A 57671-nucleotide genomic window follows, 5' to 3' on the forward strand; every position below is an offset into this window, starting at 1 on the left:
GGCCGACTCGGCCGCGGCGATCGAGTCGGCCCGCCTGCTGACGCTGCGGACGGCGTGGAAGATCGACCAGGTCGGCGCCAAGGAGGCCCGCACCGACATCGCGATGATCAAGTATCACGGCGCGACCGTGCTGCACGACGTGATCGACCGGGCGATCCAGGTGCATGGATCATTGGGCTTCTCGACAGACCTGCCGCTGGAGCAGATGTACCGCTGGGCGCGCGCGGCACGGATCTACGACGGTCCGGACGAAGTCCACCGCGTGACGGTCGCGAAACGGCTGCTCAAGAAATACTCGGCCCGCACAGTCCCGACCGAGCACGTCCCGACCCGGCGCGCCGCGGCGCTGGAGCGGTTCCGGGGGCAGCTCGACCTCGCGCTGGCCGCGCAATGACCGCCACGGCATTGGACCGCCCGGTCGCGGACTGGCTCACCGGGCACACCGGCAGGCCGGGGCCGTGGGAGCTGCGCCGCCTCACCGGCGGCAACTCCAACGAAACCTGCCTCCTGACGTGCGCCGACACCGAGTACGTGCTGCGGAGGCCGCCCCGCCACGCGCTGTCGGCCTCCGCGCACAGCGTCGCCAGGGAACACCGGCTGCTCGCCGCGCTGGAGCACACCGCGGTCGCCGCGCCGCGCCCGGTCGCGCTGTGCGACGACGCGGGCGTGCCGATGGCGCCGTTCCTGGTCATGGAGCACGTACCCGGCGCGGTGTCGATCACCAGCGAGCTGCCGGAGGCCTACCGCGGACACCCGGACGCGCTCACGCGGCTGGCCGACGAGGTCGTGGACGTGCTCGCGGCGATCCACCTCGCGGACTGGCGGGCGGCGGGGCTCGGCGACTTCGGCCGCCCGGCGAACTTCCTCGAACGGCAGGTGCCCCGCTGGTACCGGCAATGGGAGGGCATCGCCCGCCGCCCGCTGCCCATGCTGCCGCGCGTCGCCCGGTGGCTGGAGGAGAACCGTCCCGACGAGGGCCCGCCCGCGCTGCTGCACGGGGACTTCCACCTCGACAACTGCCTGTTCTCGGTGGACGAGCCCCGGCTGCTCGCCGTGATCGACTGGGAGCTGGCCACGATCGGCGATCCGCTGCTCGACCTCGGGCTGCTGCTCGCGTTCTGGGGCGAACGGCCCCGCCCCGGCATGCCCGCCATTCAGGCCGTCTCGCGCCTGCCGGGCGCGCCCACCCGCGAGCATCTCCTCGCGCGCTACCGCGACGCGGTGGGCAGGCCCGTGGAGAACATCGGGTACTACGTCTGCCTGGCGCTGTTCAAGCTCGCGGCCATCGTCGAGGCGGCCTACTCGCAGTACCTCGCCGGCGAGCTGGACACCCCCTACGCCGCGGCGCTGGAGCACGACGTGCCCGCGCTGCTGGACGAGGCGGCCGCCGCGGCGGGCCTCGGCGCGTGATTTGGAGTTCTCCACAACCACAGCCTCCGGTTCGCCTTGGGCACCCCGCGCCCGGCGGGGCACGCTCGACGGGCACCGGCAACGTCGACAAAGGAGACGGCGTGAGCGAGCAGGACCGCACCTTCGGACTCTGGTACGACTTCCGCAACCCCGAGCGCTGGCATCGTCCGTTCAGCACCCTCTACCGGGAGGCGCTCGACCAGATCGCCTGGGCCGAGGGGCTCGGCCTGGGCTCCGTCTGGCTGACCGAGCACCACTTCTGCGACGACGGCTACACGCCGTCACCGTTCGCGCTGGCGGCGGCGATCGGTGAACGCACCTCCACGATGACGATCGGCACCAACCTCATCGTCGCTCCCCTGCACAATCCCGTGCGCCTCGCCGAGGACGCCGCCACGGTCTCGTTGCTCACCGGCGGCCGGTTCGAGCTCGGGGTCGGCCAGGGCTACTGGGCGCCGGAGTTCGCGGCGTTCGAGCGCGACCTGCGCCACCGGCCGAGCCTGCTCGAGGAGAGCGTCGCGCTGATCCGCCGGGCGTGGGACGGCGGCGACGAACCGTTCGAGGGCAAGCGGTTCCGGCTGCCCTCGGTGCGCGTCACCCCGGCGCCGGAGCGGACGCCGAAGCTGCTCGTCGGCGCGATGGCCGACCGCGCGATCGAGCGGGCCGCCCGCATCGGCGACGGCTTCCTCAGCACCCAGAACGCCCACCATCAGTCCTATGTGGATGCCCTGGAGCGCGTCGGGAAGTCGCCCGAGGACGGCGAGATCTACGCGGGCCAGTGGGCGGTGATCGCGGAGGACCCCGAACGCGAATGGTCCCGGATCGGCGAGCACGCGCTGTACCAGCTGAACAACTACATCTCCTGGGGCGCCTTCGGCCCGCCGGACGAGGTCCCCCGCTTCACCGACCCGGGACAGATCCTCGAGGCCGGTGCCTTCCAGCTGTGGGACCCGGCCACGGCGGTCGACGAGCTGACCACGCTGCTGCGGGACCGGCCGCAGATCAAGGACGTCCACTTCTGGGCCCAGCTGCCCGGTGAGCCGGTGGACAGCGGCTCTGCGCGCGTGGAGCTCCTGGCCACGAAGGTGGTGCCGCAGGTGCGGCAGCGACTCGCCGTCGAGGTGGCGGCGTGACCACTCCCCTGCTGCTCACCGACCTGCTCGATCGCTCGCGGGAACTGTTCCCCGGCAAGGAGATCGTGCAGTACGGCGACGGCGGGCTCAGGCGCCGCTACCGCTACCGCGACTACTACGACCGGGTCGCCCGGCTCGCCGGCGCGCTGCGGGAGCTGGGGGTTCGGCCCGGCGACCGGGTCGCCACCCTGGCGTGGAACCACGATCGCCACCTGGAGCTCTACCTGGCCGTGCCGCTGGCGGGCGCGGTGCTGCACACGGTGAACCTGCGGCTGGAACCCGGCGAGATCGCCTACATCCTCGACCACGCGGACGACCGGGTCGTGGTGGCCGACACGGCGCTGCTGCCCGCGCTCGAGCAGGCGCGCGCGGCCCGGCCCGGCATGTTCGTGGTCGGCACGGACGGCAGCGCGCCGGGCGTGCTGGACTACGAGGACATGATCGAGACCGGTTCGCCGCTGTCCGGTCCGCCCGGCGTGGACGAGAACGACCTCGCCGCGCTCTGCTACACGTCGGGCACCACGGGCCCGCCCAAGGGCGTCGGCTACTCGCATCGCTCGCTGTACCTGCACACCTTCGCCGCGTGCCTCGCCGACGGGCACGCGATCAGCGAGCGCGACACCGTGTTGCACGTCGTGCCGATGTTCCACGCCAACGCCTGGGGCGTCCCGTTCGCCGCGCTGATGACCGGGGCGAACCAGGTGCTGCCAGGACCGCGCCCGGCGCCGCGGGACATCGCTCGGATCATCGAGGCGGAGCGGGTGACCTACACGGGCATGGTGCCGACCGTCGCCGTCGACCTGGCCCGGCACGCCCTCGCGCACGGCACCGACCTGAGCAGTCTCCGCGCGCTCGTGCTCGGCGGCTCCCCGCCGAGCGACGCGCTCGTGCGCACCTTCACCGAGGACCTCGGCGTGCCCGTGTTCCAGGGCTGGGGCATGACCGAGATCAGCCCGATGGGTACCTTCGCCAGGCCGCTGCCGTCGGCCGACGACGACCCCGCGGCGCGGCGGCGGTTCGTCCGCACCCAGGGCAGGCTGCTGCCGGGCCTGCGCTGGCGGCTCGTCGACGACGAGGGCCGGGACCAGCCGCACGACGGCAAGACCCCGGGCGAGCTGCTGATCCGGGGGCCGTGGGTGGCGAGCTCGTACTTCCGCGCCGAGCACCCGGAGAGCTTCGCCGACGGCTGGCTGCGGACCGGTGACGTCGCCACGATCGACCCGGACGGCTATCTGGAGATCGTCGACCGCGCCAAGGACCTGATCAAGAGCGGCGGTGAGTGGATCAGCTCGGTGGCGCTGGAGCAGGCGCTGCTGGCCGATCCGGCCGTGGCCGAGGCCGCTGTGATCGCCGTGCCGCACGAGCGCTGGCAGGAACGCCCGCTCGCGTTCGTGGTGCTCGACCGCACGGCCGACGGCACCGAGCCCGCGGGCCTGCTCGCCGGTCTCCGCGAGCGGGTGCCCCGCTGGTGGTTGCCCGAGCAGGTGCTCGTGGTCGAAGCGCTGCCGAAGACCAGCGTCGGCAAGCTCGACAAGCGCGCACTGCGCGAGAAGGCCCGCGCCGGGAGGTCCACGTGAGGTTCGGCGTCTTCTACGTGCTGGAGTGTCCCGACCACGACTTCTCCCGGGCCTACCGCGAGATGCTGGCGCAGATCAGCTACGCCGAGCACCTCGGCTTCGACGAGGTGTGGCTGGCCGAGCACCACGGCAGCGACTACGGGTCGATGCCCTCTCCGCAGGTCGCCGCCGCGGCGGTCGCCGAGCGCACCGAGCGGATGCGGATCGGCATCGCGGTCAGCAACCTCACGTTCGACTGGCCGGTGCGCGTGGCCGAGGACTACGCGATGGTCGACGTGCTCTCCGGCGGGCGGCTGGACTTCGGAGCGGGCCGCGGATACCAGCCCGGGGAGTTCCACAACATGGGCGTCGGGGACCGGCAGGACGTCAGCCGCGAGGTGTTCGCCGAGGCGCTGGAGATCATCCGCGGGCTGTGGAGCCGGAAAACCGGTGAGCCGTTCTCCTTCCAGGGCGAGCATTTCGACATCGACGCCGTGGAGTGCAGGCCCACGCCGGTGCAGCGCCCGACCCCGCCGATGTACGTCGCGTCGATCAGCCCGCAGACGTTCGACCTGGTCGCCTCGCAGGGCTACAACATGCTGATCACGCCGACCCTGATGACGCTGCCCGAGCTGAACCGGCTCGTGGTGGACATCAAACGCAAGCTCATCGCGGGTGGGCGCGACCCGCTGTCGCTGGACTTCCCGATGAACTGGCAGATCCATCTCGCGGGCAGCGCGGAGGAGGCCGTGGAGAACGTCGCGGAGCCGCTGGCCTGGTACTACCGCAACGTGCTCGACCTCGTGCCGAGCGGGCCAGACGTGCCCCGCACCTACGAGCGCTACGCCGAGCTGGTCGCCGCCTCGGAGGAGGCGGGCGGGCTGACGCTCGACGGCCTGCGGGAGAGCGGCGTGCTCTACGTCGGCGAGCCCGAAGGGCTGGTCGCCGAGATCGAGACGCTGCACCAGGAAACCGGGTTGCAGCACCTGATCTGCTGGATGCGCTTCGGCGGGCTCGCACACGAGAAGGTGCTCAGCTCGCTGGAACTGTTCGCCGAGCACGTCCTGCCGCGGTTTCGTGACCGGCCGCCGGTCGTGCCGCGGGCACTGCGCGACGAGGTCGCCGCGATTCGCTGAGCCGGTCCGAGAGAGAGAAAGGCGGAAAAAATGGCACACCTAGAGGTCGAGGGAAGCAGGCGCGTCTACTTCGAGCACCACCGAGGATCGGGCCGCCCGGTGGTACTGGTCCACGGCTGGGGCGCGAACGCCCGCTGCTGGGACACCGTCGCGCCCGCGCTGCGGGCAGGCGGTCACGAGGTGGTGCTGCTGGACCTGCGCGCGTGCGGCCGGTCCGACAACGACTTCGAGGACGTCTCGATCAGCGCGCTCGGCGCCGACGTCGCACTGCTCTGCGAGCGGCTCGGCCTGCGCCAGCCGGTGATCAACGGCTGGTCGCTCGGCGGCGCGGTCGCGGTCGACGCCGCCGCAAGGCTCGGCAGCGACGCGGGCGGACTGGTGCTGTCGGGCGGCGCGACGCCGCGCTACACCTCGGCGCCGGACTGGCCGCACGGCGGGACGCTCGACGACGTGCGCGGCGTGCTCGGCGGGCTCGCCGCCGACCGCGCCACCACGTTCCAGGGTGTCGCCGACGCGGTCTGCGCCGCGCCCGTCAGCGCCGAGGTGGTCCGCTGGCTGTGGGGCATGTTCCTGGAGATGGGGCCGCGTGGCGACGACTCGCTGTGGGACCTGGCCGAGATGGACCAGCGCGAGACCCTGGCCGGCCTGGACCTTCCGGTGCTGTCCCTGCACGGCACCGACGACGCCTTCGTGCCGTTCTCCGGGGCCGAGGCCGCGGCCGGCCTGTGCGGCGACGCGAAGCTCGTGGCGTTCCCCGGCTGCGGGCACGCACCGTTCCTCGAGGACCGCGACACCTACCTCGCCGAACTCACGGGGTTTCTCGCCCGATGAGTACCTGGCTGGTGACCGGTGGCTCCCGCGGCATCGGCCGCGCGGTGGTCGAGCAGGCCGCCGCGGCGGGAGCGGACGTCGCGACGTTCTCGCGCTCCCCCGCCGCCGACCGGGCGGGCCTGCCGGAACGGGTGCTCGAGGTGAAGACAGACGTGACCGATCCCGAGTCGATCCGCCGCGGCGTGGAGACGGTGCGCGAGCAGTTCGGCGGGATCGACGTGGTGGTCAACAGCGCCGGGGTGCACCGGGGCGGCCGTATCGACGGGATCGACCGGGAGTCCTGGGACGAGGTGCTCGCCACCAACCTCACCGGTGCCTTCGAGGTGTGCCGTGCCGTGACCCCCGTGCTGCGCGAAGGCGCGGCCGTGGTCAACGTGGGCGCGGTGGTGGGGCTGCGCGGCTTTCCCGGCGACGTCGCCTACGGCTCGGCCAAGGCGGGGCTGAGCGGGCTCACGCAGGTGCTGGCCGTGGAGCTCGCCCCGCGCGGGATCCGGGTGAACCTCGTCGTGCCCGGTTTCGTGGACACCGACATGACCGCGGGCCTCAACGAACGGGCCCGGCAGCGCGTGGTGGACACGATCCCGTTCGGACGGACGGGCACGGCTCGGGAGATCGCCGAGGTGATCGTGGCCGTGGCGCGCTCCACCTACATGACCGGCGCCACCGTGCCCGTGGACGGCGGTCTGCTCGCCACGTTCGGGGGAGGCAGGTGATGCGGCGTTGTGCCGACCTCCAACGGCCGTCCGAATCGGCTGTTCGCCGCGCCGGAAGCCGTGACTAGCGTCCGAGCAAAGAGTTCGATCGTTCAATATCGTTCAACGAGGAGCGACTGCTGATGACGACCGGCACCGAGACCAAGACCGTCGAGGAGCTCAACAAGGACACCGTCGCCTCGTTCATGGAGGTCTTCTCCACGGGCGACGTCGACAACATCCTGTCCTTCCTCTCCGAGTCCGCCACGTGGTGGGTGGCAGGCGGGTTGGACGGCATCTCCGGCACCAAGAGCAAGAAGGAGTTCGGGGAGATGCTCTCCGGGATCTCCGCGTCGACCGTCACCGGCGCCATCCGGCTCACGCCGCTGGCCTGGACCGCCGAGGGCGATCGGGTCGCCGTCGAGACCGAGTCCTATTCGGAGCTGAAGAACGGCCGCGTCTACAACAACCTCTACCACTTCGTGTTCGAGGTGCGCGACGGGAAGATCCAGAGCGTCAAGGAGTTCCTGGACACCGAGCACACCCGCGCGATCTTCCTGGCGCCCTGAGCGCGACGCCGAACACCTACCACAGAAAGGATTTCCCCATGGACGTCGGCATGCTGCTGGTCTTCCAGAACTGGTTCGAGAACGTCAGCGACGAAGAGGTCTTCACGCGCGAGCTGAAGATGGGCGTGCTCGCCGAGCAGTACGGCTTCGACTCGGTGTGGTCGGCCGAGCACCACTTCGACGACTACTCGATGTGCCCGGACAACCTGCAGATCATGGCCTACATAGCCGGCCAGACCTCCCGGATCAAGCTCGGCACGGGCGCGGTGATCCTGCCGTGGAACGACCCGCTGCGGGTGGTCGAGAAGGTCGTGATGCTCGACCACATGTCGAACGGCCGCGTGCTGTTCGGCATGGGCCGGGGCCTCGCGAAGATGGAGTACGAGGGTTTCCGGGTGGACATGAACGAGTCGCGCGGCCGGTTCGACGAGGCCGCCGCGATGATCATCCGCGGCCTGCGGGACGGCTACGTGGAGAACGACGGCCCGTTCTACCCGCAGCCGAGGGTGAACGTCCGCCCCGGTGGGACCCGCTCGTGGGACGGCAGGCTGTTCGGCGTCGCGATGTCGCCCGACTCGATCCCGGCGGTCGCCGACCTGGGCGCGCAGATGATGACGTTCATGCAGTACGACTTCCCCACCCACGTCGAGGCGCTGGAACGCTGGCGTGGCCTGCACCGGGAGAGGCACGGCACCGAGCCGGGACCCGCGCTGATCCAGGACTTCGTGTACTGCCACGAGGACCCCGAGGAAGCCAAGCGCATCGCGCACGAGCACATCTCGCGGTACTTCCTCTCCGTGATCAAGCACTACGACTTCGCGGGCTCCCACTGGCGGGAGACGAAGGGCTACGAGGCCTACCAGGTCGGCGCGGACATGATCCGCGAGGCCGGCATGGAGGCCGCGGCGAGCGCCTACGTCGACGCCAACGTCTGGGGGACCCCGGAGCAGATCGTGGAGAAGTACGCCGAGCGCGCCGAGATCGGCGGGGACTTCATGGCCAACGCCGCGTTCTGTTTCGGTGGCCTGCCGCTGGACAAGGCGGAGGCCAGCATGAAGCTCTTCGGCGAGAAGGTGGTGCCCGAGCTGCACAAGATGAAGGCCCGCACGCCCGCCGGAGTGTGAGCCCCGCCGTGGCCCCGGAAGCGATCCGGGGCCACGGCCCTGACGACGCTGGAGCAGCAGATGGAGACCGTGAGCCCGCCGTCGCTGGCGGACGACTTCCGCGACGTGATGTCCGGGGTGTGCACCCCGGTCGCCGTGGTGACCACAATGGACGGAGACCGTCCACACGGCACCACCGTGAGCGCGTTCGCCTCGCTGTCGCTGGAGCCCCCGATGGTGCTGGCGGCCCTGGACCGGCGCTCGGAGCTGCTGGCGCTGGTCCGCGCGCACGGCCGCTTCGGGCTCAACGTGCTCGCGAGCGGCCAGCAGGCGCTGGCGACCCGGTTCGCGCGCAAGGGAGCCGACAAGTTCCAGGGCGTGCCCTGGCGGACCGAGCATGGGCTGCCCCGGCTGCCCGGCGTGGCCGGCTGGCTCGCCTGCCGGGTGCACCGGCTCGTCGACGGCGGCGACCACGTCATCGCGCTGGGCCTGGTGGACGCCGCGCAGCGGCTCGCCGTGTCACCGCTGACCTACCACGCGCGCGCCTTCGGCACGCACCTTCCGGTGACCGGTGAGCGATGCTGACGCCCGGCACAACCGCGGTGCCGGTCTCGCCCGGTGAGGCCGTGCAGCACGCCGTCGCCGCGCTCGCCGAGGGCCGGATGATCGTGGTGCTCGACGACGCCGACCGGGAGGACGAGGGCGACCTGGTCGCCGCGGCGGCCACGATCACCCCGGAGCGGATGGCGTTCCTCGTCCGGCACAGCACCGGCATCGTGTGCGCGCCGATGACCGGCGAGCGGGCCGACGCGCTGCGCCTGCCGCAGATGGTCGCCGACAACACAGACTCACACGCCACGGCGTTCACCGTGAGTGTCGACCACGCGCACACCGGGACAGGCGTGTCCGCGCACGACCGTGCCACGACGGTCCGTGCCCTGGCCGACCCCACCACGCACGCCGGTGACCTGCGCAGACCCGGCCACATCTTCCCGCTGCGGGCCCGCGAGGGTGGCGTGCTGGTCCGGGCCGGGCACACCGAGGCGGCCGTCGACCTGGTAGGCCTGGCCGGCGCCGGGGACGTCGGCGTGATCAGCGAGCTCGTGGCCGACGACGGCTCGATGCTGCGCGGCGCGGCGCTCACCGCGTTCGCCGAGCAGCACGACCTTCCCATGCTGCGGATCGCCGACCTCGTCCGCTACCGCGGGGCCACGGAACGGCTGGTGGAGCCGGTCGCGAACGCCGCGATGCCCACCGAGTTCGGCGACTTCCGCGCCGTGGCCTACCGCTCGACGCTCGACGGCACGGAGCACCTGGCGCTGGTGCTCGGCGACGTCGCCGCCGCGGGCCACACCGAAGCGGGCGCGCTGGTGCGCGTGCACAGCGAGTGCCTCACCGGTGACATCCTCGGTTCCCTGCGCTGCGACTGCGGCGCCCAGCTCGAGCAGGCGCTGCGGGCCGTGGCCGAGGAGGGCTGTGGCGTGGTGGTCTACCTGCGCGGACACGAGGGCCGCGGCATCGGGCTCGCCCACAAGATCCGCGCGTACGCCCTGCAGGAGCAGGGCCTCGACACCGTGGACGCCAACCTCGCGCAGGGGCTGCCGGTGGACTCGCGCAGCTACGGCATCGGCGCCCAGATCCTCACCGACCTCGGCGTGCGGAGGCTGCGGCTCATCACCAACAACCCCGCGAAGTACGGCGGCCTCGACGGGCATGGCCTCGACATCGTCGGGCGCGTCCGGCTTCCGGTGACGCCGACGCCGCACAACGTCCGCTACCTGCGGACCAAGCGCGAGCGGATGGGCCATGAGCTGGCCGAACCGGATGGCACCGCCCGCTGGGGGCATGGACGTCAGGCGCACGGTAAGGCACAGTGACGGCTGACCCGCACTCAATGGTGAAGGCGGTTTCGATGCGCGAAACGACTGCGAGCGCCGTCGCGCCGCGGCTGCGGGCGGTGCAGCCGCCCCGCTCCGCGGCCTCCCACCGCGAACGCGAGGTCATCGCCGCCTTCAGCGAGATCACCACCGAGGCCATCACCACCACGCGGCTGGAGGACCTGCTCGGGCTGCTCGGCAAGCAGCTGTGCCACCTGCTCGGCGTCACCCGCTGCTCGGTGTACCTGCGCCACGAGGACGACCGGTTCCGCGGCGCCGCGGGCTACTGCGAGCACGAGGGCGACATCTCGGCCGCCGTGCAGACGCAGGAGGCCGGCATCCGGGGTGACCGGTTCAGCCGCGAGGTGATCGAGACGGCCGCCCCGGTGCTGATCGACGACGTGCGCAGGGACCCGCGCCCGCACCGCCGCACGATGGAGCACTGGCGGGTGCGCGCGATGCTCGGCGTGCCGCTCGTGTTCGACGGCAAGGTCATCGGTCTGATCTTCGTCGACAACGTCGAGCAGGAGCACGTCTACACCGACGAGGACGTGGCGCTCGCCGAACTGTTCGCCCGGCTCGGCGCGCTGTTCCTGCGGCAGGCGATGCTCAACGCGCACCTCAAGCGCAAGGCCGCCGAGGTGGTGCGGCAGAAGAACATGCTGGCCCACCTCGCGGACGTGCACCAGAAGCTCACCAACGCGGTGCTCGACGGCGCCAGCATCCAGACCGTGGTGACGCTGCTCGGCGAGCTGTCGGCCAAGCCGGTGGTGCTCTACAACGAGGACTTCCAGGTGCTGGCCTGGTCGGCGCCGCCGGGACTGAAGATGACGGAGCCGCCGGTGCTCGCGCCGCGGGTGCGGGAGCTGCCGTCGGTGCGCAGGACGCTCGCGGGGCTGAGCGCGAGCTGCCCCTCGGCGGTGGTGCCCAGGACGCTCGCCGTGGGGCTCGGCCGCAGGCACCTGATGTGCCGGCTCGTGATCGAGGGCCAGCCCAGCGGCTACGTCGGCATCGTGGAGGTCGGCCGCAGCCTGGAGCACCGGGACAGCAAGCTGGCCGAGCACGGCGCGACGGTGCTCTCACTGCAGATTCTGTCCGAGCGCAGGCAGGCCGAGGCCGAGGGCCAGGCGCGCGAGGACTACCTGTCCGACCTCCTGCACAACACGCGGGACGCCGAGCAGCTGGTGCGGCGCAGCCCGCAGTTCGGGATCGACCTCACGCGGCCCCACGTGCTCGTGCGGTTCTCGCTGGGCAAGGCCGACGGGCACGTGAGCGTGTCGGCGGGGCGCAGGCTCGTGATCCAGCAGCTCGCGGCGGCGCTGGGCGAGTCCGATCCCGCCGCGGTGAGCCTGCCCGGTGCGGTGATCGCGCTCGTGCCGCTGGCACGCGACGCGGCGGTGCCGGAGTCGCTGCGGGACACCATCTCCGGTGTCCGCGAGGCGTTGTCGCCGGTGCTGAACATCCACACCGCCGTGATCTCCGCCGTGTGCCGTGCTCCCGAGGACTTTCCGATGGCGCACAAGGAACTGCGCGAGGTGGAGGAGCTCGCGCGCTCGTTCGACTGGGCGGGTGGGGTGCTCACGGCCGACGAGCTCGGGCTGTTCCGCGTGGTCGCCGCGAGCGGGCGCGTCAAGGAGGCCGTGCACTTCGCCCACGGGTTCATCGGCCCGCTGCGCGCCGAGGACGACGGCACCCTGCTCAGCACCTGGCGCGCGTTCGTCCGCGCCGAGGGCAAGGTGCAGGCCACGGCCACGGAGCTGGGAGTGCACGAGAACACCATCCGCTACCGGCTGGGCAAGATCCGCAAGCTCGTGCAGCGGGACCCCGCGACGCTCGACTGCCTGTTGCAGGCGCGGCTGGCGTTCCAGATCCTGGATCTCGCCGGCTGGTAAGCCGTTGTGGCGGCCGACAACGGGCCGCCGCGCGGTCCCTGTACGGCCACCGCTCCACGGGATTGACTCGGGACAGCACTGCACGGTCAGCCCCGCACGGAGGTCGAAGATGCCCCTCGCCAACACCGCCATCGTCACCGGAGCCGCACAGGGAATCGGGCGCGCCACCGCCGAACGGCTCGCCGCGGACGGCCTCCACGTGGCCTGCGCGGACATCCAGGACACCGAGCGCACCGTCAAGAGCATCGAGGCGGCGGGCGGATCGGCCGAAGGCGTCACGCTGGACATCCGTTCCGCGCGGGATTGGTCGTCGGCCGTCGACGGGCTGCTGGAGCGGCACGGGCCGATCGGCTACCTCGCCAACGTCGCCGGTGTGGTCAACATGATCAGCGAGGACTCGGTCGTCGGGCTCACGGAGGAGGCGTGGGACCACGTCATCGACACCGACCTCAAAGGACCGTGGCTGGGCATGCGCGCGGTGATCCCCGGGATGATCGACAACGGCGGCGGGCGGATCGTGAACATCTCCTCGCTGGCCGCGCTGCGCGGCCTGCCGAACCTGGCGTCCTACAGCGCCGCCAAGGGTGGGGTCGCCGCGCTCACGCGGCAGGCCGCGTTCGAGTACGCCGACCGCAACATCCTCGTCAACGCCATCGCACCGGGCACGATCGACACCCCGATCCTCGGCGACATCACTCCGGAGATGAAGCAGGCCAACGCCAACTCGCACCTCATCCGGAGGCTCGGCCGCCCCGAGGAGATCGCCTCGATGGTCGCCTACTTCTTCCGCGAGGGCTCGTTCCTGACCGGCCTGACGTACGCGGTGGACGGCGGCTGGTCGGCGAAGGGCAACTTCTAGGAGCGTGCTGAACAACCCCGCCCGTAGCGAGCGGCGATCCAGGCGGCCGCCTCGCAAGGCGGAGGGAAGCCCTCGTACCGGGTCGTACTCGGGCTTTCCGACAACGCAGCGAGGCGCCGTCTGGGCGTCGCGCAGTAGGGCAGCGGTTGTTCAGTGCGCTCCTAGCGCTCCACCACCTGCGGCGGGCACGGCTCCCGGCTCAGCAGCGCGACCTGCTCACGCCGTCGCTCGCGGACGGCCCGCTGGTTGACGTACCCCTTGTCCGTGATCTCACCGGCGTCGAGGGCCGGTGGCTCCCGCAGCACGGCCACCCGGTCGACCCGCTGCGACGCGCCACCGCCCTCGGCGGCGAGCCGGGCCAGTGCCCCGGCCAGCTCCGCGCGCAGGGCGTCGTCGGGCACGCCCTCGGGGTCGCAGCGGTGCGCGTGCTCGGCGTGCAGCCACACCAGTGCGGTCACCCGGTCGCCGTTCTCCCCGCAGATCACGGCGTCGCTGAGCAGGCCGCGTGCCGCGGAGAGCAACCGGGGCCGCAGCGTGCCCACGCTGACGAACGTGCCCGTGGAGAGCTTGAAGTCCTCCGCGATCCGGCCGCGGAACACCAGCCCCGCGGCGGGATCGTCGGGCTCGGCGAGCGCGACGGCGTCGCCCGTGCGGAAGAAGCCGAACTCGTCGAAGCACTCCTCGGCGAGTTCGGGCCGCCGGTGGTAGCCGGGCGTGACGTTCGGTCCCCGCAACCGGATCTCGCGCTTCTCCCCCACCGGCACCAGCGCCACCTCCACCCCGGGCAGCGGCACTCCGAGGCAGTCGCTGCGCGTGATCGGGAAGTGGGCGGAGGTGGCGGCGGGTGAGGATTCGGTGAGTCCCCACGACGTCGTCATCCGCATCGCCGAGCCGTGTGCCGTCGCCAGGTCGGTCAGGCGGTCCCACAGCTGCTGTGGCAGCGCGGCGGCGGCGAAGAACCCGAACCGGAGGCGGCTGAGGAACGCTCGCGCGGCGTCCCGGTCGCGTTCGAGGTGCGGCAGCAGCGCCGCATATCCGGCCGGCACGTTGAAGTACAGGGTCGGCCGGGCATCCGCGAGGTTGCGGACCGTGCGCTCGACGAGCCCCGGCGCGGGGCGGCCGTCGTCGATCCACAGCGTTCCGCCGTTGCACAGCACCAGGTTCACGTTGTGGTTGCCGCCGAAGGTGTGGCTCCACGGCAGCCAGTCCAGCAGCACCGGGGGCTCGTCGGCGAGGAACGGCCACACCTGCCGCAGCTGCTGCTGGTTGGCGGCCAGCATGCCGTGGGTGTTGAGCACTCCCTTGGGGGTGCCGGTGGAGCCGGAGGTGAAGAGGATCTTCGCGATGTCCGCCCGGCCGAGTGCCGCACACCGGGCCGCGACGTCACCCGTGGGTTCGGCCGACAGCTCCTCCGGCGTCACCGCACCCTCGATCTCGCCGCTGAGGACTGGGCGGTCACCGGCGACGGCCGCCACGGCGGGTGCGAACGCCGCCTCCTCGGCGACCACGAGGCCCGGCCCGGTCAGCTCCACCATCGCCCGCAGCTTCGCGAAGTCCTTGCTCTGCAACGAGTACGCGACACTCGTCGGCACCACGGGCGCGCCGACGGTCATGGCCGCGAGCGTCACCGCCAGGTGCAGCGTGCTGTTTCCCGACAGGATCAGCACCGGGCGATCGGCCAGTCCGTGGTCGAGCAGCCCCTGTGCGAGCCGGTCGGCGCGGGCGCGAAGCTCGCCCCAGGTGGAGCGGACCCATTCGCCGTCGCGTCCGCGTTCGGCGACGAGCAAGCGCTCCGGGTGCGCCTCGCTCCGGGCGCGGAACTCGTGCACCACGCTGATCGGGTACGCGCCGAGCGGCTCCGCCGATCGCAGGAACAACCGCCCTTCGGGGCCGGGCTCGGCCTCGATCCGCGGCGGCGCGAAGGTCGGCGCGCCCACCGTCACCTCGTCGTGCATGGCCTCTCCCGCGCTGGTGGGCCGCCGACGACTCAGTATGACCGAATTTAGCCGACACGAGAAGAACTTGTAGAGTTTTATGTCGCGGGAGCCGTCAGGTCGTCGAAACGTCCAGCACCGCGGCCGCGTCCGTCGAGGCCACCACCTCGAAGACCACCGTCGCCCCGGACACGCCGAACTGCGCCGTACCCGCACCCATGAGCCGGATGAGCCCGCTGCCGCTCGCCATCCACACGGTGCCGTCGCTCACCGCGATGGTGAAGACGTTGCCGCGCACGGTGACGTCCTTCGGCTCGGAGACCTCGATCTGGCACGTGCCGCCCTGGCACGCGGCGACGTTCGTGCCGTTCTTCGCCTTCGGCAGCGTGGTGGTGGTCGCCGGGGCCGGCGGCTCGGCCTCGCACCGCGGGGCGAGGTGGTAGGCGTCGGCGAGTGCGGGATGCCTGCGCGCGAGGCCCGGCAACTCCTCGCCCTTCGGCTCCAGTGCCGCGACGGTGGCGGCCGCCTGGTTCGCGCGTTCCCGCAGCTGTGCGAGCGGGACGTCGTAGAGGTCCAGCGTCGAGACATCCCCCGGCAGCCGCGATCCGGCGTCCCGCAGCGCACCGACCAGCTCGTCGCGGTAGGTGTCCGCCTGGGCGATCCGGGTGTCCTTCAGCCCGGCGATCGGGTCCACAATGGACGAGAGCTGACCCGGGACCGAGGTGAGGTACGACGAGAGCTCCATGCTCTCGAACTGCGCGAAGCTCGGGTGTTTCAGCAGCTCGTCGCCCGGGGCGGGCAGCTCCGCAATCGACGAGACACCCTCGCACAGCGTGTTCGCCCACGTCACCAGCGCCCGCGTCGCCCGGGTGTCCGACTCGGGCGGGCGCTTCAGCGGCCCGCACCCTGGGGCGAGGTGGTACGACGGCGCGAGAGCCCGCGTGCGCGCGGCGAGCCTGCGCAGCGCGGGCTGCTGCTTGCCGACCTCGCCGACGAGCGCGGTGATCCGGGCCGGGTCGGCTTCCTCGGCGGGCAGCTCGTCCCGCAGCCGCTCCAGGGCCTTGACCAGCCCGCCGACGTAGCTGTCGGCCTGCTTGATCCCCGACGCTTCGAGCGTCTTCAGGCTCTCCAGTGCGGCGACCACGTCGGTGGTCACCGCCGACGTGTAGTACCCGGAGCCGGCATGCGACCGCAGCCCGTCGACGAGCTCGACGTTCGTGCACACCGTGTCGGCCCAGGCGACGAGCTCCCGGCTCGGTTCGGGGAGTTCCGGGGCTGCCGTCGGCTGCCCGCCGGTGGAGCAGCCCGCGGCGAGCAGCAGGGCGGCGGCGAGCGCGGCGGCCGGGCGAGTGCGCATGAGGGTGTCCTTTCCAAGATCCTGCCCGTCGAAGCTAGCCGGGCGGGACACCGGAAAAGCCCGCACTGACACCAACCTGCCACGGTTCGTCCGGTCAGGTCACGCGATCCGACGGCAACCGGTCAAACACCCACCACCGTGCCGACAGAAGGCGTTCACCGAGCGCTGCTTGGCTGTCGCAGCCAGCCACCCGTTCCTGGAGGTTCCATGACCCCGCCACGTGTCAGCTCCCCGAAATCGGTGAACAGACGAGGCTTCCTGGGGCTCGCGGGCGCCGCGGGCGCCGGTGCGGTACTGCTCGGAGCCGGGGTCGCGCCCGGCGCCGCCGCCATGCCCAGCCGTCGCCTGACCGACCCCTTCCAGCTCGGCGTCGCCTCGGGCGACCCGCTGCCGGACTCCGTCCTGCTGTGGACCCGCCTTGCCCCCAAACCGCTCGACTACGACGGTGGCATGCCCGGCCGCCCCGTGGCGGTGCAGTGGGAGATCGCGCTCGACGAGCGGTTCACGAAGGTCGTCCAGCGCGGCACCGAGACCGCCGTGCCCGAGGAAGCCCACACCGTACACGCCGACGTGCGCGGCCTGCGGCCCCACCACGAGTACTACTACCGCTTCCGCGTCGGTGACGAGATCTCGCCCGCCGCCCGCACCCGCACCGCCCCGGCACCCGGCACCGCCCCCGCCGTCGACTTCGCGTTCGCGTCGTGCTCCAACTGGGAGATGGGCTACTTCACCGCCTACCGGCACATGGCCGAGGAGCGGCCGGACGTGGTCTTCCACCTCGGCGACTACCTCTACGAGTACGCGGCCGGGGTCAACGGCGACGTGCGCACGCACATCGGCAACGAGATGAACACGCTCGACGAGTACCGCCAGCGCCACGCCCAGTACAAGACGGACGCGGACCTGCAGCTGGTGCACTCGGTGGCCCCGTTCATCGTCACCTGGGACGACCACGAGACCGACAACAACTACGCCGACCTGAGCCCGGAGAACCGCGACCCGGCGCAGGGCAACGACACCACCGCGAACTTCGCGGCCCGGCGCAAAGCCGCCTACCAGGCGTACTGGGAGCACATGCCGCTGCGCCGGTTCCGCAAGCCCGTGGACACCCACCTGCCGCTGTACCGCCGCTTCGAGTTCGGCGCCACGGCGACGTTCAGCGTCCTGGACAGCCGCCAGTACCGCACCGACCAGCCGTACGGCGACCGCTGGCAGGTCTCCGGCCCGGACCAGTGGGATCCGAAGGCCACCATCCTCGGCGACGAGCAGCACGCCTGGCTGGAGCGGAGCCTCTCGCGGTCACGCTCCGCCTGGAACGTGGTGCCGCAGCAGATCTACTTCGCCAACTGGGACCAGGTCGCAGGCAACGACGACGGCGGGTACAACGACGGCTGGGACGGCTACCGCGTCTCGCGGGACCGCGTCCTCGGCTATGTCGAGGAGCGCGGCATCGACAACTTCGTGGTGCTGACCGGTGACGTGCACTCCAACTGGACCAACGATCTGCGCCGGGACTTCGAGCGCCCGGAGACCCCGTTGCTGGGCAGCGAGTTCGTGTGCACGTCGATCACGTCCAACGGCGACGGCACCGCCTCCACCGACCCCGGCCAGCTGGTGTGGGACGAGAACCCGCACACGAAGTACTACAGCAACCGCAGGGGCTACGTGCACTGCCATGTGTCGAAGGACCGCTACGTCGCCGACTACCGCGTGGTCGACTACGTCACGCGACCCGACGCCCCGCTCCGCACCGACCGCTCGTTCGCGATCGAGTCGGGCGTGCCAGGGGTCCAGCCGCTCTGACCGCACGCCCCGGCCGTGCCGTTCGGGTAGTCCTACTCAGGCGCGGCCGGGACCGGCCAGTGCACCCTGAGGGCATGACCGAACCCGCAGGCGGCAGCGGGAGCCGCTTCGGCCCGGCCCTCGCGGGCTTCCTGGTGCCCCTCGTGCTGCTTGCCCTGGTGGTGCTCGGCTTCCAGCAGCGGCTGCTCTGGGACCTCGGCTGGCGCGGTGGCGAGTACGCACAGGTGTTCCTCGGCGTCGTGTTCGTCTCGGTCGTGGCGGGGACCGTGCTGCGAGCGGCCCGGCCTCGCCCGCCGTGGCGGTCGTTCGGCACCGGCCTGGTCCTGGCGGGCACGCTCGGCGCCGTGGGCGCCGCCGTGGTGATCGTGGCGATCCTGAACGCGCTGTCGCGGATGTACTGACGCCTGTCCGGCACGCCCGGAATGTGCCGACGGCCACAACACTTGGATGTTAGGCAAGGCTGTCTTTACTGTGTGCCTGTGTCCGCGTCCCCCACAGCCTCCCCCGCCGGCGTCTCCGCACGAGAGATCGACGTCGCCTACGGCGACGACGTCGTCGTGCACGCCGCCTCGATCTCGCTCGACGCGGGCACCGTCACCGCGCTGATCGGCCCCAACGGCAGCGGGAAGTCGACGCTGCTGCGTGCGCTCGCCCGGCTCCACCCGCCCGTCGCGGGCGACGTGACGTTCGCCGACGGCGCCGAGCTGCGCGCACTGTCCGGCCGGGAGCTCGCGCGGCGGATCACGCTGCTGTCACAGCATCGGACCGCGCCGGGTGGCGTGTGTGTGCGTGAGCTGGTGGAGTTCGGCAGGCACCCGCACCGCTCCCGCTGGGGCGGCCGCGACCCGGAAGGCCACTCGGCCGTGGCACGCGCGATGGAGCTGACCGGGCTCACCGCGCTCGCCGACCGGCCGGTGCAGGCGCTGTCCGGCGGGCAGGCGCAGCGGGTATGGCTCGCGAGCTGCCTCGCCCAGGACACCGCGCTGCTGCTGCTCGACGAGCCGACCAACCATCTCGACCTCCGCTACCAGGTGGAGGTGCTCGACGTGCTGCGCGACCTCGCCGACGAGCACGGCGTCGGGGTCGGCGTGGTGCTGCACGACCTCGACCAGGCCGCCGCCGTCGCCGACCGGCTGCTCCTGCTGGAAAGCGGCCGGGTGACCGCCCACGGCGCCCCACGCGACGTGCTGACCGCCGAGAACCTCACCCGCGCGTACGGCATCCGGGTCGACGTCGACATCGATCCCGCCGACGGGCGCGTCCACACCCGCGCCGTCGGGCGCTTCAACGACACGGCCGTCCGGGCCGCCTCGGCCTGACCGGCGCTTCCGGCCCCCCAGTGAAAAACAGGAGAAAAATGCGCACCACCCGAGTGATCATCGGCCTGTCCGCGGCCGCCGCGTTGCTGTTGAGCGGCTGCGGCACCACGGAGGACGCGGGCGGCACCGACCAAGCCGCGAGCGGCGGTGACCCCATCACGGTCACCGACTCGCGAGGCAAGGAGGTGAAGCTCGACGGCCCGGCCAAGCGGGTCGCGGCCACCGAGTGGAACGGGGTGGAACACCTGGTGTCGCTCGGCGTCATGCCGGTCGGCGTGTCCGACATCGAGGGCTACGGCCAATGGGTGAGCGCCGCGCCGCTCGACGACACCCCGAAGGATCTCGGCACCCGTGGCGAGCCGAGCATCGACACCCTCGGTTCGCTGGACCTCGACCTCGTGGTGGTCACCGACAGCCTCGTCGAGGGCGCGCTGGAGCAGGTCGAGTCGAAGGTCCCGGTGCTCGTCATCGAGGGCGGCGACGCCAAGGACCCCATCGGCTCGATGTTCGAGAGCCTCGACATGATCGCCAAGGCCACGGGCACGGAGGACAGGGCCGCACAGCTGAAGACCGAGTTCGACGCGAAGATCACCGAGGGCAAGGCCGAGGTCGAGCGGCTCGGGGCCGCCGGTGAGCAGGTCGCGTTCTCCGACGCCTACGTGAGCTCCGGTTCGGTGAGCATCCGCCCGTTCACCAAGGGCTCGCTGGTCTCCGCCGTGTTCGAGCGCATCGGCCTCGCCAACGCGTGGTCGATGGAGGGCGACCCGGCCTACGGTCTGGCACAGGCCGATGTGGAGGGACTGACCCGGCTGCCGGACGTGCGCTTCTGGTACATGGCCAACGACGCCTTCGGTGACCCGTACGCCGACGAGCTCGCGGGCAACACGATCTGGCAGAACCTGCCGTTCGTGAAGAGCGGCAAGGTCGAGCGCCTGCCCGACTCCCTGTGGATGTTCGGCGGCCCGAAGTCGATGGAGCAGTACGTCGACGCCGCCATCGCCGCGCTCGGCAACTGACTCCACAGTGGACACCGACACCATCGCCGCTCCGCCCGCGGCGCCGCGCGAGGCTCCGGCCGGGCGGCGGCGCGGGCGGCTCGCGCTGCTGGCCGTGGGCCTCGGCGTGCTCATCGTGGTGGGCTCGGCGCTGCACCTGACGCAGGGCACGTCGGCCGTGAGCGCCCTCGACGTGCTCCGGCTCGTGTTCGGCGGCGGCACCGGCGACACCGCCGCCGTCGTGCTGGAGTCGAGACTGCCCCGGCTGCTCGCGGCGGTGGTGGTGGGCATCGCGCTCGGTGTGGCCGGCGCCGTGCTGCAGACGGTGGCGCGCAACATCATGGCGTCACCGGACACGCTCGCGGTCGACGCCGGTGCCCACCTCGCCATCGTGGCCGTCGCGGCGTTCGGCGTCTCGCTGCCGCTTGCGGGCGCGGCCGGCATCGCCTTCGCGGGCGGGATCGGCGCCGCGGCGCTGGTGCTCACATTGTCCGGCACCGGAGGCACCGGCATCGTCCGGCTGGTGCTCGCGGGCACCGCCATCGCGCTCGCGATGAAGGCCGCGACCAGCATGCTGCTGCTGTTGTTCGCGCAGGAGACGAGGGGCCTGTTCGCGTGGGGATCCGGCTCACTCGGCCAGAACGGTCTCGACGGCCTGCTCACGCTCGGTCCCGTGATCGGCGTGGCGCTGGTGCTGTTGCTCGCGCTGTCCCGGCGGCTCGACCTCGTGTACCTCGGCGAGGACCACGCGAGGACCCTCGGCGTCCACGTGGGCCGGATCCGCTTCGCCGGCATCGGGCTCGCGGTGCTGATGTCGGCGGCGGCCGTGACGCTGGCCGGGCCGATCGGCTTCGTCGGACTCGCCGCGCCCGCACTGGCCCGCCTGCTCGCGAACGCCGTGCCCGGTCTGCACCGGCACGTCGTGCTGATCCCGGTGTCGGCCGCGCTCGGTGTCACGCTGCTGCTGGGTGCGGACCTGCTGCTGCGCGCGCTCATCGGCTCGCAGAACGCGCTGGAGGTGCCGACGGGCGTGGTGACGACCGTCCTCGGCGCCGTGTTCCTCGTGGTGCTGGCCCGCAACATCCGCGTCTCCTCGGCGACCACCGAGCCGCCCGCCGCCGGTACGCGCGGCACGCTCACCGCGCTGCGCTACCGGCTGATCCTCGGCGCGCTGATCGTCCTGGCGCTCGGCGCGGTCGTCGTCTCGGTCCTGCTCGGCGACATCGGCATCCTCCTGGGCGACGTCGTCAACTGGGTGAGCGGGCAGGCCGGCCCCATCGTCTCGAACGTCATGGAGAACCGCCTTCCCCGCGTGGTCGCCGCGCTGCTCGCGGGTGCCGCGCTCGCACTGGCGGGTGCGCTCGTGCAGGCGGTGGCGCGCAACCCGCTGGCGGAGCCGGGCATCATCGGCGTCGCGGGCGGTGCCGGACTGGGCGCGGTCGCGGTGATCACGCTCGTACCCGGCGTCGGGTTCTGGACCCAGGCCGGCTTCGCGGGACTGGGCGCGGCGCTGGCGACGGTCGTGGTGTTCGCGATGGCCGCGCGGGGCGGCTTCGCGAGCGAGCGGCTGGTGCTGATCGGCTTCGGCGTGCAGGCGGGCACGCAGGCTCTGGTGATCCTGCTGATCACCCTGTCGGATCCGTGGAACGAGACGAAGGCGCTGACGTGGCTCGGCGGCTCCACCTACGGCCGCGCGTTCGAGCACCTCGTGCCGATGGCGCTGGCGCTCGCCCTCGTGGTCCCCGTGCTGGTCCGCGCCCACCGCGACCTGGACCTGCTGTCGCTGGACGACGAGACGCCCAGGGTGCTGGGCGTGCCCGTGGCGGGGTCCCGGCTGCTGATGCTCGGCTGCGCCGTGCTGCTGACCGGTGCCGCGGTCGCTGGCGTCGGGGTGATCTCCTTCGTGGGCCTCGTGGCTCCGCACGCCGCCCGCGCGGTCGTGGGCAGGCGGCACAGCCGCGCCCTGCCGGTGGCGGCGCTGCTCGGCGGGCTCCTGGTGTGTGTCGCCGACACCATCGGGCGCACGGTGATCGCCCCGGACCAGCTCCCGGCGGGGCTCATGACCGCGGTGTTCGGTGCCCCGTACTTCGTCTGGCTCCTGTACCGCAGCCGCACCCGTACGTGAGGTGTGGTGCGCGCCTCCCGCGCGCACCACACCCCGGTCACGACCGCACCGAAGCCCGCGCCGCGTCCACTTCGGACTCCTCGGCCTCGGCGATCAGCCGGAGGTCCCGCTTGCGCACCGCGAAGGTGCACACGGCACTCACCACGGCCGCGACCACGAGGTAGGTCACGACGAGCGAGTAGCCGTCGCCGTCGAGACCGACCAGGTAGGACAGCACCAGCGGGGTGAGACCCGAGGCGAAGATGCCGGAGAACTGGTAGACGAACGAGATCCCGGTGCACCGGACGCTGACCGGGAACATCTCCGAGTAGAACGCCGCCTGCGGGCCGTACAGCACCGGGTACAGCACGCCCAGCGCCAGCACGAGGCCGACGCCCGCGAGCAGCGGCGTTCCCGTGCCGAGCAGCGCGAAGGCCGGATACGCCACCACGCCCGTGAGCAGGGCGCCCCAGCCGAACAGCGTCCGGCGGCCGACGGTGTCGGAGAGCCGGCCGAACAGCGGGATGAACACCACCATCGTCACCGCGGCGATCATCACCGAGATCAGCAGTGTCTGCTGTGGCATGTCGAGCGTGCCGGTGCCGTAGGAGATCGAGAAGACGGCCCACGTGTTGAAGGCGACGCCCTCGACCCACCGGCTGCCCATGCCGAGCAGCACGTGGCGACGGGAGAGCTTGCTGCGCACCAGTTCCAGCGCGGGCACGCTCGCGCGCGCCTCGGCTTGCTGGAGCCTGCGGAACGCCGGTGTCTCCATCACCTTGAGCCGGATCACCATGCCCGCGATCACCAGCACGGCGGAGAGCAGGAACGCGATCCGCCAGCCCCACGAGAGGAACGCGCTCTCGTCCATCATCGCGCCGAGCCCCGCGAAGACACCGGTGCCGAGCACGAGCCCCAGTGCCAGGCCCAGCTGCGGGAAGCTGCCGTAGAGGCCGCGCCGGTTCCTCGGCGCGTACTCCACGGACATCAGCACGGCGCCACCCCATTCGCCGCCGATCGCGATGCCCTGCGCGAGCCGCATGAGCACCAGGAGGATCGGCGCGGCGACGCCGATACTGGCGTAGGTGGGAATGAGCCCGATGGCGCACGTGGCGATGCCCATGATGAGCATGGTGGCCACGAGTGTCCTCTTGCGACCGATGCGGTCACCGATGTGACCGAAGATCAGCCCGCCGATGGGCCGGGCGACGAAGCCCAGCGCGAAGGTCGCGAACGCCAGCAGTGTGCCGACCAGCGGGTCGTCGCTGGGGAAGTAGAACTTGTTGAACACGATGCCGGCGGCGGTGCCGTAGAGGAAGAAGTCGTACCACTCGACGGTGGTGCCGACGACGCTCGACGCCACGACGAGCCGGACCTCGCGGCGGCTCGGTTCGGCCTGGCCGGTTGCGGTGTCACGCATGGTTGCCCACCTCCCGGCATCAGAGCGACTGCTCGAAGATCGCGGTCAGGGCCGGACGGTCGACCGGCCTCGGCACCACGGCGAGCTGCCTGGTCTGCTTGAGCGTGCCGTCGGTGAGGGTATCCAGGTCCGCCTCGGTGTAACCGAAGCTGCGCAGCCCGGAGGGCATGCCGATGTCGCGCATCAGCTCGGTGAGCACGTGCGGCAGCGCCTCCGCCCCGTCGGTGGCCGTGAACGTCTGCCCGGACAGCAGCTCCGCCGCGTGCAGGTGCCGCTGCGGGTCTGCGGGGTAGGTCCAGCGGAACACCGCCGCGGCCGTCGCCGACACCGCCTGGCCGTGCGGGACCATCGGCATCTCCGGGTAACCCTCGGCCCGGTAGTCGCGCACCGCGCCCGCCACCGGGTAGGCGTTGGCGTGCGGCAGATGCGTGCCCGCGTTGCCGAACCCGGTGCCCGCGTAGGTGGAGGCCAGCGCCATGTCGGTGCGGGCGGAGAGGTCCCGCCCGTTGCACACGGCCTTGCGCAGGCTACGGCCGACCAGGCGCAGCGCCATCTCGCACCACACGTCGCTGATCGGGTTGGAGCCGCAGAAGGCGGGCCTGCGCATCGGGTCCTGCGGTGCGGGTTTGGCGTCGTAACGCACGCTCGTGTAGCTCTCCAGCGCGTGGGACAGCACGTCCATACCGCTGGCGGCCGTCACCTGCGGCGGCATGCTGACGGTGGCGAGCGGGTCCACCACGGCGAGCGAGGGACGCAGCTTCGGGTGGCTCACGCCCGCCTTGAGGTGCAGGTCCAGGAGGTCGACCACGCAGATCGTGGTGGACTCGGACCCGGTTCCCGCGGTCGTCGGCACCGCGATGAGCGGTTTGAGCGGCAGCCACGGCGCCTTGCCCGCGCCGATCGGCGGCGTCACGAAGTCGAGCAGCTCGCCGGGGTGGGTGGTCAGCAGGTTGACCGCCTTGGCGGTGTCCAGCGCGGAGCCGCCGCCGACGGCGACGAAGCAGTCCCACGGCCGTTCGCGCGCGAACTCGACGGCCGAGGCGATGCTGCGGTCGGTCGGCTCGATGGCCACACCGTCGAACACCTCGGTCTTGACCCCGGCCAGCAGCAGGCTTTCCCTGATGCGGTCGGGAAATCCGGTGTCCCGCACGCCGGGGTCGGTGATGACCAGCGCGGAGGCCGCGCCGGTCGCGGCCACCTCGGCGCCGATCTCGTCGACCGCGCCGGGGCCGAACTTGAGTGGCGGCGCGGCCCAGGTGAACACCTGCTCGTTGGGCTGGATCTCCGGCAGCATTGACGGCTCTCCCATCGTCGACATGGACATCGACATCACTGATATCGCTGACATCGCTGGCACTATGTGGGCGCTATCCCCACTATGTGAAACACCATAGGCGCGCGGCGCCGAATTGAGAAGGGGTCACCAGGACATCGAAGTGTCCACAACGGACATCCAGCGCGGGAATTACGTGGTCAGCGCGACATCATCCGATCGACGGGAACGAACTGAGCGATCTCCTTGGCCGCCGTCACCGTGCGCGCGCCCAGCTCCCGCACCCGTCGTGCGGGCATGCGCACCGCGGGTACCTGGATCACGAGCGCCGCCTGCGCGCAGCGGTCGGCGTCGAGGATCGGCGCGCCGACACACCGCACCCCGGCGACGTTCTCCTCCTCGTCGATGCTGTACCCGCGCTCGCGGATCTCGTCCAGCTGGGCGGCCAGTTTCGCCGGGGAGCTCAGCGTGCGGCTGGTGATCTTCGGCAGCCGCTTGGGCAGGCCGGCCAGGTAGGTCTCGGCGTCCGGCGAGTACGCGAGGATCGCCTTGCCCGACGCGGTCGTGTACAGCGGGAACCGGGCGCCGGGGTGCTGTTCGAACCGCAGCGGCAGCGTCGACTGCACGCGCAGCATCACCACCGACTCGCCGCCCTCCCGCACGACGAGGTTCACCGACTCCTGCGTCTCGGCGTTGATCTGCTCCAGCACCGGCAGCGCCTTGTCGAGCCCGAACCCGCGCTGCGCGGCCTGGCCGAGCAGGATCGTCCCGGTGCCGAGGTAGTAGGCATCCGTGCGCGGGTTGTGTGCCACCAGCCCCTCGGCGACGAGCGCGCGCACGATCCGGTGCGCCGTGCCCGACGACAGCCCGAGGTGCTCGGCGATGCGGGAGCTGCCCAGCTCACCGGCCTGCGCGGCGAGCAGCTTGAGCACCGCGAGGGCACGGCCGATGGCCTGGGTGCCGGTCGGCGCCTTCGCGTTCTCCATGCGCGGATACTACTGGCGACGGGAGCCGGCGATGAGCCCGAGGATCTCGCGGAACACGCTGTACCCGGTGCCGTCGCCGGTGTCGAGCGCGAGGCAGCGACGGTAGTACGGGCTGAGGTCGAGCCCCACGCCGAGTCCGTAGACCTCCACGGCGCCCTCCTGTTCGAGCGCGGACACCACCTCCCGCAGGTGGTCGTCGAGGTAGTGCTCCCCGTTGGCCAGCGCGGTGGCGCCGTCCATCGGGCTGCCGTCGGACAGCACGAACAGCAGCGCACGGCGCCCCGCATCGCGGGCTCGCGCGGCCGCCCACGCGACGGCCTCCCCGTCGGCTCCCTCACGGAACAGGTCCGCTTTCAGCAGGCCCGCGATGTCCGGGCGGGCCCGCCGCCACGGAGTCTCCGCGTCCTTGAACACCAGGTGGGCACGTTCGTTGAGCCGTCCCGGCCTCGGTGGGCCGCCCGCGCGCAGCCAGTCCTTCCTCGCCCTGCCGCCGTGCCAGGCGCTGGTGGTGAACCCGAGGATCTCGCTGCGCGCGCCCAGCAGGTCGAGCGCCCTGGCGAAGAGGTCGACGAGCACCGCTACCCGTTCCGCGTGCTGCTTCATGGATCCCGAGCAGTCGATCAGGAAGGTCACGTGCACGTCGGCCACCGGCCGCGTGCGCTCCGCCCGGAACAGCCTGCGCTCCTCCGGTGAGCTGATCAGGCGCGCGAGCGCGCGTCCATCGATCAGGCCCTCCTCCTGCGCGCCGTCCCAGCCGTCGCGGGCCTGCTTCGCCAGCACGGCCTCCAGCTCGCGCGCCAGGCGGGCGACGTTCACGCCCTGCCGCTCGACCGCGCGGTCCAGCCGCTCGCGGTACCCGGCGAGCGCGGCGGGCCGCACCAGTGTGGCGATGCGGGCCTCGCGGTCGTAGGCGGTGGTGAAGACGCGATAGCCCGCGTTCTCGTCTCCGACGGCGCGGTCGCGCAGGGCCACCGCCGCCCCGTCCCCCGGCTCGTCGTCGAAGTCGAGCAGCAGCGCGAGCGGAGAGTCCCGCTCGTCCGCCCGCTCCTCCGCCGGGTCCTCGGTGTCGTCCGACGTCAGCATCGCCGCGACCTCGGCGGCCAGCGAGCGCGCGTGCCTGGCGAACGCGGCCTGGTCGTGCCGGGTGCGCCGCAGGCCCGCCAGATCGGCGCCGAGCGCGGGCGCGATCGCCGCGCGGGTGGGCTCGATCAGGTCCTCGGTCTCGGCCAGCACGGGCTCGCCGGTGATCCGCGCCCGGCACACCTGCGTGACCGTGTACAGCAACAGGCCGCGCGCGGACTCGGTGTGGCCGTCGTGATGGTAGGCCAGCGACCATCGCTCGAAGCGCTCGCGGAGGTTGCGCCGCGCTCCCGGCCACGTCGCGGGCACGTGCGCCTCCGCGCGGAACTGCTCCAGCAGCTCGAACAGCAGGCGCTCCACACCGGACTCCGGACGCAGCCGCCGGTGCAGCTCGCGGTCGGTGCGCAGCAGGTGCAGCGCCATGCCGTCGGCCGCGCCCCGCCACGGCTCGCCTGCTTGGCGCAGGTGAGGCGCGTACAGCGGCACCGGCCTTCGCCCGTCGTGCAGCCTGCCGCCACGGAAGTGCAGGCCGGGTTCACCGGTCAGCGCCCTGGCCGCCGCCGCGCACAGCTCCTCGGCACGGCGGCGCTCCCGCTCGGCCCGCACGGCTCAGGCCGTGGCCGCGAGCGGGACCGGCTGCTCCAGCTCGCGATCGAAGCAGCGCTGGAAGTACTCGGCGAGGACGGGGTGTTCGGCCTCGTCGCACTTGTTCGCGAAGGAGAGCCGGAAGGCCAGCGCGGGATCGCCGAAGATGCCGCTGTTCTCGGCCCACGTGATCACCGTGCGCGGCGACATCACGGTGGACAGGTCACCGGCCCGGAAGCCCGCCCTCGTCAGCCCCGCGACGGCGACCATCGCGGCCACGAGCGCGCGGCCGGCGTCGTCGGCCAGCGCGGGAACCCGGGCCAGCACGATGGCGATCTCCTCCTCGGGCGGGAGGTAGTTCAGCGATGCGACCACGTCCCAGCGGTCGAGCTGAGCCTGGTTGAGCCGTTGCGTGCCGTGGTAGAGACCGTTGAGGTTGCCGAGCCCCACGGTGTTGGCGGTGGCGAACAGACGGAACGCCGGATGCGGCCGCAGCACGAGGTTGCGGTCCAGCAGCGTGAACCGGCCGTCGCGTTCGAGCAGGCGCTGGATCACGAACATGACGTCGGGCCGTCCCGCGTCGTACTCGTCGAGCACCAGCGCCACCGGGCCGCGCAGAGCCCACGGCACGATGCCCTCGCAGAACTCGGTGACCTGCTTGCCCTCGCGCAGCACCACGGCGTCCTTGCCGACCAGGTCGAGCCTGCTGAGGTGACCGTCGAGGTTGACGCGCACGCAGGGCCAGTTGAGCCGCGCGGCGACCTGCTCGATGTGGCTGGACTTCCCGGTGCCGTGCAGGCCCTGGACCAGAATCCTGCGGTTGTGGGCGAAGCCGGCGAGCACCGCGAGCGTGACGTCGGGGTTGAACCGGTAGGACTCGTCGACGTCCGGCACGTGCTCGGTGCGCTCGCGGAACCCGTTCACGACGAGCGGCGAATCGATCCCGAAGGTGTCCCGGACGCTGATCCGCTCGCCCGGCAGGTCGGTGTCCATGCGTGCGGGTGCTCCCTTCACGACGTGGCGGTCCGGGTGTCGTCGGCGGCGCCCTCCGCCTCGACCCTGCTGATCGCCTCGGCCGCGCGCTGGAGCGCGGGCAGCGTCTGCAGCGCCTTGTCGGCGGTGAGCCGCATGACGGGGGCCTGCACGGCGACGGCCAGGTTGGACCGCCCCGCCGGCGCGGGCACCAGCACCGCGACGCACACGAGACCGGGCAGGAACTCCTCGTCGTCGAGCGCGAAGCCGTCGCGCCGGATGCGGGTGAACTCCTCCTCGAGCACGCCGAGGTCGGTGACCGTCTTCGGCGTGTACGCCTTGAGCGGCGCGTGGGCGAGCAGCTTGGCGCGCTGTCCGGGGCTGAGCTGCGAGAGGATCATCTTGCCGCTCGCCGAGCAGTGCACCGGCACGCGCGACCCGGGCCGCAGGTAGAACCGCAGCGGCTCGGGTGTCTCGACGCGGTCGAGGTAGACGATCTCGTTGCCGGAGAGCGTGGTGATGTTGCAGCTCTCCCCCAGCTCCTCGACCAGGTTCTTGAGCACCGCGTGCCGCGCGCCGTAGTGGGTGGCGTTGAGCAGGAGGTTCTCGGCGAGTCGGCGCAGCCGGACGCCGGTGCCGTAGTGCCTGCCGTCGGCCTGCCGGATCAGCAGCCCGGCGCCCTCCAGCTGTTGCAGCATCCGGTGCAGGGTCGGCTTCGGCATGCCCGTCTCCGCGACCAGCCCCTGCAACGTGACCAGCTCGTCCTTGCTCGCGATCAGCTCGAGCAGGGAGAACAGGCGCATGGTCGGGGTGTCGCCGTTCAGGGCGGCCGGGTCCGGCTCACGGATGAGCTCCACGACACCTCCTTCGGTTCGGCGTGTTCCAGAAACTAACACATGCCGTCTCGGTTTCTCGAAGATGACGTTGACCGCCCACCGTTGCTGACTTATGGTCGATTCGATTCCGGTTTCAGGAACATGCCGTCCCGATTTTTGTAGGAGTCCGCAATGGCGCAGCGTAAGACCGGCGACGGCCGGACCGTGGTCGACGGCCCGGCAACCATGACCCCCTCCGAGGCCTTCGTCGAGACACTCGTGGCCAACGGGGTCACCGACATCTTCGGCATCATGGGCTCCGCGTTCATGGACGCGATGGACATCTTCGCCCCGGCCGGCATCCGGCTGGTCCCCGTCGTGCACGAGCAGGGCGCCGCGCACATGGCCGACGGTTACGCACGCGTCAGCGGCAGGCACGGCGTGGTGATCGGGCAGAACGGCCCTGGCATCAGCAACTGCGTCACGGCGATCGCGGCGGCGTACTGGGCACACAGCCCCGTAGTGATCGTGACCCCCGAGGCGGGCACGATGGGCATGGGCCTCGGCGGCTTCCAGGAGGCCAACCAGCTGCCGATGTTCCAGGAGTTCACCAAGTACCAGGCGCACGTCAACAACCCGCGCCGCATGGCCGAGCTCACCGGCCGCGCCTTCGACCGCGCGATGTCGGAGATCGGCCCGACGCAGCTCAACATCCCGCGCGACTTCTTCTACGGCGAGATCGAGGCCGAGATCCCCGACCCGCAGCGCCTCGACCGGGGGCCCGGCGGCGACCAGAGCCTCAACGAGGCCGCCGAGCTGCTCGCCTCCGCCGAGTTCCCCGTGATCATCGCCGGCGGCGGCGTGGTGATGGCCGACGGCGTCGAGGAATGCAAGGCCCTGGCCGAACGGCTCGGCGCGCCGGTGGTGAACAGCTACCTGCACAACGACTCCTTCCCCGCCAGCCACCCGCAGTGGTGCGGACCGCTGGGCTACCAGGGGTCGAAAGCCGCTATGAAACTGATCTCCCAGGCCGACGTGGTGGTGGCGCTGGGCTCGCGGCTCGGGCCGTTCGGCACGCTGCCGCAGCACGGGATGGACTACTGGCCCAAGAACGCCAAGATCATCCAGATCGACGCCGACCACAAGATGCTCGGGCTGGTCAAGAAGATCACCGTCGGGATCTGTGGTGACGCGAAGGCCGCCGCCGCCGCGCTCACCCAGCGCCTCGAGGGACGCACGCTCGCCTGCGACGCCACGCGGGAGCAGCGGGCCGCCACGACGAAGGCCGAGAAGGACGCGTGGGAGGCCGAGCTGACGGCGTGGACCCACGAGACCGACCCGTTCAGCCTCGACATGATCGCCGAGCAGGAGCAGGAGGAAGGCGGCTGGCTGCACCCGCGGCAGGTGCTGCGCGAGCTCGAGAAGGCCATGCCGCCGCGGGTGATGGTCTCCACTGACATCGGCAACATCAACTCGGTGGCCAACAGCTACCTGCGGTTCGAGGAACCGCGCAGCTTCCTGGCCCCGATGAGCTTCGGCAACTGCGGTTACGCGCTGCCGACCGTCATCGGCGCCAAGGCCGCGGCGCCCGACCGGCCCGCCATCGCCTACGCCGGTGACGGCGCGTGGGGCATGAGCATGGGCGAGATCATGACCGCCGTCCGCCACGACATCCCGGTGACCGCCGTGGTGTTCCACAACCGGCAGTGGGGCGCGGAGAAGAAGAACCAGGTCGACTTCTACAACCGCCGGTTCGTCGCCGGAGAGCTGGACAACGAGAGCTTCGCCGGGATCGCCCGCGCGATGGGAGCGGACGGCGTGGTGGTGGACAAGCTCGAGGACGTCGGCCCTGCCCTGCGCAAGGCCGTCGACGCGCAGATGAACGACGGGCGCACCACGGTCGTCGAGGTGATGTGCACCCGGGAGCTGGGCGACCCGTTCCGTCGCGACGCGCTGTCCAAGCCGGTGCGCTTCCTGCCGAAGTACCAGGACTACGTGTAACCGGTCCCGGTCCCGGAGCCGGGTGGCGAACGCCGCCCGGCTCCGTCCCCTGTGGACTCAGCGCCGGCCAGGACTCCCGCCCGCCGCCGCGACGACGTCCCGCAACGCCGGGGACAGCTGCTGCCCCCCGCGCAGCACCAGGCGCAGCGAGCGGTGCAGGTCGAGGCCCGACGTGGGCACCACCACGAGCTTGCCCTGCGCCACGTCCTCGGCCAGCGCGAGCGAGCTGAGCACCGCCGGGCCGAGTCCCGCCTCCACGGCGGCCTTGATCGCCGTGGTGGACGACAGCTCCATGACGGGGTTGGGGCGGGTGCGGTAGCCCAGCCGGTCCAGCTCGCGGTCCAGCACGTAGCGCGTGCCCGAGCCCGGCTCGCGGCTGATCAGCGCCTCGGCGGCGAGTTCCGCCGCGCGCACGGGACGCCCCCGGCGTGCCCAGGGATGGTCGGGGTGCACCACGAGCAGCAGCTGATCCTCGGCCACCACCTGGGAATCCAGTCCCTCCGCCGGTTCGGCGCCCTCCACGAAGCCGAGGTCCACCGCTCCGCCGAGCACCAGCTCCACGACCTTCGCGGAGTTCACCACCTGGAGCCCGATCGTCGTGTCGGGCCTGCGCCTGCGCAGCTCGCTCAGCCAGCCCGGCAACAGGTACTCCGCGATGGTCATGCTGCACGCGAGCTGGATCCGGCTCGCCTGCTGGCCACGCAACGCCGCGATGCCGGCGTCCAGCGCGGAGGCGGCGTCGATCACCCGGCCCGCCCAGTCCGCGATCACGGCACCCTCGTCGGTGAGCCGGGAACCGGTGGCGGAACGCACGATCAGCGGCACCCCCGTGAGCCGCTCCATGTTCCGGATCCGCGACGCCGCGGCCGGTTGCGAGATGCCGTGTTCCTTCGCCGCCTTCCCGAGGCTGCCCAGCCGCGCGACGCTCAGCAACAGGTCCAGTGCCCCGATCTCGGGCACGCGCGGTGGCAGTGGCACGCCGCCACGTTACTCCAAAGTCTGCTTTGGGAGTACCCAGGATCGACGTTGGTACCGGGGCCTCTTTTCCGGAGTTAGCGTCACTGTGCGTCAGCTTCGGAGGTGTCATGCGCTACGGCTTCGCGATCGACCAGCGCACCTGCATCGGCTGCCACGCCTGCACAGTGGCGTGCAAGACCGAGCACGAGGTGCCGGTGGGACAGTTCCGCACGTGGGTGAAGTACGTGGAGTCCGGGGAGTTCCCCGCGACCACGCGCGACTTCGGTGTCATGCGGTGCAATCACTGCACCGACGCGCCGTGCGTCAAGATCTGCCCCACGCAGGCACTGTTCACAAGGGACGATGGGATCGTCGACTTCGACAACGAGCGGTGCATCGGCTGCAAGGCGTGCATGCAGGCGTGTCCCTACGACGCGATCTATCTCGACGAGGACACCCACACCGCCGCCAAGTGCAACTTCTGCGCCCACCGCGTCGACGAGGGACTCGAACCGGCCTGCGTGGTGGTGTGCCCGACCCATTCGATCTGGGTCGGCGACCTCGACGACCCGGGCAGCGGGATCGCCCGCCTGGTCAACGAGAACCCCACGCAGGTGCGCGCGCCCGAGCAGAACACCGGGCCCAACGTTTTCTACCTCGGCGCCGACCGGGCGGTGCTCGACCCGCTCGCGGCCCCCACCGGCGACACGTACCTGTGGGCCCGCCCCGACGAGCACCGCCGCAGCGCGTCCACCGACCTGCCTACCGACCCGGTGACGCAGGCCCGCACCACGCTCAACACGGCACACCCCCGGCCGTGGGGCTGGCGGGTGACGACGTACCTCTGGACGAAGGCCGCCGGTGCAGGCGCGATGCTCATCGCCGCGCTCGCCCACCTGCTCGGCATCGAGCTGGGCGGGACCGGCGACGTCGTGGCCCCCGCGCTCGGCGTCGCGGGGCTCGCCGTCACCGGCGTGCTGCTCGTGTGGGACCTCAAGCGGCCCGAGCGGTTCCTGTTCATCTTCCTCAAGCCCAACCCGAGATCGTGGATGTTCTGGGGCGCCGTGGTGCTCGCCGCCGCGGCGGCCGTGTTCACCGCCTGGCTCGCCACGGGCATCCTCGCCGCGACCGGCGAGCTGGCCGCGGCCACGGCCGACGCCGTGCTCACCGGGCTCGCCGTGCCCGCTCTGCTCACCGGGGCGCTGACGGCGGGCTACACCGGCTTCCTGTTCGGCCAGGCCGAGGGCCGCGACCTGTGGCAGTCGCCGCTCTTGTTCTGGCACCTGATCGTGCAGGCGCTCATGGTGGGTGGCGGCGTGCTCACCCTCGCCGTCGCCGCGGGCGAGCCCTCCCCCGCCGCCCGCTCGCTGCTGCTCGCCGCGCTCACGCTCGGCGCGGGCGGTCACCTGGTGATGACGCTGCTGGAATACCTGGGCAGGCACACCACCGCGCACGCGGCAGCCGCGGCGCACATGGTCACCTCCGGCCGCTACGCCCGCCTCTTCTGGACCGGCGGCGCCGGCCTCGCCGCGCTCGGCGCGCTGCTGGGCGGCGTGGGCTGGGCAGGCGGCCCGCTCGTGCTCGCCGCCGCGGGTGGCGTCGTCGTGCAGGCCGCGCTCCTCGCGTACGAGAGCGTCTTCGTCCGCGCCGGGCAAGACGTCCCGCTGTCCTAGAACCCAGCACCGCCGAAAGGAGCCAGAGTCATGAGCGGGACCGACCCCGTCCTCCCCGGCTCACGCAGCCACGAGCACCTCCGCAACTTCCCGCCGGTGTCCGCGTGGGACCACCACGTCGAGTACGACGCCAAGGCGCATCCGCGCAAGGTCGCGCATTCCTACCTGCTGGTGCCCACCACGTGCTTCAACTGCGAGAGCGCGTGCGGCCTGCTGGCCTACGTCGACAAGGACGACCTGTCGGTCAAGAAGCTCGAGGGCAACCCGGCGCATCCCGGCTCCCGTGGCCGCAACTGCGCCAAGGGTCCCGCGACGATCAACCAGATCAACGATCCCGAGCGGATCCTGTACCCGTTGCGCCGCACCGGCGAACGCGGCGGGGGCGGCTGGGAACAGGTCAGCTGGGACGAGGCACTCGACGACATCGCGGCCCGGATCCGGACCGCGATCGTCGAGGAGCGGCACGACGAGATCATGTACCACGTCGGCAGGCCCGGCGAGGACGGCTTCGCCGAACGGTTCCTCACCGCCTGGGGCGTGGACGGGCACAACACGCACACCAACATCTGCTCGGCCGGGGCGCGGTTCGGGATGTCGCTGTGGACCGGCTACGACCGGCCCTCGGCCGACCACGCCAACGCCAAGGTGATCCTGCTGCTGTCGAGCCACCTGGAGACGGGGCACTACTTCAACCCGCACGCCCAGCGGATCATGGAGGGCAAGCAGTCCGGGGCGAAGCTCGTGGTGATGGACCCCCGCCTGTCCAACACGGCCTCGCACGCCGACGTGTGGCTGACGCCGTGGCCCGGCAGCGAGGCCGCGGTGCTGCTGGCCGTGGCGTCGTACCTGCTGCGCACCCGCCGCATCGACACCGAGTACGTGCGCCGGTGGTTCAACTGGGACACCTACCTCGCCGAGCTGCACCCGGACGCGCCCCGCGACTTCGAGACGTTCCTCGACCGCATCACCGACGACTACGCGGACTACACCTTCGAGTTCGCCGCGCAGGAGGCGCAGGTACCGGCCGACCGGATCGAGGAGATCGCCGAGCTGGTGGCCGACTGCGACGGGCGGCTGTCCGCGCACATCTGGCGGGCGGCGGCCGCGGGCAACCTCGGTGGCTGGCAGGTCGCCCGGGCGCTGTGGTTCGTGCTCGCGCTCACCGGCAGCATCGGGACCAGGGGCGGCACGAGCCCCAACGGCTGGCACAAGTTCATCCCGCACGGCCCCGCCAAGCCCGAGCCGCACGAGCGGTGGAACGAGCTGATCTGGCCGCGCGACTATCCGTTGTCCACCAACGAGATGTCGTTCCTGCTGCCCCATTTCCTCGCCGAGGGCCGGGGCAGGCTCGAGGTCTACTTCTCGCGCGTCTACAACCCCGTCTGGACCAACCCCGACGGGTTCACCTGGATCGAGCAGCTGTCCGATCCGGACAAGGTGGGCCTGCACGTGGCGCTCACGCCGACGTGGTCGGAGACCGCCGAGTTCGCCGACTACGTCCTGCCCATGGGGCACGCCAGCGAACGGCACGACACGCATTCCTACGAGACCCACGCCGGGCGGTGGCTCGGCTTCCGGCAGCCGGTGCGCCGCGTGGCGATGGACAAGCTGGGCAGGCCCTACACCGACACCCGCGACGTCAACCCCGGCGAGGTGTGGGAGGAGAACGAGTTCTGGTTCGAGCTGTCCTGGCGCATCGACCCGGACGGCTCGCTGGGCATCCGCCGCTACTTCGAGTCCCCGTACCGGCCCGGCGAGAAGATCACCGTGGACGAGTACTACCGGTGGCTGTTCGAGAACCAGGTGCCGGGGCTGGCGAAGAAGGCCGCCGACGAGGGCATGGAGCCGCTGGAGTACATGCGCCGCTACGGCGTCGTCGCGCTGGACGACGAGGTCTACCGCGTCGACGAGCGCGCCGTACCCGGCGAGCAGCTGGAGAACGCGACCGCCGACGAGAACGGGGTGCTGCGCACCCCGGTGACCCCGGACTCCGTGGCGCCCGTCGTCGGCGAGGCCGGTGCGATCGGCCTCCGGCACGAGGACGGCACCGCGACCGTGGGCTGGCCGACGCCGTCGCGCAAGCTGGAGGTGTACTCCACGGCGATGCGCGACTGGGGCCGTCCCGAGAAGGCCACGCCCGGCTACCTGCGCTCGCACGTGGCCCGCAGCGAGATCGACGTCGAGGCGGGCGAGCTGGTGCTCGTGCCCACCTTCCGGCTGCCCACGCTGATCCACACGCGCTCCGGCAACGCCAAGTACCTCAACGAGATCTCCAACACCCACCCGCTCTGGCTCCACTCGCTGGACGCCGCGCGGCACGGCGTGGTGACCGACGACCTCGTGCGCATCAGCACCGAGATCGGTTACTTCGTCGCGCGGGTGTGGGTCACCGAGGGGATCCGGCCCGGTGTCTGCGCGCTGTCCCACCACATGGGCCGGTGGCGGCTGCACCCGGGCGAGGGCAGCCGCTGGACCACCGGCATGGTGGAGCTGTCCCATCCGGACGGTGAGCACACCTGGCTGCTGCGGCACCGCGGCGGGGTCGCGCCGTTCGACTCCTCCGACCCGGACTCGAGCCGGATCAACTGGGAGGACCCCGGCGTGCACCAGAACCTCGCGTTCGCCGTGCACCCGGACCCGGAGTCGGGCATGCACTGCTGGCTGCAGAAGATCAAGCTGGAGTACGCGCACCCCGGGGACCGCTACGGCGACGTCTACGTCGACACGCGGCGCTCCGCGGAGGTGTACCGGCAGTGGCTGGCGCGCACGAGCCCCGACCTCGGTCCCGGCGGGCGGCGGCGACCCGAGTTCATGATGCGCCCGCTCGCCCCGAAACTGCGCGGTTACCGGGTGCCGGAATGCTGACCCGGCGCGGCACCACGGTCGACCACGCGGCCCTGCGCGAGGCCGTGGGCGCGGTGGAGGACCCGGAGATCCACCGGGGCCTCGGCGAGCTCGGCATGCTCCGCGACGTCACCACCGACCGGCGCGGCACCGCCCACGTCGCCGTCGCGCTGACCACGCCCACGTGCCCGTTGCGGGAGCAGCTGCAGGCCGACGTCACCGCCGCCGCGTCGGCGGTGCCGGGTGTGACCGGCGTGGAGGTGAGCTTCACGACGCTGTCGGACCGGGAGCGGCTGGCGCTGTCGCAGCGGCTGCGCGAACAGCAGCCGGTGCGCCTCGGCGCCGAGACGCTCGTCTACGCGGTCGCGAGCGGCAAGGGCGGGGTCGGGAAGTCCTCGGTCGCGGCGAACCTGGCCGTGGCACTGGCCCGCGACGGCAAGCGAGTCGGGCTGCTCGACGCCGACGTGTGGGGCTACTCGGTGCCGCAGCTGTTCGGTGTCCGGCGCAGCCCGGTGGCGTTGAAAGGGCTCATGCTGCCGGTCGACGCCCACGGCGTGCGGCTGATGTCGGTCGGGTTCCTCGTCGGCGACGGTGAGCCCGTGGTGTGGCGGGGACCGATGCTGCACAAGGCGCTGGAGCAGTTCCTCACCGACGTGCACTGGGGCGAGCTGGACGTGCTGCTCGTGGACCTCCCGCCGGGCACGGGCGACGTGACGCTCTCGCTGCTGGAGCTGCTGCCGAGGGCGGCGCTGCTCGCCGTCACCACCCCGCAGGTGAGCGCCCAGACGGTGGCGACGCGGGCGGGGCGGATGGCGGCGGACCTGCGCATGCCGCTCGCGGGGGTGGTGGAGAACATGTCCACACTGGTCTGCGAGTGCTGCGGTGAACGCACGGCGCTGTTCGGTTCTGGTGGCGGGCAACGGCTCGCCGACGACCTCGGCACCGAGCTGCTCGCCCGCATCCCCCTGGACGCCGCGCTGCGGCACGCCGGGGACACCGGTGTGCCGGTGGTGGCCGGGGCTCCGGAGGCACCGTCGGCGCTCGCGCTGTCCGACCTCGCGGCGCGGCTGCCCGTGGTGCGCAGGAGCCTGTCCGGGCTCGCCCTGCCGCTGTCGGTGGTCCGCTGAGCCGTGCGCGTTCCCCGAATCGCGCGACCGCGCGGCAAGACACTCGTGTACGACGCCGTCGCGGGCGTGAGCGTCGCGATGGTCGGCATCCCGCAGTCGCTGGCCTACGCCGAGCTCGCCGGGATGCCGCCCGTCGCCGGTCTCTACGCCGGTGCGCTCCCGCCCGTGCTCGCCGCGATCTTCGCCTCGTCGCCGTACCTGCAAACCGGTCCGGTGGCGATCACCGCGCTGCTGACGTTCAGCACCCTGAGCACCGTCGCGACCCCGGCGAGCCCCGAGTACGTCGGTCTCGGCCTCGCGCTGGCGTTCGTGATCGGCGTGGTCCGGGTGCTGCTGGGCGTGCTGCGGGCGGGCTGGCTCGCGTACCTGATGTCCCAGCCGATGCTGCTGGGTTTCGTGCCGGCCGCGGCGGTGCTGATCGCCGCGTCGCAGGTGCCGAAGGCGCTGGGCGTGAACCCGCCGGAGGAGGGCAACGAGATCGTCGCCGCGGTCACGAGCCTCGCCGATCCCGGGGCGTGGAGTCTCGCGGCGCTGGCGGTCACGGCGCTCACGGCGCTGGTGATCGTCGGCGGGCGGCGCCTGCACACCCTCTTCCCCGGCGTGCTCGTGGCCGCCGCGCTCGGCGTCGCGGTCTCGGCGGCCGGGCTCTATCCCGGCGCCGTCGTGCAGTCCGTGCCGTCGGGCCTGCTGCCGTTCACGCTCGACGACATTCCGTGGGACCGCGTGCCCTCGCTCATCCTGCCCGGCGTCATCATCGCGCTGATCGGGTTCACCGAGGCCGCGTCGATCGCACGCCGGTTCGCCGCCGAGGACGGCGGCCGGTGGAACTCCAACCGCGAGTTCGTCGGCCAGGGCGTGGCGAATCTGGCGGCCGCGGCGGTCGGCGGGATGCCCTGTGGCGGCTCGTTCTCCCGCAGCTCGGTGAACCGGATGTCGGGAGCGCGCACACGGTGGTCGGGTGCGTTCACCGGGTTGACCGTGCTGGCGTTCCTGCCGTTCGCCGCTGTGCTCGAACCACTGCCGCTGGCCGTGCTGGGCGCGATCGTGATCGTCGCGGTCACGGGTCTGCTGAAATTCCGCCCGCTCGTGCGGCTGTGGCGGGTGTCGCGGCCGCAGGCGATGATCGCCTGGGCGACGTTCCTGGCGACGCTGCTGCTGGCTCCGCGGCTCGACCTGGCCGTGCTGCTCGGCGTGGGGCTGTCGCTCGCGGTGTTCCTGTGGCGGCTGCTGCAGCTGGAGGTCGACGTCACCGCGCACGACGGCGAACTGACGCTCGCCCCTCGGGGCGTGCTGTGGTTCGGCACCGCGCAGCGGCTCGACTCGCTCCTGCACGACCTGCTCGCCGCGCACCCGGACACCGTGCGGCTCGTGCTCGACCTGACCCGGCTGGGCCGCATCGACACCACCGGCGCGCTCGTGCTGCGCTCGATCCTGGAGCAGGCGCGAGGCTCCCGGCTGGAGACCGAGGTGCGGGGTGTTCCGCCGCAGTCTCAGCAGCTGACCGACCGGGTCCTGACGCCGAGGACGAGCCCGCTGGAGTGAGCGGGCCCGTCCTCTGGTGGTTCACGCCGCGGGCTTGACGCCCGCGGCCAGCAGGGCGTCGCCGATCCCGCTGGGCAGGTCCACCACGGTCGCGCCCGCCGAGGTGAGGGCGTCCACTTTGGAGGTACCGCTGCCCTTGCCCGCGCTGACGATCGCGCCGGCGTGGCCCATGCGGCGGTCGGGCGGGGCCGAACGGCCCGCGATGAAGGCGACGACGGGCTTGCGCATCGTCGCGATGTACTCGGCCGCGTCCTCCTCCATCGAGCCGCCGATCTCCCCGACGAGCACGACCGCCTCGGTCCGCTCGTCCTCGTCCAGCTCCCGCACGGCGTCGAGTGTGGTGGTGCCGAGGATCGGGTCGCCGCCGATGCCGATGAACGCCGACTGCCCGTAGCCCGCGCTGACGAGGTTGAGCGCGACGAGCGTGCCGAGGCTGCCGCTGCGGGAGATCACGCCGATCGAGCCCGGCCGGAAGATGTTGTCCGCGAAGCCGGGCATGATGCCCACCGACGCCACCCCGGGCACCACGAGGCCCGCGGTGTTGGGGCCGAGCACCCTGGCGCCGTGGTCCCTGGCGTCGGCGAGCACGTGCATGATGTCCTGGTAGGGCACGTGCTCGGTCAGCAGCACGATCTTGCGGACCCCGGCTGCGACGGCGTCACCCGCGGCCTTGCGCACCGCGAGCGGCGGCACGAACAGCACGGACACGTCCAGCTCGTGCTCCCGCGCCGCGTCCACGACCGAGTCGTACACCGGTACGCCGCCGACCTCCCGGCCGCCCTTCCCGGGGCTGGCGCCCGCGACGATGCGCGTGCCGCACTCCGCCATCCGCTCGGCCCAGAAGGAACCCTGCCTGCCAGTGAGTCCCTGCACGACCACGTTGTCCTGCGCGGAAACCAGCATCAGCCCGCCACCTTTCCCTCGCCCGCCGCCGCGGCGACCGCCGCGCGGACCGCGTCGTCCATCGTGTCGTACGGCTCAACACCGAGCCGCTCCCTCACCAGCCGGATCGCCTTCTCCTCACCCGTTCCGTGAATCGAGAAGAAGATCGGCAGCTCCGGCCTCAGCTCCTCGATCGCGGCGAGCACGCCCTCGGTCATCACGTCGGTCCGGGCGAACGCGCCGCAGAAGTTCACCACCAGGCTGCGCACCCGCGGGTTGTCGAGCACGAGCCGCAACGCGGGAGTGGCCTTGGTGTAGGCGTCGCCACCGATCTCCAGGAAGTTGGCGGGCTTGCCACCGTAGTGGGTCACCGCGTCGAGGGTCGTCATCGTCAGTCCCGCACCGTTGGCCAGCACCCCGACCTCGCCGTCGAGCTCCAGGTACTGCAGGCCGAGCTCGCGCCCGCGCCGCTCCAGTTCCGTTCCGGTGTCATCCCGCTCGGGCACGAGGTCGGCGACCAGCTCGGCGTGCCTGCCGAGCGCGCCGGGGTCGAGCGAGATCTTGCTGTCCAGTGCCACGACCTCGCCCGCGCCGGTCACCACGAGCGGGTTGACCTCGACCAGCTCGGCCTCCACCGTGCGGTACAGCCGGTACATCGTGAGCAGCGCCGAGGTCACCTGCTCCTCGACGTGCTCGCCCAGGCCGAGGCCGGTGACGAGCGAGCGCGCGGCGTCCGCGGTGAGGCCGGTGCGGATGTCCACGCCGAGCCTGCGGATCGACTCCGGGTCGCGGGCGGAGAGCTCCTCGATGTCCATGCCGCCGGCCGGGCAGAACAGCACCAGCGGTCCCTTGCCAGCCGGGTCGTTGAGCACCGAGGCGTACAGCTCCTGCGCGATGTCGGCGGCCTCCTCCACCAGCACCGCGTCCACGCGCGAACCGGCCAGCTCGCTGCCGAGCAGGCGCGCCGCCGCCCCCGCCGCGTCCTCGGGTGCGCCGGCGAAGCCGATGCCGCCGGCCTTGCCCCGCTTGCCCGCGGGGACCTGTGCCTTGAGCGCGACACGGCAGCCCAGCACCGCGGCCGCCTGCTGCGCGGCCTCGGGCGTGGTCACCACCCGGCCCCTCGGCACCGGCACGCCCGCCTGCGCGAGCAGCTGCTTTCCCTGGTGTTCCAGCAGTTTCATGGTCACCGCCCGTAGGTCTCGTGGTAGCGGCCCCACAGCTGTTCCTCGGTCGGAACGCGGGGCGGGATGACCCGGGCCAGCCGGGTGATGTTGAGGAAATGCCGGTAGGACAGGTTGTCGCTGATGCTGTTGCCCGCCCACGTCCCCGCCCCCATCGTGAGCGTGAACCCGAGGCCGTTGTCGAAGCCGCCGCCCGTGCCGAAGCAGTGCGCCTGGTTGACGAGCACGCGGGCCACGCGCAGCCGTTCGGCGACCATCGTGGCGTGCACCTCGGTGGCGGTGTGGATGCCGCACGAGTGCCCGGCGCCCTGGAAGTCCAGCAGCCGCTGGATACGCTTGATCGCCGCGCCGAGATCGTCGAACCGGTAGACCGTGAGCACGACGGAGAGTTTCTCGCCGCTGAACGGGAAACCCGGTCCGACGCCGTCCTCCTCGACGAGGAAGAAGCTCGCGGACCGCGCCTCCGGTGAGTCCAAACCGGCCAGTGCGGCGATCTTGCCGGGCGGCTGTGCGGTGATGGCCGAGCTGAGCTTGCCGTCCGGCCACATCACGGCGGCGAGGCGTTCCTTCTCTTCCGGGGTCAGCAGGTAGCCGCCCTGCTCGCCCAGCGCGCGCAGCGTCGCGTCGTAGACCGCCGAGTGAATGTGGACGGAGTTCTCCGACGAGCAGCTGGTGGCGTAGTCGAAGGTCTTGCTGCGCTTGATCTTCTCGGCCGCGCCGGCGATGTCGGCGTCGGCGTCGACGATGACGGGCGCGTTGCCGGCACCGACCCCGATGGCGGGGGTTCCGCTGCTGTAGGCCTGCCGGACGTTGCGCTGCGAGCCGGTGACCACCACGAGGTCCGCCTGCCGCATGAGCTCGTTGGTGAGCGCCTTGCTCGGTTCGGCGATGAACTGCACGAGGTCGCGGGGTGCGCCGACCTTGTCGAGCTCGGCGTGGATGTACTCGACGAGGAGGCGGCACGTGGAGGCGCCCTTGGGTGAGGGCGAGAGGATCACGGCGTTACCGCCCTTGAGCGCCATCATGGTCTTGTTCGCCGGGGTGGCGGCGGGGTTGGTGGACGGGCAGACGGCGGCCACCACGCCGACAGGTTTCGCGTACTCGGTGATGCCGCTGTCCGGGTCGTCGGCGATCACGCCCACCGACTTCGCGCCGGTGAGGTCGCGCAGCGTGCCGAGCGTCTTGCGCTGGTTCTTGGCGACCTTGTCCTCGACGTTGCCGAGGCCGGTGTCCCGCACGGCGAGCTCCGCGAGCTCCCTGGCCCGGTCGGGGCGGTAGATCGCCCACGCGGCTCCCGCGACGACGTCGTCCACCTGTTGCTGGTCGTAGTCGGCGAAGATCGCCTGCGCGGCTCTGGCCCTCGTCACCAGCGCGGCGACCGTGTCCGCTGCGGAGGTGTCCTGTGTCTGCATGGCCTCGCGTCCCTTCTGACGTGGCCGCGCGTCGTCGCGACGCTGCGACTGACTCACACATGACCGGCAGGGTTCCCGGCGTAGACCCGCCAGGAATTTCACAATATGGCAGGTAATTCCAAAACTACGAGGGAGCCACTACGGAGTCAACGGCCCCACCTGCGTAGCAGGTGTGCGCTGAGTCACGCCGACCCGATCGCAGTGAAGGCCACCATGCCTGCGTTGAACGCAGTGAAGGTGGCCTTCACTGCCGATGGGGCACGCTCAGAAGGTGTGGCCGGGCGGCAGCAGTGCCGAGATCTCCTTGGCCGCCCGCATCGCCACGGGGCCCAGCTCGTCGAAGCGCTCGTCCGGAACCCGCACCGCGGGCGCCTGGATGGCGATGGCGGCGCGCGCGATACCGGCGCCGTCGCAGATGGGCGCACCGACACACCGCACGCCCTGCGTCAACTCCTCGTTGTCGATGCTCCACCCCCGCGCGCGGGTGCGCTCCAGCTCCGAGCGGAGCTCCTTGGGAGTGCCGAAGGTGTTCGGCGTCAGCTGCTCAAGGCGCTTCACGCCGCGCAGCATGCGCTGCTCGGTCTCGGCGTTGAACGCGAGCAGCACCTTTCCCATGGACGACGCGTGCAGCGGCACGCGCGTGCCCGGCGGCTGCGTGAACCGCAGCGGCTTGGCCGACTCGATACGCTCCACCACCACGGCCGTGTCACCGGAAAGCACGCCGAGGTTCACCGATTCGCCCGTGCTGGCCGCGACCTGCTGCAGCACCGGGTACACGACGTCGAGCCCGAAGTTGCGGTGCGCCGCCTGCCCGAGCAGCAGCGCGCCCGTGCCCAGGTAGTACCGCTCGCTGTCCTCGTTCTGCGCGAGGTAGCCCTCGCTGACCAGCGCGCGCACGATGCGGTGGGTGGTGCTCACGTTGAGCCCGAGCTCCTTCGAGATCATCCCGACGCCCAGATCGCCGCGATGTTCCCGGAACAGGCGTAGTACGGCGAACGCACGCGAGATGGTCTGCGCGCCGACCACCGGGCCGCCATTGGGCCGCCCCTCACGATCCTCGGCCGACATGGCACCTCCTGTCACATGTTGGAATCAGCGTACTCCGCCGCGTTGACAGAGGTCCTCAACCTCCCTTAACGTCCAAACTTGGAACTCTATGTCATATGTTGAAATGATTCGGCAGCTGGAGAGGTAGGCACGATGAGCGGTGCGCGGACGGTGCGAGCGGCCCCGGCCGAGAGCGAGCCCGTCCGCGAGCTGCTCGACCGCTGGCGCCGGGAGCTCGCCGGAGGGCCGACGCGCGTGCTGCTCGCCGACGGCGAGGACCCGAGGGCGGTCGAGGCCGCCGTCCGGCTGCACGAGCAGGGCCTGCACGGCGTGCGCCTGCTCGCCTCGCCCGCCCACCTGCCCGCGCACGCCGCGCGGCTCGCGCTCGACCCCGGTGAGCTGGCGGCCGACCCCCGGGTCACGGAGACCCTGCGCGCCGCCTTCGGCAAGCAGCCCGCGCCGAGGTTCGACAGCGCCCGCGAGGACCCGCTCTACCTGGGTGTGGCGGCGCTGCGCGCCGGTCTGCTCGACGCGTGCGTCGCCGGGGCGACCCGGCCCACCGCCGACGTGCTGCGCGCCGGGATGCGCGTGCTGGGCCCGGCTCCGGGCGTCCGGCACGTCAGCAGCGCGTTCCTGATGCTGCTCACCGACGGCAGGATGCTCGCCTTCGCCGACTGCGCCGTGCTGCCCGACCCGGACGCCCACCAGCTCGCCGATATCGCCGTCGCCGCCGCCCACACCTACCGTGACCTCACCGACCGCGCACCCGTCGTCGCCATGCTGTCGTTCAGCACCCAGGGCAGCGCGCGTCACCAGTCGGTCGACAAGGTGCGCACGGCCACCGCGCTCGTGCGCGAGCGGCTGCCCGGTCTTCCCGTGGACGGCGAACTGCAGCTCGACGCGGCGCTCGTGTCCGCGGTGGGCCAGGCGAAGGCTCCGGGCTCCGCTGTGGCCGGCAACGCGAACGTGCTCGTGTTCCCCAACCTCGACGCGGGCAACATCGGCTACAAGATCGCCGAGCGGCTGGGCGGCGCGATCGCGCTCGGACCCATCGTGCAGGGCCTGCGCGCACCGCTCAACGACCTCTCGCGCGGTTGCGACAGCCGCGACATCGAGATCATGGCGATGATCAGCGGAGTGCAGGCCCTCGGTGCCCGGACCGGACACCGAGGGCCTGCCTGACACCGGGGTCACAGGACCACGAAGATCAGCCAGCTCAGCAGCGGCGCGAAGGCGATCACCACCACGGACCACAGCAGCAGGCGCCGGAAGAACAGCCTCGGTTCCATGCTCTTCTGGTTGGCCACGAGCAGCGCGCCGTTCGTCGACAACGGACTCACGTCGACCACGCTGGAGGCGATGCCGATCGCGCTGATCGTGCCGAGCATCGGCAGCATGCCCTGCTCGAGCACCGGCACGGCAAGCGGGATCGACGCGCCGAGCACACCCGCGGTCGAGGCGAATGCCGAGATCACGCCACCGATGTAGCACGCGGCCAGCGCCGTGAGCAGCGGGTTGCCGCTCGAGGTGAGCAGGTTGCTCAGGTAGTCGATCGTGCCGATCTCCGACAGCACGCCGACGTAGGTGAGCACACCGCACACCAGCAGGACCGCAGACCACGGCAGGTTCTTGATGCACTCGCCGTACCGGCCCGGCGAGAGCAGGGTGAGCACCACACCGGCGGTCAGTGCCACGAACCCGACGTCCAGCCCGAAGATCATGGTGCTGAGCACGAGCCCGACGATGGCGATCGTCGTGGCCACCTGGTGCACGGTGTCCCGGCCATTCGGCTTCGCCGGCTCCTCGCACTCGGACTCGCCCGCGTCGCCCGTGGTGCCGCCGGTGGCGCCGCCCGTGGTGGCCTCGGGCGGCGCCGCCATCGCGCCCGGTCCGTCGCTCGCTCCGGCCATCGCGGGCACGCCGGACGCCACGGTGACGGTCTGGCGCCTGCGCACCAGTCGCAGGCCACCGAACACTACGAACACGACACACGCCACCACGACGTTGAACAGCAGGCTGTTGAGAAACAGCCCCATCGGCTCGCGCGGCAGGCCGTTGTCACCCAGCAGCCCGTTGGTGATGGCGCCGAACGGGCTCAGCGGCGAGAAGGAGCCCGCGGTCGCGCCTTGCACCACCATGAGACCCATCAGCAGCGGGTTCACCTTGTGCTGGCTGGCGAAGCGCAGCGCGATGGGAGCGACGATCGCGACCGCCGCCGCGCTCAGCGCACCCGCCGCCGCGACGAACGCGGCGAGCAGGAACATCAGCCACGGGATCGCCGCGACCCGGTTTCCCACCAGCCGCATGGATCCGTCGATGATCCGTTGCAGCGTGCCGTTCTCCTGCGCCAGCGCGAACAGGTAGGTCACGCCGACGATCAGGATGAACAGGCTGCCCGGGAACCCGCTGATGATCGAGTCGACCTCGAGCCCGCCGAACCCGGCACCGATCACGAACGCGGCCACCAGCGCCAGGATGCCCAGGTTGATGGAGAGAAATGACGCCAGTACGAACATGCACACGAGTACCAGCAAGGAGAGGATTTGCACATTCACGATTCCACGACTCCGTCCTCATTGACCGGTCGGGTTTCTTCACCTGCCTGCCGTCTCCCCCTTGCCCCCCGCGGTGTCGGGTCAGCCTCCGCCGAGCGTCTCCACGCGCCCCTCGCCCGGGATCAGCCGCAGCAGCTGTCCCGTCTCGATCGACGTCACGGGGTCGGGCTCGAGCTCGTGCATGATCGGAATGCCCGCGAACACGGCACCCTGCACGAGCACCGGGTTCGTCGTCCGCAACACCAGCCCGGCCGGTGCCAGCCCCCGGCTCTGCAGGTCCAGCAGCCGCCAGCCCGTCGCGGTGCCGCCCTTGGCGGTGGGCACCACGAGGATCCTGCCCGCGATCGACTGCCCGCAGAGGTCGTGGGACTCGCGGCTGATCACGCCCGTGTCGTGGTCGAGGTCGTAGCGCGCGCTGAACGCGTCGTTCGACACCAGTGCCGGTGCCTCCACCACGTCGCCGAACCCGACGGCGCCGATGAGCTCTGTCATGGTCCTCACCCCGCGATCCGGCCGGTGACGGCGGCGTCGACACACACCTCGGTGGGCCGGAAGACGGGGTTGTACCCGTAGCCCTCGATGATGTTGGCGAGCTTCGCCGAGTTGGTGACGAGCGTGCGGAACCCGTTGCGCCGCCCCAGCTCCCGCGCGGTCATCAGGTAGTAGCAGACGCCGCTCAGCAGCCGGACCCCCGCGGCGCGCAGCGTCTCGGCGTAGCCGTACTCCTCCGCCGATCTCAGCACCGCGGCGCTCGTCGTCGCGTATACCGGGCCGGCGACCTGACGCCCCTCGAACAAGGCGGCCAGCTCCGCCAGCTCGAACACCGACAGCTGCGGGGTGCCGAACACCACGACGTCGGGCCCCTCCCGCTCCGGCACGAAGCCGCGGTAGGCCCCGTCCAGCGCGGCGCGGTCGATCACCAGGCGCTCGCGGGGCTCGTTGTCCCCGAACGCGTCCGCGCGGGTCCGTGCCTCCGGCGTGACGCCGACGAGGTGGAACATCGCGTGGGAGCCGTAGCTCGCGAGTGCCGCGCCCAGCTGCTTCACCTCGTCCGGCGAGGGACTCCGCTCGGCGCCGTCGATCACCGGCACTTCCCAGTAGCCGGGGAACCGGCGGCCGACCAGACAGCCGACGGCGCCCCAGTCGGCGCTGTCCCGCGGCTGGTCGGCCAGCTCGACGAGCACGGTGCCGCGCCGGTGTTCGTCGAGGTGGAAGCCGTACGCGGGAACCCGCCCGGTGAGCGCCGCCGCGAGTGCCGCGGGGCCGCCCTCGAAGTTGCTGCGCGCACCGGCGACGGCATTGGCGTAGATGACGGTGCCCGTGTCGCCCCAGGCCAGATGCTCGCCCCCGTGCGGGACGTCCACGGTCTGGTAGTTGATGCACGTGTTGGTGGTGAGCGCACCCATGCGCGCCATCGCGGCCAGGATGCGCCTTTCGGTATCCACAATGGATTGGGTCTGCCCGATGTCGAGCGCGCACGAGAAGTCGGTCGAGCGCGGATCGAGGGTCAGCGGGATGCGGGCGCGGGCGCCCTGGTCGGCGAGCTGCTCCAGGAAGCGGACGCCGGGCTCGCCCAGCGCCTCGCCATCGCAGTGAGCGTGGGCGCTGCGCACGGGAACGAGCCGGCGCGCCCCGAAGAAGCCACCGACCGCCAGCTGGTAGTCCATCGCCCATTTCACGGCGGGACCGTCCGAGCCGGCGGCCATGGCCTCTTCGTCAGCAGTCAGATACACGTGACCTCCACCGGCGTCGGCCGAGACTGTGGTTTCGGTCACCCAAGCTAGATTCGTTGAAACGGCATGTCAATATTTGAAATCGCTGAAACGATCTCAGCCGAGCTTCCTGCGCCGGGTCTCCGGCAGCAGGAGCACCGACAACGCCGTGATCGCGGCGATCCCGACGATGTAGGCGACCACCGGCCAGTACACCCCCTCACCTGCGACGTTCAGCAGCGACACGACGATGATCGGCGCGAGCGACCCACCGAGCACGCCGCCGAACTGCTGCCCGAGCGAGACACCGGAGTAGCGGATGTTCGTCGGGAACAGCTCGGAGAAGTACGCCGCCTGCGGACCGTACATGAGCGACATCGCGACGTAGGCGATGATCGTGCCGAGCCAGATCATCGGCGCACTGCCTGTCTTGACCAGCTCGAAGAAGATCAGCCCGTCCACCGCCATCACCGCGGCCCCTGCCAGGTACACCGGTTTGCGGCCGATCCGGTCCGACAGCGTGGCGCACGCGGGCAGCAGCGCCAGCGACAGCACCGCGCCGATGAGCGAGCCGGTGAGCACCACCGACTCCGGGTGCGGGATGTCGGTGAAGCTGCCGATGAACGTGGCCGGGAACGTCGCGAAGATGAACAGGTTCGCGCTTTCGGCGATCCTGGCTCCCACCACCTTCAGCGAGGTGCCCCACCACTTCGTCACGACCTCGGCCATCGGCGCCCTCCGACTGGCGGCCGAGTCCCGGGCGGCGCGGAAGAACCGTGTCTCGTGCAGCTGTGAGCGGATGACGACCGCCGGAATGATGATCAGCGCGCTGAGCAGGAACGGAACCCGCCACGCCCACGACAGCAGCACGTCCTCGTCGAGCGAGGTCACCACGGCCATCGCGGCCGAGGACAGGATGATGCCGGCGGGCACGCCGATCTGCACGAGGCTGCCGTAGAAGCCGCGACGCCGGTCCGGCGCGTTCTCGACCACCATCAGCACGGCACCGCCGTACTCGCCGCCGAGACCGAGGCCCTGCGCCACCCGCAGGACGATCAGCAGGATCGGGGCCGCCACGCCGATGGTGTCGTAACCGGGCAGGCAGCCGATCAGGAACGTGCCGCCGCCCATGATGGCCATCGTCCACACGAGCATCGACTTGCGGCCGACGCGGTCACCGAGGTTGCCGAACAGCAGCGCGCCGATCGGCCTGCTCACGAACCCGACGGCGTAGGTGGCGAGCGAGGCCAGCAGCCCGGCGGTGGGATCGAGGGAAGGAAAGAAGAGCTTGTCGAACACGATCGACGCGGCGGCCGCGTACAGGAAGAAGTCGTACCACTCGACGATCGCGCCGGCGGAACTGGTGAGCGCCACCTTGCGCAGGTAGCGGCGGCGGTGCGGATCGTCGGCGACGGTCACACCCCCGCCGGTCGTGTCCGTTCCGGCGGGAGCAGGGGTGTCGGGCATGTCGAGTCCTTTCTCCGTTGAAAGGGTCGGGCATGAGCAGGGTTCACGCGAGCAGGTTCCGCATCCGGCGGACGATCCCCGCGGTGTCGAGGTCGTAGTGCTCGTACAGCCGGGTGGGCGGGCCGATCAGGGCGTATTCATCGACGGGCAGGCCGAGCCGGTGCAGCCGCACTCCGCCGACCCCGCCGTCGACCAGCGCGTCGGCGCAGGCCGAGGCGAGTCCGGTGTAGACGTTGTGTTCCTCGGCGACGAGGATCCTGGGCACCCGCGACGCCAGCTCGCACAATCCCTCGGCGTCGAAGGGACGCAGCGTGTGGGCGTCGACCACCGCCACCGACACGCCTTCCCGGGCCAGTTCCTCCGCGGCCCGCAGGGCGGGCGCGAGCGTCACACCGGTCGCGACGATCGCCGCGTCGGTGCCCTCACGCAGGGTGGTGAGCCTGCCGAACTCGAACCGGGCGCCCGTGCGGCCGTAGACGTCCTCGTCCCGGCCCCGGCCGATGCGGAAGTAGACCGGGCCCTCGACGTCCACGGTCTGCCGCAGCACCTCACCGAGGGACACGGCGTCGGCGGGCCCCAGCACCGTGAGGTTGGCGATGGAGCGCGTGATGCCGATGTCCTCGGTGGCGTGGTGGCTCGTGCCGTAGAAGCCGAGCGAGATCCCGGTGTGGTGGGCGATGATCCGCACCGGCAGGTTCGGATACGCCAGGTCGGTGCGGATCTGCTCCGCGCACAGCAGCCCGATGAACGACGCGAACGTCGCGACGTAGGGAACGTAGCCGCACGTGGCCATCCCGGCGGCCATCGAGACCATGTTCTGTTCGCAGATCCCGGTGTTGACGAACCGGTCGGGATGCCGCAGCTCGAAGTCGCGGGTGCGGTTGGAGAACTTCAGGTCCGCGGTGAGCACGGCGATCCGGTCGTCGTGGTCGGCGAGGTCCGCGAGCACCTGGCCTGCCACGAAGGACTCGCACAGCCGGTACGAGGTGGCCAGATCCCAGGACCCGTCCTGCTCCGGAGTCCAGGCGCGTTCGGTGATGTCGCTCGTCATGTCAGACCCTCTCGATCAGGCTCAGCGTCTTCTCGGCGTCGGCGGGCTCCAGGTAGCCCAGATGCCAGGTGCGGGACAGGTCCATGTACGGCACTCCCCTGCCCTTGCGGGTGTTGGCGATGACGCATTTCGGCCTGCCCTCGGGTTCGCTGCCCACGGCGGCGAAGGCCGACAGCACTCCCCGCGCGTCGTGCCCGTCGAGCTCGGTGACCTCCCAGCCGAAGCTCTCGAAGCGGCCCGCGATCGGCTCGACACTCATCACCTCCTCCGTGGTGCCGTCGAGGCCCATCTGGTTGCGGTCGACGACGGCGACGAGGTTGCCCAGCCGGTAGTGGCTCGCCGCCTGCGCCGCCTCCCAGATCTGTCCCTCGTTGAGCTCCTGGTCACCCGTCAGCACCCACACGCGGCTGTCGTCGCGGCCCGCCATGCGGTTGCCGAGCGCCATGCCCGCGCCGATGGAGAGGCCGTGGCCGAGCGAGCCGGAGGAGAAATCCGTCCCGGGCACCCTGCGCATGTCGGGGTGGTCGCCGAGCGGGCTGCCGACCCTGGTGTAGGTGTCGAGCCACTCGTGCGGGAAGTAGCCGAGGTTGGCCAGTACCGGATAGAGGCCGACGGCGCAGTGGCCCTTGGAGAGGATCAGCCGGTCGCGGTCGGGCCACGCCGGGTCCTCGCTCACGCGCAGCACGCCGGAGTAGAGCGCGGCGAGCAGCTCAGCGCACGAGAAGACGCTCGTGAAGTGACCGCTCTTCGCGATGCCGATCAGGCGGACGGTCTCGCGCCGGATGAACAGGGCGAGGTCGCGGACCTCCTCGACGAGGTCGGCCGGTTCCTCCGCCGCGGGTTTCCAGGCGTCCACTGTGGCTCGGATCAGCACGGGTTCTCCTTTGCTGTGAACACGATCGTTTCCTTGAGGTGGGTGCTCGCGCCGCGGGCGAGCCGGTCGAAGACCTCGGCCACGTCACTCACCGCGTTGCGGCGGATCAGCGACTCCGGCAGGCCGGAGAACAGGGGCTCGTGCGCGAGCAGCCGCATGGACTCGGTGAAGTCGGCCAGGACGTAGAGCTGCACCCCGACCACGGCCCGCTCGCCGCGCTGGAGGCCCACACCGTCCAGCGCGAGCGCGCCGTGCTGCACACCGACGAGCACGACGGTGCCGCCGGGACGCACGGCGCCGAGCGCCTGGTCAGCCAGCGCGGCCGAGCCGACGCAGTCGAAGACCACGTCCAGCTCGCCGTACTCGCCGCCGAGGAGCTCCGCGAGCGGGCGGCCGTCGCCGTGGTGCGCGGTGCCGGTGCCGACCAGCGAGAGCTTGTGTGCGTCGGTGTCGACGCGGTGCACCGCCTTGGCGCCGCGGTGCCGCAGCACCAGTGCGACGAGCGTGCCGATGGCACCCGCGCCGAGTACCGCGCACCGCTGCCCCGCGACCGGGCCTGCCCTGCTCACCGCGTGCAGGGCGACGGCGAGGGGTTCGATCAGCACGCGCAGCCCCGGCGGGGTCGCGGGGTCGATCGGCAGCACGCTCGCGGCGGGCACGGTGACCACCCCGGCGAGGGCGCCGGGGCGCTGCGCGCCGACGATGCCCATGTCCGGGCAGAGGTTGGTGGCTCCCCGCAGGCAGCTCACGCACCGGCCGCAGCTGAGCGCGGGGAACACCGCGACGGCGTCGCCGGGCCGGGCGCGGGTGCCCTCCCCCGCGCTGAGCAGCTCGCCGTGGAACTCGTGGCCGAGCGTCAGCGGCGGCCGGTTCACGGGGTGCCTGCCCAGGTACATCGTCACGTCCGAGCCGCAGAGCCCGGTCTCGGCGACCCGCACGAGCACGTCGCCGGAGGCAGGTCTCGACGGCACGGCCGGGGTCGTGGAGAACGTCGCCGGCGCGGTCAGCACGGTGGCGCGAAGCGACGGATCCGACTGCGTTGTCGTCATGGAAAGTGTGTCCTCACCGATAGTGGAACGGTTTCCTAAGGGACCGGTCCACTATGCGTGCGTACAATCGTCGAGTCAAGGGTGAGATGTCGGGAGGCGCTTCGTGGCAAAGGATTCGGTCACCATCCGCGACGTGGCCGCGCGGGCGGGAGTGTCGAAGTCGACGGTGTCGAAGTACCTCACCTCCACGCCGTACGTCTCGGCCGACGCCAGGGAACGCATCGAGCGCGCCGTGGCCGAGCTCGGCTACCGGCCGAACGGCTCGGCGCGCGCGCTCGTGGGCGGGCGGTCCCGGTTCGTCGGTGTGCTGGTCCCCTCGATCGCCAACCCCTACCAGGCGGACCTGCTCGCGGGTATCGAACGCGCTGCCGCCCCGCACCAGCTCGGCACGCTGCTCGCCATCGCCGACAACGACGAGCCGAGGGAACGCGAGCTCCTCCAGGGCCTGCTCAAGAGCGGCGCCGACGGCGTCATCGTCACGAGCGCGCACGCCGAGGACGCCGAGGTTCAGGCACTGCGCAGGGCAGGCATTCCGGTGGTGCTCGCCGGGCGGCACATCGCCGCACCGGAGATCGACTCCGTCGTCATCGACAACCGGCAGGGCGCACGGCTCGCGGTGGACCACCTCGTCGAGCTCGGGCACCGGCGGATCGCGCACATCCCCGGACCGCTCACGGTGCTCGACTTCGCCCAGCGCGCGGAAGGATACCGCGACGCGCTGCGCGCACACGGGCTCGAACCGCTGCCGCTGCTGGGCGGCGCACGGCTTCCCGACCCCGAACGCGGCCGGGAAGCCGTGCGCGCGCTCATGGAGCTGCCCGAGGCCGAACGGCCCACCGCGGTGTTCGCCGCCGTGGACTGGATCGCGGTCGGCGTGCTCGCCGAGGCGTCGAAGCGCGGCATCGAGGTACCGGGCGAGCTGTCCGTGATCGGTTTCGACAACGTCTCGTTCTGCGAGCTCACCGCACCTTCCTTGTCCACAGTGGACGCTCATCCCGAGCGGATCGGGCAGCGCGCGGTGGACCGGCTCGCCGATCGCATCGCCTCGGGTTACCGCGACGAGCCGGGATCGCGTGAGGTGCTGGCCCCGACGCTCGTGGTGCGCTCGTCCACCGGCGAGCCCAAAACCCGCGCCTGAACCGAAGGGACCGACGCATGCCCCAGATCGCCCTGCACACACAACTCAAGCCGGGCGCGGAGCCCGACTACGAGGCCGTGCACGCGAGCATCCCCGCCGACGTCGCCGCGGCACTGGCCGAGAACGGCGTCACGGACTGGCGGATCTGGCGCGACGGGACCCACCTGTTCCACCTCATCGAGGTCGAGGACTATCGGGCGATGCGGCACGCCCTGCGTGAGCACCCGGCGAACGTGCGCTGGCAGGCCACCGTCGGGCCGCTGCACGCGAAGGCCGACGACTACTCCGGAGAGGACGACGGGCTACCGCTGCTGTGGAGCCTCGCCGATCAGCTCAAGAACGGCGCGTGAGTCGCCCCCGGGCTCACTTCGCAGGCAACTCGCCGACCTGGCCGGCGGGCGGCGCCTCCACGGACACCGGTGCGCCCCAGTCGTAGTACTTCATCGAGAGGAGCGCGTCGCTCACGAACATCCCCGGTAGCTCCTCCCCTGCCGTCCGCGCCACGGCGTCGCGCATGTCGATCTCGATCAACAACGGCAGGTCGCGGCCGTCGATCCACACTGAGACCGGCACCCTGCCCAGCTCGACACCGTCAGGGAGCATGGCCGGGTCCGCGGTCATGCCCTGCTGCTCCAGCAGCTGCTCGTAGTCGACGTCGATGACGTACTTGGTGGTGTCCCGCCCGTCCACTTTCTGGTTGTGCTCGACATTGACGATCTCACCCGAGCCGGCGAGCAGCTCCAACTGCTTGGTGGGGTCGCTCGTCTCGATCATCCGGTCCATGTCGAGCCGCAGGCCGACGAAGTCCTCGTAGGACGCCGAGAGCCACGGCGTGTCGGTGGGCAGGCCCGCGGGGCCGGCCAGCTCCGGTGGCATCCGCAGGTAGAGGGTCTCGCCGAGCATGCGCATCTCGTAGCTGTAGGACTCGCCACCCATCGACGTCATGTCCATGGTGGACACCAGCTCCATGGCGATTTCCTTCCCCGCGAAGGTCCCCGAACCCTCGCCGGTCATGGAGATCGCACCCACGTCCATGTTCAGGAAGAACCTGGCCGACGCGAACTCGGCCGTGCTCCGCTCCGCCGCGCGGACCAGGCTCTGCACCCGGTCGTCCGCCACGCCGGGTGTGCCCCCGATGTCCTGGGCGCACCCGGTCACGGTCAGCGCGAGCGCGCTGACACCGGCGGCGAACAGCCTTCTTCCCATGTACGTGCCCTTCGTCAGTCCCCTCACGCAGACGCGCGACCAGGCCATCCTTCCGGACGAAATGCACGAACCGGTCACGATCTTGTCGCGGAGTACCCCGATCCGAGATCGGCGGCGGTCCACGCGAGCGCGATGGCCCCGTCGAGGACGGCACGGTCGGCCGCCGGGGTGACGCAGGCGGCGGCGAACTCGGGCTGGTGGTTGACCGCGGGCAGGCAGTCGAGGCCCAGCATCGGATGGATGGCCGGGACGCGGTGCGAGACGTTGCCCAGGTCCGTCGCCGCCCCGGCAAGCGTGCCCCCGGCCGGGAAGCGCCGGCCCAGCGCCTCGGCGTTGGCCCGGTAGAGCGCCACGATGGCCTCGTCGTGCACGACATCGGCGTAGTCGGGGCACGTGGGCTCCACCGTCAGCTCACAGCCCGAGCCCACCGCACCGGCCTCGAAGCACGCGAGCACCCGTTCCTTGAGCGAGGCCAGTTCCGCGACGCTGTCGGAGCGGACGATCCAGTTGCCGGTGGTGTGGTCCGGGATCACGTTCGCCGCCGCGCCGCCCTCGGTGATGATGCCGTGGACGCGGTCGCCGTCACGGGTCTGCTGGCGCAGCAGGCCGATGGCGACCTGCGCGATGGTCATCGCGTCCGCGGCGTTGACGCCCCGCTCGGGATGCGCGCCCGCGTGCGCGGGGCGGCCCCGGTAGGTCACGTCCAGCACCGAGACGGCGGACCCACGCCAGCTTGCCGCCTCCTGCGCGGCGGGGTGCACCATCAGCACGGCGTCGGCCTCGTCGAACGCGCCGCGGTCGAGCATCAGCACCTTGCCACCGCCGCCCTCCTCGGCAGGTGTGCCCAGGACGGTGACGGTGAGCCCCAGGTCGTCGGCCACGGGGGCGAGGCCGAGCCCGGCCCCGACGGCAGCCGCCGCGATGATGTTGTGGCCGCACGCGTGACCCATCCCGGGCAGGGCGTCGTACTCGGCGCACACGACGACGTGGCAGGGTCCGCTTCCCGCCGTGGCGCGGACCGCGGTGGGCAGGTCGTAGCACCCGTGCTCGACCGTGAGACCACCGCGGCTCAGGGCCTCGGCGACCCAGCCGCTCGCGAGCGTCTCCTCGAACGCGAGCTCCGGGTTGGCGTGGATGCGATGGGACAGCGCGAGAAGATCGTCCTCCGCCGCCCGGACCCGCGCGGCGATGTCGCGCTTGGCGGCACCGGACGCCGTCGGTGGGGTCACGACGCGGCCACGTGGACGGTCGCCGGACGCGTCGCGGCGTCGTAGGCCGCGTGCGCGCCGGTGGCGCCCATCCCGCTGTCCCGAGCGGGCTCGTACACGCGGCCGGGACCGCCGCCCTGCCATTCGTTCACCCACGTCACCGCGGCCGGGATCGACGCGGCCCCGGCGACGTGCGCCGGATCGCGCGTGTAGACGGTCGCCGCGAGCCCGAACGACGACCGGCTCGCCTTCTCCACCGCCTCCTCCCACGAGGCGACGACCTGGACGGGAGCGACCGGCCCGAACGTCTCCTCCCGCAGCACGAGCATCGACTCGTCCACTCCGGTGAGCACGGTGGCGGGGTAGAAGAACCCCGGGCCCGGCGGGATCGCGCCGCCGACGCGCACGGTCGCGCCGCGCTCGACGGCATCGGTCACGTGCCGGTGCACGACGTCCCGCTGGCGGCCGTCGACAAGCGGGCCGAGGACGGTCTTGGCGTCGTGCCCGTCGCCGGTGGTGTAGGTGGCGGCCGCCTCGCAGAGTGCCGTGACGAACTCCTCGGCGACCTCGGCGTGCACGTAGATGCGTTCCATCGAGGTGCAGATCTGGCCGGAGTTGACGAACGCGCCGAACGCGACGGCCTGCGCGGTGGCGACCGGGTCGACGCCGGCGTCCACGATGACCGGGTCCTTGCCGCCCAGCTCGAGGATCGCCCGGTGCAGGCCACGGCCCGCTGCCGCACCGACCTCTCTGCCCGCCGCGACCGAGCCGGTGAAGTGCACCAGCTCGACACCCGGGTGGGCCGCGAGCGGCGCCCCGGCACGGCCGTCGCCGTGGATGAGGTTGAGCACGCCGTCCGGCAGGGTGAGCAGCTCCACGAGCCTGGTCACTGACAGCGGGCACCGCTCCGAAGGCTTGAGCACCACGGTGTTTCCCGCGGCGAGCAGCGGGCCGAGGGCGATCAGGACATTCAGGACCGGGAAGTTCCACGGCGTGATGAGCGCGGTGACGCCGAGCGGGTGGCGCAGGACCCTGGTGCGGCTG

The 57671-nt window shown here is 71.5% G+C and carries 49 protein-coding genes (2 of these 49 running past the window's edge); 26 read left to right on the forward strand and 23 right to left on the reverse strand.

Features of this window, described 5'->3' with window-relative positions:
* The 13 genes from BA062_RS12570 to BA062_RS12630 form a co-directional block, all read left to right on the forward strand.
* A protein-coding gene (locus BA062_RS12570) for an acyl-CoA dehydrogenase family protein (protein ID WP_110336222.1) crosses the window boundary here: on the forward strand, positions 1-394 show its 3' end. Its footprint begins 887 nt before the window's first position; only the last 394 of its 1281 coding nucleotides appear in the window; the start codon falls outside the window, past its left edge; the stop codon is at positions 392-394.
* A complete protein-coding gene (locus tag BA062_RS12575; protein WP_110336223.1) occupies positions 391-1410 on the forward strand; it encodes a phosphotransferase family protein in 1020 nt (339 codons plus the stop codon). The genes BA062_RS12570 and BA062_RS12575 overlap by 4 nt, the downstream gene beginning before the upstream one ends.
* A 101-nt stretch (positions 1411-1511) precedes the next feature.
* Positions 1512-2543 (forward strand): LLM class flavin-dependent oxidoreductase, encoded by a 1032-nt coding sequence (locus BA062_RS12580; protein ID WP_110336224.1) that lies wholly within the window; start codon positions 1512-1514, stop codon positions 2541-2543.
* Positions 2540-4120, forward strand: coding sequence for a long-chain-fatty-acid--CoA ligase (locus tag BA062_RS12585; RefSeq protein ID WP_110336225.1), 1581 nt, complete (start codon positions 2540-2542; stop codon positions 4118-4120). Before BA062_RS12580 ends, BA062_RS12585 begins: the two co-directional genes overlap by 4 nt.
* Positions 4117-5235, forward strand: coding sequence for an LLM class flavin-dependent oxidoreductase (locus tag BA062_RS12590; RefSeq protein WP_110336226.1), 1119 nt, complete (start codon positions 4117-4119; stop codon positions 5233-5235). Before BA062_RS12585 ends, BA062_RS12590 begins: the two co-directional genes overlap by 4 nt.
* A gap of 30 nt (positions 5236-5265) precedes the next feature.
* On the forward strand, positions 5266-6066 hold the full coding sequence (locus BA062_RS12595; RefSeq protein WP_110336227.1) for an alpha/beta fold hydrolase: 801 nt from the start codon (positions 5266-5268) through the stop codon (positions 6064-6066).
* The gene (locus BA062_RS12600) at positions 6063-6779 is read left to right on the forward strand and encodes an SDR family NAD(P)-dependent oxidoreductase (RefSeq protein WP_110336228.1); all 717 of its coding nucleotides are present in this window, start codon (positions 6063-6065) and stop codon (positions 6777-6779) included. The genes BA062_RS12595 and BA062_RS12600 overlap by 4 nt, the downstream gene beginning before the upstream one ends.
* 122 nt (positions 6780-6901) lie before the next feature.
* Positions 6902-7327, forward strand: coding sequence for a nuclear transport factor 2 family protein (locus tag BA062_RS12605; RefSeq protein WP_110336229.1), 426 nt, complete (start codon positions 6902-6904; stop codon positions 7325-7327).
* Positions 7328-7365: 38 nt separating this feature from the next.
* On the forward strand, positions 7366-8451 hold the full coding sequence (locus BA062_RS12610) for an LLM class flavin-dependent oxidoreductase (protein ID WP_110336230.1): 1086 nt from the start codon (positions 7366-7368) through the stop codon (positions 8449-8451).
* A gap of 60 nt (positions 8452-8511) precedes the next feature.
* On the forward strand, positions 8512-9015 hold the full coding sequence (locus BA062_RS12615; protein ID WP_110336231.1) for a flavin reductase family protein: 504 nt from the start codon (positions 8512-8514) through the stop codon (positions 9013-9015).
* Complete coding sequence (locus BA062_RS12620; protein WP_168213931.1) at positions 9009-10307, forward strand: bifunctional 3,4-dihydroxy-2-butanone-4-phosphate synthase/GTP cyclohydrolase II; 1299 nt, start codon at positions 9009-9011, stop codon at positions 10305-10307. Before BA062_RS12615 ends, BA062_RS12620 begins: the two co-directional genes overlap by 7 nt.
* 35 nt (positions 10308-10342) lie before the next feature.
* Positions 10343-12199 (forward strand): GAF domain-containing protein, encoded by a 1857-nt coding sequence (locus BA062_RS12625; protein WP_110337291.1) that lies wholly within the window; start codon positions 10343-10345, stop codon positions 12197-12199.
* A 109-nt stretch (positions 12200-12308) separates the two neighbouring features.
* Positions 12309-13058 (forward strand): SDR family NAD(P)-dependent oxidoreductase, encoded by a 750-nt coding sequence (locus tag BA062_RS12630; protein WP_110336232.1) that lies wholly within the window; start codon positions 12309-12311, stop codon positions 13056-13058.
* A gap of 161 nt (positions 13059-13219) precedes the next feature.
* Here BA062_RS12630 and BA062_RS12635 read toward each other — a convergent pair whose 3' ends face one another.
* Positions 13220-15013: an AMP-binding protein gene (locus BA062_RS12635; protein ID WP_110336233.1), complete on the reverse strand. Its 1794-nt coding sequence runs from the start codon at positions 15011-15013 to the stop codon at positions 13220-13222.
* Positions 15014-15107: 94 nt separating this feature from the next.
* Complete coding sequence (locus BA062_RS12640; RefSeq protein WP_110336234.1) at positions 15108-16349, reverse strand: hypothetical protein; 1242 nt, start codon at positions 16347-16349, stop codon at positions 15108-15110.
* A 207-nt stretch (positions 16350-16556) separates the two neighbouring features.
* Between BA062_RS12640 and BA062_RS12645 the strand changes: the two genes are divergently transcribed.
* From BA062_RS12645 to BA062_RS12665, 5 genes are all read left to right on the forward strand, one after another.
* Positions 16557-18152, forward strand: coding sequence for an alkaline phosphatase D family protein (locus BA062_RS12645; protein WP_110336235.1), 1596 nt, complete (start codon positions 16557-16559; stop codon positions 18150-18152).
* 74 nt (positions 18153-18226) lie between these two features.
* A complete protein-coding gene (locus BA062_RS12650; RefSeq protein WP_110336236.1) occupies positions 18227-18553 on the forward strand; it encodes a hypothetical protein in 327 nt (108 codons plus the stop codon).
* Positions 18554-18631: 78 nt separating this feature from the next.
* Positions 18632-19471 (forward strand): ABC transporter ATP-binding protein, encoded by an 840-nt coding sequence (locus BA062_RS12655; protein ID WP_245959794.1) that lies wholly within the window; start codon positions 18632-18634, stop codon positions 19469-19471.
* A 38-nt stretch (positions 19472-19509) separates the two neighbouring features.
* A complete protein-coding gene (locus BA062_RS12660; protein WP_110336238.1) occupies positions 19510-20487 on the forward strand; it encodes an ABC transporter substrate-binding protein in 978 nt (325 codons plus the stop codon).
* A 7-nt stretch (positions 20488-20494) separates the two neighbouring features.
* Positions 20495-22591, forward strand: a complete 2097-nt coding sequence (locus BA062_RS12665; RefSeq protein ID WP_110336239.1) for an iron ABC transporter permease — start codon at positions 20495-20497, stop codon at positions 22589-22591.
* 37 nt (positions 22592-22628) lie between these two features.
* Here BA062_RS12665 and BA062_RS12670 read toward each other — a convergent pair whose 3' ends face one another.
* From BA062_RS12670 to BA062_RS12695, 6 genes are all read right to left on the reverse strand, one after another.
* Complete coding sequence (locus tag BA062_RS12670; RefSeq protein WP_110336240.1) at positions 22629-23990, reverse strand: MFS transporter; 1362 nt, start codon at positions 23988-23990, stop codon at positions 22629-22631.
* A gap of 19 nt (positions 23991-24009) precedes the next feature.
* Positions 24010-25284 (reverse strand): hydroxyacid-oxoacid transhydrogenase, encoded by a 1275-nt coding sequence (locus BA062_RS12675; protein WP_110336241.1) that lies wholly within the window; start codon positions 25282-25284, stop codon positions 24010-24012.
* 179 nt (positions 25285-25463) lie between these two features.
* Positions 25464-26249, reverse strand: coding sequence for an IclR family transcriptional regulator (locus BA062_RS12680; protein ID WP_110336242.1), 786 nt, complete (start codon positions 26247-26249; stop codon positions 25464-25466).
* A gap of 9 nt (positions 26250-26258) precedes the next feature.
* Positions 26259-27935 (reverse strand): cobaltochelatase CobT-related protein, encoded by a 1677-nt coding sequence (locus BA062_RS12685; protein ID WP_110336243.1) that lies wholly within the window; start codon positions 27933-27935, stop codon positions 26259-26261.
* Between the two features lie 3 nt (positions 27936-27938).
* Positions 27939-28907, reverse strand: a complete 969-nt coding sequence (locus BA062_RS12690; protein WP_110336244.1) for an AAA family ATPase — start codon at positions 28905-28907, stop codon at positions 27939-27941.
* Between the two features lie 17 nt (positions 28908-28924).
* Complete coding sequence (locus tag BA062_RS12695; protein WP_210406826.1) at positions 28925-29743, reverse strand: IclR family transcriptional regulator; 819 nt, start codon at positions 29741-29743, stop codon at positions 28925-28927.
* 150 nt (positions 29744-29893) lie between these two features.
* On the opposite strand from BA062_RS12695, the gene xsc reads away from it, so the two are divergent.
* Positions 29894-31702, forward strand: a complete 1809-nt coding sequence (xsc, locus tag BA062_RS12700; protein ID WP_110336245.1) for a sulfoacetaldehyde acetyltransferase — start codon at positions 29894-29896, stop codon at positions 31700-31702.
* 57 nt (positions 31703-31759) lie between these two features.
* On the opposite strand, the gene BA062_RS12705 is transcribed toward xsc, so the two are convergent.
* Positions 31760-32680: a LysR substrate-binding domain-containing protein gene (locus BA062_RS12705; RefSeq protein ID WP_110336246.1), complete on the reverse strand. Its 921-nt coding sequence runs from the start codon at positions 32678-32680 to the stop codon at positions 31760-31762.
* Positions 32681-32787: 107 nt separating this feature from the next.
* Between BA062_RS12705 and BA062_RS12710 the strand changes: the two genes are divergently transcribed.
* The 4 genes from BA062_RS12710 to BA062_RS12725 are packed head-to-tail and all read left to right on the forward strand — an operon-like array spanning position 32788 to position 39845.
* Positions 32788-34332 (forward strand): 4Fe-4S dicluster domain-containing protein, encoded by a 1545-nt coding sequence (locus tag BA062_RS12710; RefSeq protein ID WP_110336247.1) that lies wholly within the window; start codon positions 32788-32790, stop codon positions 34330-34332.
* A gap of 30 nt (positions 34333-34362) precedes the next feature.
* Positions 34363-37197, forward strand: a complete 2835-nt coding sequence (locus BA062_RS12715; RefSeq protein ID WP_110336248.1) for a molybdopterin-dependent oxidoreductase — start codon at positions 34363-34365, stop codon at positions 37195-37197.
* Positions 37191-38303, forward strand: a complete 1113-nt coding sequence (locus tag BA062_RS12720) for an Mrp/NBP35 family ATP-binding protein (protein ID WP_110336249.1) — start codon at positions 37191-37193, stop codon at positions 38301-38303. The genes BA062_RS12715 and BA062_RS12720 overlap by 7 nt, the downstream gene beginning before the upstream one ends.
* A gap of 3 nt (positions 38304-38306) precedes the next feature.
* Entirely contained in the window at positions 38307-39845 is a 1539-nt protein-coding gene (locus BA062_RS12725) for a SulP family inorganic anion transporter (protein WP_146240030.1), read from the forward strand.
* A 21-nt stretch (positions 39846-39866) separates the two neighbouring features.
* Here the strand turns inward: BA062_RS12725 and BA062_RS12730 are convergent, their stop codons facing one another.
* The 4 genes from BA062_RS12730 to BA062_RS12745 all read right to left on the reverse strand — a co-directional run bounded on the left by BA062_RS12730 (position 39867) and on the right by BA062_RS12745 (position 44388).
* Positions 39867-40748, reverse strand: a complete 882-nt coding sequence (locus tag BA062_RS12730) for a succinate--CoA ligase subunit alpha (RefSeq protein ID WP_110336251.1) — start codon at positions 40746-40748, stop codon at positions 39867-39869.
* Positions 40748-41908: a succinate--CoA ligase subunit beta gene (locus BA062_RS12735; RefSeq protein WP_110336252.1), complete on the reverse strand. Its 1161-nt coding sequence runs from the start codon at positions 41906-41908 to the stop codon at positions 40748-40750. Before BA062_RS12735 ends, BA062_RS12730 begins: the two co-directional genes overlap by 1 nt.
* Before the next feature lie 2 nt (positions 41909-41910).
* Positions 41911-43422 (reverse strand): acylating sulfoacetaldehyde dehydrogenase, encoded by a 1512-nt coding sequence (sauS, locus tag BA062_RS12740; RefSeq protein WP_342768901.1) that lies wholly within the window; start codon positions 43420-43422, stop codon positions 41911-41913.
* 162 nt (positions 43423-43584) lie between these two features.
* Entirely contained in the window at positions 43585-44388 is an 804-nt protein-coding gene (locus BA062_RS12745) for an IclR family transcriptional regulator (RefSeq protein WP_110336254.1), read from the reverse strand.
* A gap of 132 nt (positions 44389-44520) precedes the next feature.
* Between BA062_RS12745 and BA062_RS12750 the strand changes: the two genes are divergently transcribed.
* Positions 44521-45549, forward strand: a complete 1029-nt coding sequence (locus BA062_RS12750; RefSeq protein ID WP_110336255.1) for a phosphotransacetylase — start codon at positions 44521-44523, stop codon at positions 45547-45549.
* Between the two features lie 8 nt (positions 45550-45557).
* Here the strand turns inward: BA062_RS12750 and BA062_RS12755 are convergent, their stop codons facing one another.
* The 7 genes from BA062_RS12755 to BA062_RS12785 all read right to left on the reverse strand — a co-directional run bounded on the left by BA062_RS12755 (position 45558) and on the right by BA062_RS12785 (position 53075).
* Positions 45558-46922 carry an SLC13 family permease gene (locus BA062_RS12755; protein WP_110336256.1) on the reverse strand — a complete coding sequence of 455 codons (1365 nt, stop codon included), beginning with the start codon at positions 46920-46922 and terminating at the stop codon, positions 45558-45560.
* A gap of 81 nt (positions 46923-47003) precedes the next feature.
* Complete coding sequence (locus tag BA062_RS12760) at positions 47004-47414, reverse strand: aconitase X swivel domain-containing protein (protein WP_110336257.1); 411 nt, start codon at positions 47412-47414, stop codon at positions 47004-47006.
* A 5-nt stretch (positions 47415-47419) separates the two neighbouring features.
* Positions 47420-48697 carry an aconitase X gene (locus tag BA062_RS12765; RefSeq protein ID WP_210406827.1) on the reverse strand — a complete coding sequence of 426 codons (1278 nt, stop codon included), beginning with the start codon at positions 48695-48697 and terminating at the stop codon, positions 47420-47422.
* Positions 48698-48751: 54 nt separating this feature from the next.
* Entirely contained in the window at positions 48752-50101 is a 1350-nt protein-coding gene (locus BA062_RS12770; protein ID WP_110336258.1) for an MFS transporter, read from the reverse strand.
* Positions 50102-50144: 43 nt separating this feature from the next.
* On the reverse strand, positions 50145-51152 hold the full coding sequence (locus BA062_RS12775) for a transketolase family protein (protein WP_110336259.1): 1008 nt from the start codon (positions 51150-51152) through the stop codon (positions 50145-50147).
* Between the two features lies 1 nt (position 51153).
* Positions 51154-52026, reverse strand: a complete 873-nt coding sequence (locus BA062_RS12780; RefSeq protein ID WP_245959795.1) for a transketolase — start codon at positions 52024-52026, stop codon at positions 51154-51156.
* Positions 52020-53075 carry a zinc-dependent alcohol dehydrogenase gene (locus BA062_RS12785; protein WP_110336260.1) on the reverse strand — a complete coding sequence of 352 codons (1056 nt, stop codon included), beginning with the start codon at positions 53073-53075 and terminating at the stop codon, positions 52020-52022. Before BA062_RS12785 ends, BA062_RS12780 begins: the two co-directional genes overlap by 7 nt.
* Before the next feature lie 103 nt (positions 53076-53178).
* Here BA062_RS12785 and BA062_RS12790 point away from each other — a divergent pair, with 103 nt between their 5' ends.
* Together BA062_RS12790 and BA062_RS12795 are read left to right on the forward strand one after the other, a co-directional pair.
* Complete coding sequence (locus BA062_RS12790) at positions 53179-54213, forward strand: LacI family DNA-binding transcriptional regulator (protein ID WP_110336261.1); 1035 nt, start codon at positions 53179-53181, stop codon at positions 54211-54213.
* A gap of 17 nt (positions 54214-54230) precedes the next feature.
* Positions 54231-54563 carry an L-rhamnose mutarotase gene (locus BA062_RS12795; RefSeq protein WP_110336262.1) on the forward strand — a complete coding sequence of 111 codons (333 nt, stop codon included), beginning with the start codon at positions 54231-54233 and terminating at the stop codon, positions 54561-54563.
* Positions 54564-54576: 13 nt separating this feature from the next.
* Here BA062_RS12795 and BA062_RS12800 read toward each other — a convergent pair whose 3' ends face one another.
* From BA062_RS12800 to BA062_RS12810, 3 genes are all read right to left on the reverse strand, one after another.
* Positions 54577-55419: an SCO4651 family lipoprotein gene (locus tag BA062_RS12800; protein WP_146240031.1), complete on the reverse strand. Its 843-nt coding sequence runs from the start codon at positions 55417-55419 to the stop codon at positions 54577-54579.
* A gap of 74 nt (positions 55420-55493) precedes the next feature.
* Complete coding sequence (locus tag BA062_RS12805) at positions 55494-56648, reverse strand: amidohydrolase (RefSeq protein ID WP_210406901.1); 1155 nt, start codon at positions 56646-56648, stop codon at positions 55494-55496.
* A protein-coding gene (locus BA062_RS12810; RefSeq protein WP_210406828.1) for an aldehyde dehydrogenase family protein crosses the window boundary here: on the reverse strand, positions 56645-57671 show its 3' portion. 389 nt of this gene lie beyond the right edge of the window; only the last 1027 of its 1416 coding nucleotides appear in the window; its start codon lies off the right edge, out of view; it ends in the stop codon at positions 56645-56647. Before BA062_RS12810 ends, BA062_RS12805 begins: the two co-directional genes overlap by 4 nt.

The organism is Prauserella flavalba (genome assembly GCF_003202235.1).
GTDB lineage: Bacteria > Actinomycetota > Actinomycetes > Mycobacteriales > Pseudonocardiaceae > Prauserella_A > Prauserella_A flavalba.

What these genes read in the sequence shown, in the direction of transcription:
- BA062_RS12575 (WP_110336223.1), top strand. Translation starts at nt 391, where the DNA reads ATGACCGCCACGGCATTGGACCGCCCGGTCGCGGACTGGCTCACCGGG.
- BA062_RS12595 (WP_110336227.1), top strand. Translation starts at nt 5,266, where the DNA reads ATGGCACACCTAGAGGTCGAGGGAAGCAGGCGCGTCTACTTCGAGCAC.
- BA062_RS12600 (WP_110336228.1), top strand. Translation starts at nt 6,063, where the DNA reads ATGAGTACCTGGCTGGTGACCGGTGGCTCCCGCGGCATCGGCCGCGCG.
- BA062_RS12605 (WP_110336229.1), top strand. Translation starts at nt 6,902, where the DNA reads ATGACGACCGGCACCGAGACCAAGACCGTCGAGGAGCTCAACAAGGAC.
- BA062_RS12610 (WP_110336230.1), top strand. Translation starts at nt 7,366, where the DNA reads ATGGACGTCGGCATGCTGCTGGTCTTCCAGAACTGGTTCGAGAACGTC.
- BA062_RS12615 (WP_110336231.1), top strand. Translation starts at nt 8,512, where the DNA reads ATGGAGACCGTGAGCCCGCCGTCGCTGGCGGACGACTTCCGCGACGTG.
- BA062_RS12620 (WP_168213931.1), top strand. Translation starts at nt 9,009, where the DNA reads ATGCTGACGCCCGGCACAACCGCGGTGCCGGTCTCGCCCGGTGAGGCC.
- BA062_RS12625 (WP_110337291.1), top strand. Translation starts at nt 10,343, where the DNA reads ATGCGCGAAACGACTGCGAGCGCCGTCGCGCCGCGGCTGCGGGCGGTG.
- BA062_RS12630 (WP_110336232.1), top strand. Translation starts at nt 12,309, where the DNA reads ATGCCCCTCGCCAACACCGCCATCGTCACCGGAGCCGCACAGGGAATC.
- BA062_RS12635 (WP_110336233.1), bottom strand. Translation starts at nt 15,013, where the DNA reads ATGCACGACGAGGTGACGGTGGGCGCGCCGACCTTCGCGCCGCCGCGG.
- BA062_RS12640 (WP_110336234.1), bottom strand. Translation starts at nt 16,349, where the DNA reads ATGCGCACTCGCCCGGCCGCCGCGCTCGCCGCCGCCCTGCTGCTCGCC.
- BA062_RS12645 (WP_110336235.1), top strand. Translation starts at nt 16,557, where the DNA reads ATGACCCCGCCACGTGTCAGCTCCCCGAAATCGGTGAACAGACGAGGC.
- BA062_RS12650 (WP_110336236.1), top strand. Translation starts at nt 18,227, where the DNA reads ATGACCGAACCCGCAGGCGGCAGCGGGAGCCGCTTCGGCCCGGCCCTC.
- BA062_RS12660 (WP_110336238.1), top strand. Translation starts at nt 19,510, where the DNA reads ATGCGCACCACCCGAGTGATCATCGGCCTGTCCGCGGCCGCCGCGTTG.
- BA062_RS12670 (WP_110336240.1), bottom strand. Translation starts at nt 23,990, where the DNA reads ATGCGTGACACCGCAACCGGCCAGGCCGAACCGAGCCGCCGCGAGGTC.
- BA062_RS12675 (WP_110336241.1), bottom strand. Translation starts at nt 25,284, where the DNA reads ATGCTGCCGGAGATCCAGCCCAACGAGCAGGTGTTCACCTGGGCCGCG.
- BA062_RS12680 (WP_110336242.1), bottom strand. Translation starts at nt 26,249, where the DNA reads ATGGAGAACGCGAAGGCGCCGACCGGCACCCAGGCCATCGGCCGTGCC.
- BA062_RS12690 (WP_110336244.1), bottom strand. Translation starts at nt 28,907, where the DNA reads ATGGACACCGACCTGCCGGGCGAGCGGATCAGCGTCCGGGACACCTTC.
- xsc (WP_110336245.1), top strand. Translation starts at nt 29,894, where the DNA reads ATGGCGCAGCGTAAGACCGGCGACGGCCGGACCGTGGTCGACGGCCCG.
- BA062_RS12710 (WP_110336247.1), top strand. Translation starts at nt 32,788, where the DNA reads ATGCGCTACGGCTTCGCGATCGACCAGCGCACCTGCATCGGCTGCCAC.
- BA062_RS12715 (WP_110336248.1), top strand. Translation starts at nt 34,363, where the DNA reads ATGAGCGGGACCGACCCCGTCCTCCCCGGCTCACGCAGCCACGAGCAC.
- BA062_RS12720 (WP_110336249.1), top strand. Translation starts at nt 37,191, where the DNA reads ATGCTGACCCGGCGCGGCACCACGGTCGACCACGCGGCCCTGCGCGAG.
- BA062_RS12730 (WP_110336251.1), bottom strand. Translation starts at nt 40,748, where the DNA reads ATGCTGGTTTCCGCGCAGGACAACGTGGTCGTGCAGGGACTCACTGGC.
- BA062_RS12735 (WP_110336252.1), bottom strand. Translation starts at nt 41,908, where the DNA reads ATGAAACTGCTGGAACACCAGGGAAAGCAGCTGCTCGCGCAGGCGGGC.
- BA062_RS12745 (WP_110336254.1), bottom strand. Translation starts at nt 44,388, where the DNA reads ATGTCGGCCGAGGATCGTGAGGGGCGGCCCAATGGCGGCCCGGTGGTC.
- BA062_RS12750 (WP_110336255.1), top strand. Translation starts at nt 44,521, where the DNA reads ATGAGCGGTGCGCGGACGGTGCGAGCGGCCCCGGCCGAGAGCGAGCCC.
- BA062_RS12760 (WP_110336257.1), bottom strand. Translation starts at nt 47,414, where the DNA reads ATGACAGAGCTCATCGGCGCCGTCGGGTTCGGCGACGTGGTGGAGGCA.
- BA062_RS12770 (WP_110336258.1), bottom strand. Translation starts at nt 50,101, where the DNA reads ATGCCCGACACCCCTGCTCCCGCCGGAACGGACACGACCGGCGGGGGT.
- BA062_RS12775 (WP_110336259.1), bottom strand. Translation starts at nt 51,152, where the DNA reads ATGACGAGCGACATCACCGAACGCGCCTGGACTCCGGAGCAGGACGGG.
- BA062_RS12785 (WP_110336260.1), bottom strand. Translation starts at nt 53,075, where the DNA reads ATGACGACAACGCAGTCGGATCCGTCGCTTCGCGCCACCGTGCTGACC.
- BA062_RS12795 (WP_110336262.1), top strand. Translation starts at nt 54,231, where the DNA reads ATGCCCCAGATCGCCCTGCACACACAACTCAAGCCGGGCGCGGAGCCC.
- BA062_RS12800 (WP_146240031.1), bottom strand. Translation starts at nt 55,419, where the DNA reads ATGGGAAGAAGGCTGTTCGCCGCCGGTGTCAGCGCGCTCGCGCTGACC.